General features: G+C 50.5%; 51 protein-coding genes and 1 tRNA gene (1 of these 52 only partly in view). 15 read left to right on the forward strand and 37 right to left on the reverse strand.

Annotated elements, in window-relative coordinates; all coding sequences use genetic code 11:
• The 9 genes from H6F86_RS00820 to H6F86_RS00860 all read right to left on the reverse strand — a co-directional run.
• On the reverse strand, positions 1-896 hold the 5' end (the start) of the coding sequence (locus tag H6F86_RS00820; RefSeq protein ID WP_242033300.1) for an iron uptake porin. It extends 967 nt beyond the left edge of the window; only the first 896 of its 1,863 coding nucleotides appear in the window; its start codon is at positions 894-896; its stop codon lies off the left edge, out of view.
• A gap of 326 nt (positions 897-1,222) precedes the next feature.
• Positions 1,223-3,028, reverse strand: coding sequence for an iron uptake porin (locus H6F86_RS00825; RefSeq protein ID WP_242033301.1), 1,806 nt, complete (start codon positions 3,026-3,028; stop codon positions 1,223-1,225).
• A gap of 449 nt (positions 3,029-3,477) precedes the next feature.
• A complete protein-coding gene (locus tag H6F86_RS00830) occupies positions 3,478-5,358 on the reverse strand; it encodes an iron uptake porin (protein ID WP_190446235.1) in 1,881 nt (626 codons plus the stop codon).
• Between the two features lie 357 nt (positions 5,359-5,715).
• Positions 5,716-7,128 carry an amidase gene (locus H6F86_RS00835; protein ID WP_190446236.1) on the reverse strand — a complete coding sequence of 471 codons (1,413 nt, stop codon included), beginning with the start codon at positions 7,126-7,128 and terminating at the stop codon, positions 5,716-5,718.
• The gene (locus tag H6F86_RS00840) at positions 7,129-8,280 is read right to left on the reverse strand and encodes a glycosyltransferase family 4 protein (protein WP_190446237.1); all 1,152 of its coding nucleotides are present in this window, start codon (positions 8,278-8,280) and stop codon (positions 7,129-7,131) included. It abuts the gene before it with no gap.
• Positions 8,281-8,385: 105 nt separating this feature from the next.
• Positions 8,386-10,116 carry an MFS transporter gene (locus H6F86_RS00845; RefSeq protein ID WP_190446238.1) on the reverse strand — a complete coding sequence of 577 codons (1,731 nt, stop codon included), beginning with the start codon at positions 10,114-10,116 and terminating at the stop codon, positions 8,386-8,388.
• Between the two features lie 24 nt (positions 10,117-10,140).
• A complete protein-coding gene (gene recO, locus H6F86_RS00850) occupies positions 10,141-11,109 on the reverse strand; it encodes a DNA repair protein RecO (protein ID WP_190446239.1) in 969 nt (322 codons plus the stop codon).
• Positions 11,110-11,295: 186 nt separating this feature from the next.
• On the reverse strand, positions 11,296-11,976 hold the full coding sequence (deoC, locus tag H6F86_RS00855; RefSeq protein ID WP_190446240.1) for a deoxyribose-phosphate aldolase: 681 nt from the start codon (positions 11,974-11,976) through the stop codon (positions 11,296-11,298).
• 48 nt (positions 11,977-12,024) lie between these two features.
• The gene (locus H6F86_RS00860; RefSeq protein ID WP_190446241.1) at positions 12,025-12,447 is read right to left on the reverse strand and encodes an MAPEG family protein; all 423 of its coding nucleotides are present in this window, start codon (positions 12,445-12,447) and stop codon (positions 12,025-12,027) included.
• A gap of 257 nt (positions 12,448-12,704) precedes the next feature.
• On the opposite strand from H6F86_RS00860, the gene H6F86_RS00865 reads away from it, so the two are divergent.
• Positions 12,705-13,463, forward strand: coding sequence for a hypothetical protein (locus H6F86_RS00865; RefSeq protein ID WP_190446242.1), 759 nt, complete (start codon positions 12,705-12,707; stop codon positions 13,461-13,463).
• A 176-nt stretch (positions 13,464-13,639) separates the two neighbouring features.
• Here H6F86_RS00865 and H6F86_RS00870 read toward each other — a convergent pair.
• The 11 genes from H6F86_RS00870 to H6F86_RS00925 all read right to left on the reverse strand — a co-directional run bounded on the left by H6F86_RS00870 (position 13,640) and on the right by H6F86_RS00925 (position 24,013).
• Positions 13,640-13,724: transfer RNA gene (locus H6F86_RS00870), tRNA-Ser, on the reverse strand.
• A gap of 134 nt (positions 13,725-13,858) precedes the next feature.
• Positions 13,859-14,557: an ROK family protein gene (locus H6F86_RS00875; protein WP_190446243.1), complete on the reverse strand. Its 699-nt coding sequence runs from the start codon at positions 14,555-14,557 to the stop codon at positions 13,859-13,861.
• A gap of 102 nt (positions 14,558-14,659) precedes the next feature.
• Positions 14,660-15,337, reverse strand: a complete 678-nt coding sequence (locus tag H6F86_RS00880) for a hypothetical protein (protein ID WP_190446244.1) — start codon at positions 15,335-15,337, stop codon at positions 14,660-14,662.
• A gap of 156 nt (positions 15,338-15,493) precedes the next feature.
• Positions 15,494-16,141 carry a ParA family protein gene (locus H6F86_RS00885; RefSeq protein WP_190446245.1) on the reverse strand — a complete coding sequence of 216 codons (648 nt, stop codon included), beginning with the start codon at positions 16,139-16,141 and terminating at the stop codon, positions 15,494-15,496.
• A 255-nt stretch (positions 16,142-16,396) separates the two neighbouring features.
• A complete protein-coding gene (locus H6F86_RS00890; RefSeq protein WP_190446246.1) occupies positions 16,397-17,260 on the reverse strand; it encodes a methyltransferase domain-containing protein in 864 nt (287 codons plus the stop codon).
• A 259-nt stretch (positions 17,261-17,519) separates the two neighbouring features.
• The gene (locus tag H6F86_RS00900; protein WP_347240059.1) at positions 17,520-17,882 is read right to left on the reverse strand and encodes a YiiD C-terminal domain-containing protein; all 363 of its coding nucleotides are present in this window, start codon (positions 17,880-17,882) and stop codon (positions 17,520-17,522) included.
• A 124-nt stretch (positions 17,883-18,006) separates the two neighbouring features.
• The gene (locus H6F86_RS00905) at positions 18,007-18,801 is read right to left on the reverse strand and encodes a TIGR03943 family protein (RefSeq protein WP_190446248.1); all 795 of its coding nucleotides are present in this window, start codon (positions 18,799-18,801) and stop codon (positions 18,007-18,009) included.
• Positions 18,802-18,889: 88 nt separating this feature from the next.
• The gene (locus tag H6F86_RS00910) at positions 18,890-19,960 is read right to left on the reverse strand and encodes a permease (protein WP_190446249.1); all 1,071 of its coding nucleotides are present in this window, start codon (positions 19,958-19,960) and stop codon (positions 18,890-18,892) included.
• A gap of 91 nt (positions 19,961-20,051) precedes the next feature.
• On the reverse strand, positions 20,052-20,777 hold the full coding sequence (locus tag H6F86_RS00915; protein ID WP_190446250.1) for a pentapeptide repeat-containing protein: 726 nt from the start codon (positions 20,775-20,777) through the stop codon (positions 20,052-20,054).
• A gap of 119 nt (positions 20,778-20,896) precedes the next feature.
• The gene (locus H6F86_RS00920; protein ID WP_190446251.1) at positions 20,897-22,345 is read right to left on the reverse strand and encodes a DICT sensory domain-containing protein; all 1,449 of its coding nucleotides are present in this window, start codon (positions 22,343-22,345) and stop codon (positions 20,897-20,899) included.
• A 93-nt stretch (positions 22,346-22,438) separates the two neighbouring features.
• Positions 22,439-24,013: a photosystem II high light acclimation radical SAM protein gene (locus H6F86_RS00925; RefSeq protein WP_190446252.1), complete on the reverse strand. Its 1,575-nt coding sequence runs from the start codon at positions 24,011-24,013 to the stop codon at positions 22,439-22,441.
• A gap of 515 nt (positions 24,014-24,528) precedes the next feature.
• On the opposite strand from H6F86_RS00925, the gene H6F86_RS00930 reads away from it, so the two are divergent.
• Positions 24,529-24,885 carry a DUF1830 domain-containing protein gene (locus H6F86_RS00930; RefSeq protein WP_190446253.1) on the forward strand — a complete coding sequence of 119 codons (357 nt, stop codon included), beginning with the start codon at positions 24,529-24,531 and terminating at the stop codon, positions 24,883-24,885.
• A 378-nt stretch (positions 24,886-25,263) separates the two neighbouring features.
• Here the strand turns inward: H6F86_RS00930 and H6F86_RS00935 are convergent, their stop codons facing one another.
• On the reverse strand, positions 25,264-26,454 hold the full coding sequence (locus H6F86_RS00935) for a glycosyltransferase (RefSeq protein WP_190446254.1): 1,191 nt from the start codon (positions 26,452-26,454) through the stop codon (positions 25,264-25,266).
• Positions 26,455-26,549: 95 nt separating this feature from the next.
• Positions 26,550-27,308 (reverse strand): ATP-binding cassette domain-containing protein, encoded by a 759-nt coding sequence (locus H6F86_RS00940; RefSeq protein WP_190446255.1) that lies wholly within the window; start codon positions 27,306-27,308, stop codon positions 26,550-26,552.
• Positions 27,309-28,083: 775 nt separating this feature from the next.
• Here H6F86_RS00940 and H6F86_RS00945 point away from each other — a divergent pair.
• Together H6F86_RS00945 and H6F86_RS00950 are read left to right on the forward strand one after the other, a co-directional pair.
• Positions 28,084-28,488, forward strand: a complete 405-nt coding sequence (locus tag H6F86_RS00945) for an AbrB family transcriptional regulator (protein WP_190446256.1) — start codon at positions 28,084-28,086, stop codon at positions 28,486-28,488.
• A gap of 397 nt (positions 28,489-28,885) precedes the next feature.
• Positions 28,886-29,728: a CPBP family intramembrane glutamic endopeptidase gene (locus H6F86_RS00950; RefSeq protein ID WP_190446257.1), complete on the forward strand. Its 843-nt coding sequence runs from the start codon at positions 28,886-28,888 to the stop codon at positions 29,726-29,728.
• Between the two features lie 4 nt (positions 29,729-29,732).
• Here H6F86_RS00950 and H6F86_RS00955 read toward each other — a convergent pair whose 3' ends face one another.
• A complete protein-coding gene (locus H6F86_RS00955; RefSeq protein WP_347240060.1) occupies positions 29,733-30,461 on the reverse strand; it encodes a Mo-dependent nitrogenase C-terminal domain-containing protein in 729 nt (242 codons plus the stop codon).
• 163 nt (positions 30,462-30,624) lie between these two features.
• A complete protein-coding gene (locus tag H6F86_RS00960; protein WP_190446259.1) occupies positions 30,625-30,942 on the reverse strand; it encodes a DUF6439 family protein in 318 nt (105 codons plus the stop codon).
• Between the two features lie 56 nt (positions 30,943-30,998).
• On the opposite strand from H6F86_RS00960, the gene H6F86_RS00965 reads away from it, so the two are divergent.
• Both H6F86_RS00965 and H6F86_RS00970 read left to right on the forward strand, forming a co-directional pair.
• Complete coding sequence (locus H6F86_RS00965) at positions 30,999-31,460, forward strand: hypothetical protein (protein ID WP_199304928.1); 462 nt, start codon at positions 30,999-31,001, stop codon at positions 31,458-31,460.
• Between the two features lie 432 nt (positions 31,461-31,892).
• Positions 31,893-32,276, forward strand: a complete 384-nt coding sequence (locus tag H6F86_RS00970) for a hypothetical protein (RefSeq protein WP_190446260.1) — start codon at positions 31,893-31,895, stop codon at positions 32,274-32,276.
• A gap of 91 nt (positions 32,277-32,367) precedes the next feature.
• Here the strand turns inward: H6F86_RS00970 and hpnH are convergent, their stop codons facing one another.
• From hpnH to H6F86_RS00995, 5 genes are all read right to left on the reverse strand, one after another.
• Complete coding sequence (gene hpnH, locus H6F86_RS00975) at positions 32,368-33,390, reverse strand: adenosyl-hopene transferase HpnH (protein ID WP_190446261.1); 1,023 nt, start codon at positions 33,388-33,390, stop codon at positions 32,368-32,370.
• 100 nt (positions 33,391-33,490) lie between these two features.
• Positions 33,491-34,480, reverse strand: a complete 990-nt coding sequence (gene hpnA / locus H6F86_RS00980; RefSeq protein ID WP_190446262.1) for a hopanoid-associated sugar epimerase — start codon at positions 34,478-34,480, stop codon at positions 33,491-33,493.
• A 45-nt stretch (positions 34,481-34,525) separates the two neighbouring features.
• Complete coding sequence (locus H6F86_RS00985; protein WP_190446263.1) at positions 34,526-37,246, reverse strand: efflux RND transporter permease subunit; 2,721 nt, start codon at positions 37,244-37,246, stop codon at positions 34,526-34,528.
• A 102-nt stretch (positions 37,247-37,348) separates the two neighbouring features.
• Positions 37,349-37,870 carry a DUF937 domain-containing protein gene (locus H6F86_RS00990; protein WP_190446264.1) on the reverse strand — a complete coding sequence of 174 codons (522 nt, stop codon included), beginning with the start codon at positions 37,868-37,870 and terminating at the stop codon, positions 37,349-37,351.
• Positions 37,871-37,990: 120 nt separating this feature from the next.
• On the reverse strand, positions 37,991-40,360 hold the full coding sequence (locus tag H6F86_RS00995; protein WP_190446265.1) for a DUF4912 domain-containing protein: 2,370 nt from the start codon (positions 40,358-40,360) through the stop codon (positions 37,991-37,993).
• A 176-nt stretch (positions 40,361-40,536) separates the two neighbouring features.
• On the opposite strand from H6F86_RS00995, the gene H6F86_RS01000 reads away from it, so the two are divergent.
• Positions 40,537-41,226, forward strand: coding sequence for a phosphorylase (locus H6F86_RS01000; protein ID WP_190446266.1), 690 nt, complete (start codon positions 40,537-40,539; stop codon positions 41,224-41,226).
• Positions 41,227-41,242: 16 nt separating this feature from the next.
• On the opposite strand, the gene H6F86_RS01005 is transcribed toward H6F86_RS01000, so the two are convergent.
• Positions 41,243-41,668: a VOC family protein gene (locus H6F86_RS01005; protein ID WP_190446267.1), complete on the reverse strand. Its 426-nt coding sequence runs from the start codon at positions 41,666-41,668 to the stop codon at positions 41,243-41,245.
• A gap of 231 nt (positions 41,669-41,899) precedes the next feature.
• On the opposite strand from H6F86_RS01005, the gene H6F86_RS01010 reads away from it, so the two are divergent.
• The 5 genes from H6F86_RS01010 to H6F86_RS01030 all read left to right on the forward strand — a co-directional run bounded on the left by H6F86_RS01010 (position 41,900) and on the right by H6F86_RS01030 (position 47,217).
• Entirely contained in the window at positions 41,900-43,216 is a 1,317-nt protein-coding gene (locus tag H6F86_RS01010) for a hemolysin family protein (RefSeq protein WP_190446268.1), read from the forward strand.
• A gap of 109 nt (positions 43,217-43,325) precedes the next feature.
• Complete coding sequence (locus H6F86_RS01015; RefSeq protein ID WP_190446269.1) at positions 43,326-43,907, forward strand: DUF4129 domain-containing protein; 582 nt, start codon at positions 43,326-43,328, stop codon at positions 43,905-43,907.
• Positions 43,908-44,024: 117 nt separating this feature from the next.
• Positions 44,025-45,248 carry a DUF4350 domain-containing protein gene (locus tag H6F86_RS01020; protein WP_190446270.1) on the forward strand — a complete coding sequence of 408 codons (1,224 nt, stop codon included), beginning with the start codon at positions 44,025-44,027 and terminating at the stop codon, positions 45,246-45,248.
• 146 nt (positions 45,249-45,394) lie between these two features.
• The gene (locus H6F86_RS01025) at positions 45,395-46,345 is read left to right on the forward strand and encodes a MoxR family ATPase (protein ID WP_190446271.1); all 951 of its coding nucleotides are present in this window, start codon (positions 45,395-45,397) and stop codon (positions 46,343-46,345) included.
• Between the two features lie 29 nt (positions 46,346-46,374).
• Positions 46,375-47,217 carry a DUF4351 domain-containing protein gene (locus tag H6F86_RS01030; RefSeq protein WP_190446272.1) on the forward strand — a complete coding sequence of 281 codons (843 nt, stop codon included), beginning with the start codon at positions 46,375-46,377 and terminating at the stop codon, positions 47,215-47,217.
• A gap of 41 nt (positions 47,218-47,258) precedes the next feature.
• On the opposite strand, the gene H6F86_RS01035 is transcribed toward H6F86_RS01030, so the two are convergent.
• The 6 genes from H6F86_RS01035 to H6F86_RS01060 all read right to left on the reverse strand — a co-directional run bounded on the left by H6F86_RS01035 (position 47,259) and on the right by H6F86_RS01060 (position 54,039).
• Complete coding sequence (locus H6F86_RS01035) at positions 47,259-47,993, reverse strand: phycocyanobilin:ferredoxin oxidoreductase (protein ID WP_190446273.1); 735 nt, start codon at positions 47,991-47,993, stop codon at positions 47,259-47,261.
• Between the two features lie 82 nt (positions 47,994-48,075).
• Positions 48,076-50,031 carry a response regulator gene (locus H6F86_RS01040; protein ID WP_190446274.1) on the reverse strand — a complete coding sequence of 652 codons (1,956 nt, stop codon included), beginning with the start codon at positions 50,029-50,031 and terminating at the stop codon, positions 48,076-48,078.
• 8 nt (positions 50,032-50,039) lie between these two features.
• The gene (locus H6F86_RS01045; RefSeq protein ID WP_190446275.1) at positions 50,040-50,414 is read right to left on the reverse strand and encodes a response regulator; all 375 of its coding nucleotides are present in this window, start codon (positions 50,412-50,414) and stop codon (positions 50,040-50,042) included.
• Between the two features lie 194 nt (positions 50,415-50,608).
• Positions 50,609-52,216 (reverse strand): ATP-binding protein, encoded by a 1,608-nt coding sequence (locus tag H6F86_RS01050; RefSeq protein WP_190446276.1) that lies wholly within the window; start codon positions 52,214-52,216, stop codon positions 50,609-50,611.
• A 389-nt stretch (positions 52,217-52,605) separates the two neighbouring features.
• Positions 52,606-53,481, reverse strand: coding sequence for a universal stress protein (locus tag H6F86_RS01055; protein WP_190446277.1), 876 nt, complete (start codon positions 53,479-53,481; stop codon positions 52,606-52,608).
• A 360-nt stretch (positions 53,482-53,841) separates the two neighbouring features.
• On the reverse strand, positions 53,842-54,039 hold the full coding sequence (locus H6F86_RS01060; protein WP_190446278.1) for an NblA/ycf18 family protein: 198 nt from the start codon (positions 54,037-54,039) through the stop codon (positions 53,842-53,844).
• Between the two features lie 601 nt (positions 54,040-54,640).
• Between H6F86_RS01060 and thrC the strand changes: the two genes are divergently transcribed.
• The 3 genes from thrC (at position 54,641) to H6F86_RS33065 (ending at position 56,583) form a co-directional block, all read left to right on the forward strand.
• A complete protein-coding gene (gene thrC, locus H6F86_RS01065) occupies positions 54,641-55,942 on the forward strand; it encodes a threonine synthase (RefSeq protein ID WP_190446279.1) in 1,302 nt (433 codons plus the stop codon).
• Between the two features lie 99 nt (positions 55,943-56,041).
• Positions 56,042-56,317 carry a MoaD/ThiS family protein gene (locus H6F86_RS01070; protein ID WP_190446280.1) on the forward strand — a complete coding sequence of 92 codons (276 nt, stop codon included), beginning with the start codon at positions 56,042-56,044 and terminating at the stop codon, positions 56,315-56,317.
• Positions 56,318-56,328: 11 nt separating this feature from the next.
• Positions 56,329-56,583, forward strand: coding sequence for an ACT domain-containing protein (locus H6F86_RS33065; RefSeq protein WP_190446281.1), 255 nt, complete (start codon positions 56,329-56,331; stop codon positions 56,581-56,583).
• Between the two features lie 32 nt (positions 56,584-56,615).
• Here H6F86_RS33065 and H6F86_RS01080 read toward each other — a convergent pair whose 3' ends face one another.
• A complete protein-coding gene (locus H6F86_RS01080; protein ID WP_190446282.1) occupies positions 56,616-57,551 on the reverse strand; it encodes a tetratricopeptide repeat protein in 936 nt (311 codons plus the stop codon).
• Positions 57,552-57,671 lie beyond the last annotated feature (120 nt).

The following is a 57,671-nucleotide window of genomic DNA, read 5'->3' on the forward strand; positions in this document are numbered from 1 at the left end:
TTTCCACCGTCGTAGGGTAAGTTCCCTTCGTTAGTACGCTGGTAGTTATTTTGCGCGTTAGGAATGCTGGGATTGCTGAGCAGTCGTGTCGCGTTACCAGCTTGAAGGCGTACTCTCAAGCGATCTTTGCCTGTAAAGCTCGTCAGCAAGTTTAAGCGAATGCGATCGTTAAAGACAGTATTAGTGCCTCCTTGCTGTGGGAAATCACCAAACGCATCTGCGATTGTAAAGATGGCTTCACCAACCAACCTAGTGGTGGTGGAGAATTGCTGCTTCTCAAGCGTTGCTGTTCGTGCTTCTACCGCATCGACACGACCACGCAAGGTCGCCAATTCAGCCGCAAATTCTTCTTGCAGTTTTTGGATTGCTAGCAAATCTTCTTTCTTAGCCAGATCAGCGGTGCCAGCAGCAATCAATTCGTTAATCCGATCCATGCAAGCATTTAAGCCAGCAGCAAACTCATACCGAGTCAGCGCCCGGTTGCCGCGATAGGTACGGTCAGGATAACCAACAATACAGCCATAGCGCTCAACCAGCGATTGCAGTGCTTGGAAAGCCCAGTCCGTTGGCTGCACGTCTGACAACTGAGAAACAGATGTCACCTGACTCACACCATCGGGTTCAACTTTACCTTCAGCGCTGTAAACCGACAGTTGATTCATAGGGGCTGTCGATGCAACAGGCTGAGCTGTTGTTACGGCTGAAGCGTCCGCTGTAAGCGCGGAACTTTCAGAACGCGCCGATGCAGTTAGAGCTTGAGTCTCGCTAGCAATCTTTTCGGTCGCCTTTACAGCCGACGTTGTACTTGCGATCGTAGAAATAACAACAGCAGTACTCAGAAGCGCTGGAGTTGTTAGCAAAGGCTTCCAAAACTGTTTTGACATCATTTCTTTCATTCCCACACACCTCACACTCAAGAGACAAATCCTACTTAAAAGCTGCTGAAAGAACCCATCGAATGGTTTTTTTTCAACTCGTCAGATTTTACACTGACTTAAGCAAAAAAGCTCGAAGCTTAGGTGCTTTTTGATGATTATGCTTTTATAGCAGCCAAAGAGAACGTTAGGACAGGCTTGAACCTTAAGACCTCCTTTGAGCAGGAGCTTCTATTCATCCTTTATCCTTTAGCTATATGTATTGCATTCCTATAAGCAACTGATGCATGAAAAAAGCCCCGTCGCGACGGGGCTTAGTTTATTTATTAACCTGAGCTTTTAGCTCACTAGAACGAGAAGGTTGTCCGAATCACGCCAACATATTGTGTTGCGTTGTCGTTGTTTCCTTCTGGGTTAAAAATGACGATAACGCCGGGTGTAATCGCAATGTTGTTGGTCACTCGGTAGCGGTACAGCGCTTCCACATGATATGTGGTGTCGTCATCAATGCGGCGCAGCCCGTTAGCAGCAATAAAGTCGTTGCCAGTAACTTTCGGTGGAATACCCACGATGATGCCGCCCAAGTTGCCTTTCTTGCCCAGGTCGGGGAAGGCTAAGAAGACAGAACCGTTAAGAACATCGGCTTCATTTGCATTCCCAGCTTGATAGGCTTTGGTGTAGCCAAACCAGCCACCAACAATAAATTTAGGGCTGAGGCGGAACTGCGCTTGCACACCAAACGCATCAGATGATGTGGCTCGACGAATCGCTGCACTGGAAGCAAAGGGGTTAGACGCATACCCACTACCAGTACTTGAGGTGATGTTGACCTCGTTACCAGGGTAGTAAGAGCGAGCATAGGTCAGCGCGACTTCAAGAGCTCTGCTGGGTTTGAGAACGACCTGCCCTAAAGCAGTGTAAGCCCCATTGAAAAGACCATTTGTTGGAGTTGGGTCGTTGCTAAGGGTGTCAGCAATATAGCCGCCTTGAAGAGCGAGAAAATCGCTGAACTTGTACTCAAACGTAAAACCAGCGCCGTTTGCATTGCTCCGGTAGATGGGGCTAAACCGTCCAAAACGGGATAGTGCGCCATTACCACTGCTTGTGAAGGGGCTTAGGGTACTAACAAGACCGTTATAAAATTCGTTGCCAACTGCATCAACCTGCAATCTAAAGTTGTTGCTTAGAGCAAAACGGTAGAAGACCTTACTGACTTCAAGAGAGTTTGAGTTGTTGCCATCAAAACCTAACCGCGTTTCATTCGTTCCAGTAAAGGCAGCACCCGAAAAAGGCGTGATGTTGCGTGCCTGCAAGCGAATCCGCAACTGATCCTTACCAGTAAAGCTGCTGTCTAAGTTTAGGCGAACACGATCGGCAAAAATGGTTTCTGTGTTGTCGTTCTCGGTTGTTCCAGGAATCAGGGTGCCATTACCGGTTCTGGTTGCGCTATCGCCGAAGGTGTCTGCGATCGTAAAGATGGCTTCACCAACCAGCTTGGTGGTGGTAGAGAATTGCTGCTTCTCCAGCGTTGCTGTCCGTGCTTCTACCGCATCAACACGACCGCGCAGCGTAGCTAGTTCAGCCGCAAATTCTTCTTGAAGCTTTTGAACCGCTAAAAGGTCTTCTTTTTTAACTAAATCAGCCGTACCAGCAGCAATCAACTCGTTGATCCGATCCATGCAAGCATTTAAGCCAGCAGCAAACTCATACCGAGTCAGCGCTCGGTTGCCACGATAGGTACGGTCAGGATAACCAACAATACAGCCATAGCGCTCAACCAGCGATTGCAGTGCTTGGAAAGCCCAGTCGGTCGGCTGCACATCTGACAACTGAGAAACAGATGTCACTTGACCTGCAATCCCTGTTGCTGCTAAATCAGCAGTAGCCTCATTTTCTTGAGCTGACGCTGTTGTAGCAGACTGCGTTGGTGCTGGCTCTGCATTAGCGATCGTTGCATCAGCAATCTTTGTTGCTTCCACAGGAGTTGCCGCTTCCACTACAGGCTCTGTAGCTTCTACTGGAGACACTGGTACGGTTGCTGTTTCAGCAGCATTAGCGGCAATGCTTGTAGCTGCGATTGCAGATACTGCGATCGTTGCACCCAAAAGAGAGGGGACTGCCAACAAAGGCTTCCAAAATTTTCTTGACATCATTGCTTTCACACTCACACCTTAAAGACAAAAGATTCCGTTTACAGACCGTCCACATTACTCATCAACACGCTGTTCCTCGACAACTTCTCTGATTCAGAGAGAAGCTAGAAACCTCAACAAAAGTAATGGTTTAGAAGGGTCACTCAAGAGACGATTTTGCAATCTGCAATACCACTCTGTTGGATAGTACTACCGACCTTCTCTACTGATTATTAGGGACGATGGTTAACAGGACTTTAAATATATACACTATTTCCCTGGTTATTTTCTAGCACTTGTTTTAGAAAGGTAAACTCTTAAGGTTTTCAGTAAAAATCATCACATAAAGCTGGTAAAAATTGTTACAAGCAAGAAAACCATAAAAAAAGCTCTCCGTGTAAAGGGAGAGCTTTCAAAGCTAACGGTACAAAAGCCTCTGCAACTAGTGCAAAGAGGCTTTCTATGTAGAGTTAGAACGTAAAGGTCGTTCTTAAAGTACCGATGAAGATGTCTGAGCTGTTGTTGACTTGACCAGGGTTGATCACGTAGATAACACCAGGCGTAATCGAGATGTTATCAGTCAACTGATATCTGTAGAACGCCTCAAGGTGAATTGGCTCAGAGTTGCCTGTCCCCCGACCTAGCTGTTGGCTGTTGCCCAGGTAAGGTTCAACCCCTGCCATCAGACCCAGCAAGTTACCCTTTTTGCCAAAGTCAGCAAAGGCAAGACCGATACCATATGTCCAGATATCACCTGCATCAAAACCATCGCCCACTTTGTCAGCTTCAATGTACGAACCAAAGGCATTCACCGAGATGTTTCTGCCAAGGTTGATTGACCCTGAAATACCGTAGGCATTCACTCTGGACGAGGTGAATGTGCCATTGGGGTTAAGAAACGCTAGGTTTGCCAGGCTTGTACCCACAACTGCACCACCGCTACCGGTATCAAAGATCGCACCACGACGATACGCATTAACGTAGGTGAGACCAATGGAGAAGAAATCAGTATTGAAGGCAACTTGAGCTAAAGCGGAGTAGCTACCGTTGAACAAACCGTTCTTCTCAGCAGGGTTATTCGCTCCAAAAGCAGCCGCTGGTGGCTGAAGAGTTCCGCCCTCTGCGTTCAAAGTGGAGTTGTCTGCCAAATAACCAAGGCTGATCTTGAAGTTGTTGGTGAGATCAAAGTTTACACCAAGACCCGAACCACCACCAATGTTGTAAATTGGGTTGCGTTGAGCAAAAACGCTAAGTGGTCCAGACCCACCATCAAAGCCTTCCATCAGACCTGACTGAGTAGGAGCGTAGTCATATTGCAGACCTGCGAAGGCTGGAACATAAACACTAATCTTTTCACCCAATGGGAAGTAGTAAGCAACCCAGTCAGCGAAGACTTGGTTGTTGTTTGTACTACCAAACTGGAATGTCTGTAGACCAACGCCTGAGAAGTCATCCCCAAGGTTGAAAGATCTAAAGTTACCAGCCGCAAGACGAGTGACCAGCAAGTCTTTACCCGTAAAGCTGGTGTTGAGAGCTAAACGAACCCGGTCTTGGAACACAGTCTCGTTGCTTCTTGGCTGACCGAACTCGTCGGTGATAGCGAAGATTACTTCACCCGAGAGCTTGGTGGTAGTTGAGAACTGTTGCTTCTCAAGGGTTGCTGTCCGAGCTTCTAGAGAATCAACGCGACCACGAAGGGTTGCCAATTCAGCCGCAAACTCTTCCTGTAGCTTTTGCAGCACAGCCAAGTCTTCTTTCTTCACCAAATCGGCAGTGCCAGCAGCTATGAGTTCATTGACGCGATCGAGGCAGGCATTTAAGCCAGCCGCAAACTCGTAACGGGTGGTAGCACGATTACCACGGTAGGTACGGTCAGGATAACCAGCAATACAACCGTAGCGCTCGACCAACGATTGCAACGCTTGGAATGCCCAATCGGTTGGCTGAACATCAGAAAGTTGAGAAACCGAAGTTACTTGAGCATTGGAGGTACGACCTTCGCGGGTATACCGATTGATTTGATTCAGAGAGTTCGAGGGCGACTCAGAAAGAGCAGGCTCAGAGGCTGCGGGAGCTGCTTGTGCAACTTCTACTGATGCAGGTAAAGCTTTTGGCTCTAAGCTGGTGACCGCACGATCAGACGCAATCGGTGCAACATCTGAAGCAGATACTTCTGGTGCAGCAATCTGTGGCGCAGCAGCCAGTGAAAGAGGCTGAAGGGCTGAAGCTTGAGACTGCACAACATCGTTTGTTGCTTTAGCTTCAGTTGCAATCGCGGATGTAGACACTGCCAGAGCAGCAGCAAGAACTGCGGGGCTAACTAGCAGAGATTTCAAGAAGAGATTCGACATGACGGTAATTTATCCTCCACACACCAATACAGAGCAACTGTCAAGGTTGCTTGTAACTACAGATTGTCTAGCAAGCTGACGTACTCAAGCGTAATCAACATTAGACTCTAGAGCAAGAGCATTTTGTCCTGCTAGCTACACTCTTGAAGGTATCATACCCAATATTTCGCTTTGTGTCTCTAGCTTAGGCATAAAAGTTGTACTAATTTTGCAGCGAGTTTTGGCTGGCAGGAGGAAAGTCTAGCGTGAAGGGTAAACAAGGGGGTAAAGAAGTAAAGGGCAGATGAATGGAGAGAAAAGAGATGTGCTTGCATCTCTACCCTTGTCCTGACAAATACTTCAGCCTCGAGGGACTTACTAGTCTTGCTTGGCAAAAGCTGGGCGATGGTGAATCCAGGGCTTTGCAGCTTCGATTTGGGCGGCTAGGGCAATTACAGTTGCGTCGGCAGCGGGACGACCAATCAATTGGATGCCGATCGGCAGACCGTTTTGGTCAAAACCAGTGGGAATCGTGACTACAGGCTGCCCAGTTGCATTAAATGGGGGGCAGGGCGCTACCCAATTGATGATTTTTTCCAGAGTTTTGCTGGGTCGAAGTGTTGCCCATTCGCCAATGCGGATGGTGGAGTGCAGATAAGTTGGTAGCACTAACACATCGACTGCATCAAAGAAGGCGACTATATGACGGGCAACCATCTGCATTTTGCCAACGGCTCGCAGGTATTTGCCGCTGGAGTGAAAGCGCGATCGATTGAGTAACCACCGATTCATCTTGCCAAGAAAAATAAACGGGATGCCTGCCTCACTAAGGACAGCCTGCCAGACCACGCTAAACGGCTCAATCAGATCACTAAAATCAGGGCAACCTGGCTCTACCGTATGCCCCATCGTTTGTAGTAAATGCACTGTATCTAAAACAGCCTGCTTACAGCCTGGGTCTGCTGCTCCGACTGGTTCAATGGTCGTTGCAAAAGCAATACGTAGATGACCCGGTGGTTTCTGGGCTGCTGCTAGAAAAGAGGGGTCTGGATCGGGTAGCCAGTAAGGGTCACCAACGACATAACCGGACATAGCATCGAGCAATGCTGCTGCATCAGCAACTGTACGACCCATTGGTCCATTAGTGGCAATACCGCTGAGTCGATCGCCATAGGGCGCATGGGTTACACGTCCCCGTGAAGGCTTGATGCCAACGAGCCCACAGCACGATGCCGGTCCTCGAATGGAGCCGCCCCCATCTGATCCCTGAGCGATCGCGCAGAGTCCTGCTGCTAGAGCTGCTGCTGAGCCACCACTGGAACCACCAGGCGTATAGTCTAAATGCCACGGGTTACGGGCAGGTGGAAAGCCATCTGGTTCGGTATAAGGCAGCATCCCAACTTCGGATGTAGCAGTCTTGCCCAGGATAATGAAGCCAGCCTGCTTGATACGGGAGACTACACCATCATCTTCAGGGGAAATGCGCTTTTTAAGGAGTTTGACACCATACGCACAGGGCAACCCTGCCACTGCATTCAGGTCTTTGATGGCGATCGGCACACCAAAAAACGGTGGTAGCTCCTCGCTGTTGTAAGCGATCACCTCCGTTTTAGCGGTAGCGTCAGCAATGGCAAGTTCTGCTGCCACCGTGACATAGCTGCCCAACTGCCCATTCAGTTTCTCAATGCGTTGCAGGTAAAGCTCAACCAGCTCTAGCGGCGAGATTTCCCGCTGGCGAATCAAGCGTGCCTGCTCTAGGGCAGGAGTAAAAGCTAAGTCGGTCAAATTCATTTATGAAACTCGCCTTAATGGTGCAGGCTGATGCCGTAAAACCTCATCATAAAGGCTTTCCAAGTGTGTGATATTGTCGGTGAGCGTGTAGCGCTCTTTAACTCGTTGTCGAGCATTTTGCCCTAGCAACGTTGTCCAGCCTGGGTGTTCACACAGTTGGGGAAGCAACGTTTTAAGTTGGGTCGCGACGTTTTGGGTCTTTAAAATCACGCCTGCCTCGTGTTCCAATACCTCGCCATCAGCGCCAGCATCGGTAGCAACACAGGCTAACCCACACGCCATTGCTTCCAAGAGCGACAACGACAGTCCTTCGACCAGAGATGGCAGCACAAAAACATCAGAGCCACGCAGGATGTTAATCCGCTGCTGCTCGTCAGCGATAAAGCCTGACCAGATGATTCCGTGCTCTGGACCGTAGAACGGAATTAAAGAGGCTGCGAGCGAACCGTGGTTGCCCACAATTACTAGCTTGGTGCGATCGTCCATCCGACATTGCTTCCAGGCTTTAAGCAAGGATTCGATGTTTTTCTCGGGTGCGATGCGTCCCTGGTAGACAAAGATGCGATCGGCATCTAACTCTGCTTTGAGGCTTGATGGTCCTGGAGAATACTTCTGTATATCTACCCCATTAGGAATTACTGCCAGCTTGGAGGCTGGTACACCAAGGCGGATTAGCAGTTCCTTTTGAATGTGAGAAAAGATAATGACGCGATCGTACTTCGCTAGAAACGGTGCATAAAGCTGGTACATCAGATGCTGTGTACCCGATGTTAAATTACGCGGTTTGCGATCGAAGGGGGGATGAAACGTGGCAACAAGCGGAATACCCAACTCAAGACAGATTTCTGGCAGCAAAAAGTCAAGCGGCGATAGGGTCAGTGAAGCGTGAACCACATCAGGCTTGAGCCGATAAAGCGCCTGCGCCAGAATCTTGCTCGATTTGAACGTCGGAATGGTATAAATTTGCGACTTGTAAAGGAACGGTATCGAAATCTCTTGAAAGTCAGGCCAGTTGTCCGGCGGTGGTTCCGGTTGAGCAAAGTGAAAAAAACTGACCTGGTGACCTCGATCTAAGAGCGCGTTTGTCACCTCTCGACCGTAGGTAACATTGCCGCAGAAAGGCGACTTTTTTCCGAGCCAGGCGATATGCATTCAGGGTATAGAAACGAAAGGGATAGGGTGCAGTGATTAATGGTCAGTCATTAGCGAGCCATTAGCATGGGTACACCTAACCAAAACCGCACAGCCCATCACCCACTAACGCTGGTTTAATCCTGTACGGGAAATATACCAGGTTAAGACCCCTCCTGCGACGACCAAAACAGCTAGACCGATAAAGACGGCACGTAAGCCAAAAAACGTTTCAGCCACACCAGCAAGCGCCAACGGTAGGCTAAGGGCAATGTTAATGGCATTGTTCTGTAAGCCAAAAACCTTGCCCCGCATGGCTTCGGGTGTCTCCTCCTGAATCGCCGTTTGCATCGGTACACCGACAACAGCCGCAAAGCCTCCCAAGGCTGCAATCAGTAGTAATGTCGGTATCAGCCGCGTAACAGAGAGGGAAATACCAAATAACGACGCTGCCATGCCCAATGAACCAACCAGGCTCAGTTGTGTATGGGGAAACCGCTGACCAAACTGTCCGATAAACGTTGCCCCGATCGCCATACCAACGCCACCCATTGCCAGCAAAAAGCCGAACTGAGAAGACTTTATTTCTGGTGTCACCTCTGCCAACCGGACCGAAAGGACTGCCAGCGCTGCAAAAACCGAGAACAGAATGACTAGTTGAATCAACGCACTCCGTACGCGACCTTGCTCTGCCAGAAAGCGTAAGCCGTCACGGATGTCCTGCCAAACATGGGGTGCCTCAGCATCGATCGCCTCTTCCGTCGCGTTGGTTGCTAAACGGCTTTTCTCGCCAGTCCGCAGCCACAGCAAGATAACACCCGCGATCGTGTAACCACTCGCAACAACCAGTTCCTTACCTAGCCCGATCGCCGTCCAGCCGAGCTTGCTAATGAGAGTATCTGCCAACGCTAACAGCGGTTCACCGACGGCAAAACCAATGATTACCGATGCCATCATTGTGGTGGTATAAAGCGAGTTGGCAGACAGCAGATGCCGTCGCTCCACTACTAGCGGCAACGTTGATTGCTCGGCTGGCGCGAAAAACTGAGTCAGTGTTGAAACCAAAAACGTGATGCCAAGCAGCACACAGAAGCCGACGGGTAAGCCTGCCAGTGGCGACCAACCTTTCGATAGCCAGAGCAGCGGCGGTAACGCAAAAACCAAGCCGCCACGCAGAAGATTGGTCAGCACCAGCACCGTTTTCTTTGACCAGCGATCGACAAAGACACCTGCGATCGAGCCAAAGAGCACGGCTGGAATCGTGAACGCGATCATAATCGACGATACCCAGCCACTAATCGACTGATCATCGCTCTGAAAACGACTGGCAATGAGGGCAATCATCAGTACCAGATAAACCTTGTCTGCCAGTTGCGAAAAAACCTGACCACTCCACAAGGTTAGAAAATTGCGGTTCTTCAAAACAGGAAAAAAGCCCTGCTCTGGCTCTGGTGCTTGATGATTCGTTGGGGTACTGTCAAGCGATTCTAGTCCGTTCGCTGACCCATGACCATTGCCATTGTTCTGTGGCTCCAATGCTGGTGAAGGCATTGTTTCGGCGTCTGCTGGCTGCCACGGATCTTGCGCTAGTCGGCGCTGCGGCGATAAGTCATCTGCCACTCTGTCCTCTGCCGCTTTAAAGATATCCTCTGCCAATCTGGGTTTGCCAGCGTCCTGGCTGGTTAGAGGTGACATGGAATCATCTGACGAATCATTTGACGAAGCCAACGCTGGATCACCGAGTAAAGCATCAAGATCTACCTTACGTGACTCGTGGTTGATCATGTCACCTGAATTCGTTGGATTCAAGGACAACATCAGCGTTGCTTGTAGGTCAGAGCTGGACAATCGCATCATAACTTGAAGAGGTGTTTGAGGGAATTAGGCAGGATTGGCAGTGGCAAAACAGGCATCAATGAGGCTAGCAGAGCGGATCGGGCGATCGAGGTAATACTGAGCATAGGAGCGCAAGGCGTGCTCAACGGACTGCCATAGTGGGTCGAGTGTTCCGTAAGACTCTCCTGCCATCTGCATTTGCGCTAGCAACGCTTCTGGTTCAGGCAACGTTGCTTCAGCGAGATGCTGCATCAGCATCAGTTCCGGGGCACTTAAACGGCGATGCAAACTGGCGATCGCTTGTGACGGCTGGTAGACCTTAACTGGACGACTTGTAACAGCGGTAGTGTCAGACATAGCGTGCGGCTCCCCCACTTGCGGCACCCTTACGGCTGTGGCTTCTGCAACCTGATGATGACGCGGTGCTGGTTTAACAAGCAATTGCTCAAGTACTGCCAGGGTCACGGTACCGCCAGCCGGAATGCTGAAACCAATGCGCCAGTTGCAATCAGTCAAGTCAGGCGGCAGCGTTACTCGGGTCATGCAGCAGAGATGCACCTGGGGCGCAACACCTGCTAGGACAAGCAGTTGAAAGACTGCATGAGTCAAATGAGCTAATACCTGTGATGCGGGCGATCGCTCCAACCGTGCCAGATGTTCGTTGAACAGGTAAAACAATTCTTCTTGCGGCTGATCACTCAACGCCTGATGCAGACACAGTTCAGCGAGATACTGGCTGGCAATCAGCTTCCTTAAATCCTGTCCTAAGCGCGGATAAGACTCCAGCGTTTCTGCTTGCGTGATCTTGTCGAGCGACCGTCCCTTCGCAAACATCAGTTCATTGACTACAAACAGTTCGCTCCGTCCACCCATCCGCGAGTTGTGTTTGCGCGACCCCATGGCAATCGCCCGCACCAAGCCAAACTCGCGCGTCAAAATCGTCAGCAACCGATCGGACTCACCCATCGGCATACTTTTGAGATTGATTCCAGTCGCTTTATAAGTACGGCTCATGCAGGCGGTGATGCAATGGGTATATGGAGAGTAAGAGCAAAGGTGCGGAGGGAAAGAAAGGGGATTTTGTCTTGAGAAAATCTCTAGGCTAGATCGGGTCTTGCCCTTCCTGAATCTAACAGTTAACAGCTTTATGCCGCTTCTGCCCTCTATCTTTTAAGCTAAAGTACGTCCGCCTTTCTCTTTTTAGCGTATCGCTTTACCTTCGCGCTGCCTGATTAATTCAGGACCATGTGATGTGCCGAGTCGAGTTGCTCCAGCCATGATTAACTCTAACGCTTGTTCCACCGTACGAATGCCCCCAGAGGCTTTAATCCCCACCCGGTCTTTAGTCAGTTCTTTCAGTAGGCGGACATCGGCAACCGTTGCCCCACCATACAAGCCGGTGCTGGTTTTGAGGTAAGCAACACCAGCCTCCATGCAAACTTCAGCCGCCGATCGTTTTTCGGCATTCGTCAGTAATGCGGTTTCCAAAATTGCTTTAATTGTTTGCCCAGTCGCTTCATGTATTTCGGCAATTTCGCGATGTACGGCATCCATATTGCCTGCCTTTAGCCAACCGATATTAATTACTACATCCAGCTCGATCGCCCCGTTTTCTACTGCCTCTTGCGCTTCATAGAGCTTCACGGCTGAGGTGGTGGCACCGTAGGGAAACCCAATGACGGTACACACTTTGGGTCGCTTTCCATGTAGTAAAGCGGCGGCTTGCCTCACATAAGCGGGATGAACGCAAACAGCCCCAAAGTTGAATTGGTCGGCATCCTCACACCACTGCTCGACTTGCTCCAGTGTCGCGGTCGGATGTAGCAACGTGTGATCAATAAAAGGAGCGAGGTCAATCGACCCACTTGATCGCTCGGTCATGGGTATCTCCTAAAAAGTAGGGCTATTATTGCTGGATGATCTCACGCACTATTTGACTGTAAGCAAGCTCAAGCCAATAAGTGTTGTAATGCTCAGTGAGCCAGCCAGAAACATGAGCGATCGCCCGATCGGCACATTCAAAATGTAGAAGGTGGGATAGAGCAGACGCGCGACTATGTAAGCGATCGCTGCCCAACCTGCTAAAGCGGACTGCTGCCCCGTGACGTATGCCATCAATGCCGCTGCCGCAAACAGCACAAAAGACTCAAACGCATTTTCGTGCGCCCACGTCGCTCGCTGGGCATAGGCTGGCAGCTTATCAAAAAGAGCACGAGGCTGCGCCATATCGTAGCCAGCTTGAAGCCGACCGTAAGCGACAACAAGAAAGGGTAGGTATACCAATACAGCCGCGGTAGCAATGGCATACAGCAGCACTGCTGGAGTGGAAAGCGGCAAGGGTGGCAATGACATGATGGCGCGTTTTGAGATTGGCTGCTGTTTTAGTTTAGTCGTGTTGGTTGACAGATGGACGCTTCTAGCGGCGATCGCGTTCGCATCATGCTTCTTTTTTGAATGCTTTTCATGCTTACCGATTGCTTAGGCTTCTAATTCCTGAGATTAATGTTGCTTATTGGGTGCATTGAGTAAAATCTAACTAGAGAAGAGTTCATGCACCTGGGAGTGGTATGAAAAGGCAGCAGCACCGATCAAAACCACCGCAATCACCAATGCCTGCACGAGCGAGCCAACCGAACCGTCAAAAGTCAGCCATAACAGTTGCTTTGAGTCGGTTTCTATGGACTCGCCCCTTCGCTGTTTTGGGGGGTGCCTGGGTCGTTATGGTTGTGATTTCTCTTGTTGCAGTCAGCGGTTTGCTGAGTCCTGAATCATCTAATGGGAAAAGAACTACAGAAGCGGCGATCGTAAGAACGATGGCTAAAACGCCTCAGAGAGAGCAACAAAGTCGTTTGCCACTGTGGCTGTTTGGAGCAATCGCCCTAAGCTGTGCGGCTGGTTCTATGCTGGTTGCTAAGCAGGCAATGCGCCCACCCCGTCCTCAGGTTCGCTCTCCTAAACTGAAGCTAAAGCACCTTGCGTCCTATCCTGCTCCAAGTACGTTAGAGGAGACTCCAAGTGCGCCAGAACCAATGGAACTCTCTATACCAATCCCATCATCCTCGCCTGCCCCTGTCTCAGCACCTTCTTTTGTGCTGGAGCCACGTCGTAACCAGACAACTAAGGCTACTCCTTCTGTAACCTTGATGCAGCTTGCTCAAATGCAATTGAATCAAGCTCAGCAAACGAAGGCAGCGCCTGCTGCTGGGCAGCCAACGGTTGCGCCAGCTAAAGTTGCGCCAGTTAAGGTTGCCTCGGTCACAGTTGTCCCGCCCGAAGAGAAGTCGCCTCTCGACTGGGGGGAAGCTAGACTTGCTGATCAGTTGGAACTACGTAAACAGCGATCGGTCTCATTTTCTCTACGCACCTGAAGCCATTAAAGTCCTTAGGGGTAACAAAAATCGACGACTGCGATCGTGTAGATGCCTCACGCTGCTGGGGTACTTAAGCGTCTTCTGTAAGTAATATTTCCCTATTTATTGCTACATCCCACTGCTAACACAAAGTAGCAATGGGATGTAGCTAGTAGCATGAGTATTGCTTAAAGCGGAGAGGGGGGGATTCGAACCCCCGATCGCTTTCGCGATGCTCGATTTCAAGTCGAGTGCATTCGACCACTCTGCCACCTCTCCGTGAGGTCGGTGCAGTACGTCGTCTATCTTAACCTGTTATGGCTGCTTAATAGACAGCATGCCTTAATACGAGTGCTTCAAGAACGTGTAGGGTGAACTCAAACCTGAGCACTAAACCTACGTCTTCAAACTCTCTACTCTCGCCACAGGGCAATGCCACCGAGCAAGCCAGAAATATTTGGTACAATCTTGACGTTTTTAGGCAGGGTAGCGGTGATGAATTTTGCGTTGCCGCCACCAATATAGAGCATGTCGTAGTTAAACAGATGCTCCAAGGACGCGATCGCTTTTTCTACCCGATCGTTCCATTTTTTCTTGCCCGCTTCTTCGAGTGCGGCGTTGCCCAATTGTTGTTCGTAGGTATTTCCCTTCCGAAACTCGTGGTGTCCTGGCTCCAGATTGGGCACCAACTTGCCGTCGAGGAAGAGCGCACCACCAAGTCCCGTGCCAAACGTCAGCACAAGCTCTACCCCCTTCCCAGCGATCGCTCCTAGCCCTTGCATATCCGCATCGTTAATGACGCGCACAGGCTTCTCTAACTGCTGAGAGAGCGCCGTTTCTAAATCAAAGCCAATCCATTCAGCGTCAACATTAGCGGCTGTTTTAGTTACACCTGCTTTGACAACACCAGGAAAACCCACGGAGACGCGATCGTATTCCTTACCCTTTGCCAACCCAACGATCGCAGCAATCACTGCGTCTGGTTTGGCAGGCTGGGGCGTTTCAACGCGATCGCGCTCTGTGACGGGATTGCCCTCCTCGTCTAACACCATTACTTTGATACCGCTGCCACCGATGTCAACGGCAAGCGTTTGAATCAGTTTGTTTGCCATGCCAGATATGAAGTGGGTTTGCAACTAACTAATGTGTCGGTAACTGTGTGTTGACAATGGAAGTAGCGAGCATCCGTAGTGTGACAAGCGTCAGTACAGCAATTAGTCAAACCAGCCGACATCTCGGTTAAAGGAGTTAAGCGGATGTGCAGAGGCTTCAACAGGTGCAGAGGCTTCAACACGTTCAGAGGCTACAGGCGCAGGTGCCAACTTCAACTCTTGCGGAGCCAATTTTATTGGTACTGGAAGAGTGCTATTGTCTACGGCTGTTTCTTTTGCTTGTAAGGTCTTCAATTCTTCGGCGAGTTTGGCATTGGCATCTGTCAGCTGGCGCACGTCTTTGCGAGCCTGCTTCAGATCGGTCTGCAACTGCTCGATCGTCTTCAGTTCTTCGGCGAGTTTGACATTAGTATCTGTCAGCTGGCGCGCGTCTTTGCGGGTCTGCTTCAAATCAGTCTGCAACTGCTCGATCGTCTCTTTTTGGGCCTCTAGTGCAGCCGTCAGATCTGTAATCTTCTGTAGTAAGATTTCGTCCTGTTTTGGTTCGGGAGCTGGGTCCGGCTCTGTAGTCTCAGCCTGTTTAGTCGCTCGACCTTTTGCCGTTGTAGCGGCTTTGGTGGGAGCTGAGTCTGATGCGATCGCTGTCGTTTCGCCTGCTACATCCCCAGCGCCTGCTTCTGGCTTATCGGCTGACTGTTCAACTTCTGCCGCAGCCGTTGCCTCCTCTGAGGGTTTATTTGCTTCTTCGCGCAATAAATCTGACAATCGTCTCCTAGCCATGCGTCCTCCGTTCCCCATGCATCACTAATACTCTAAATAGATACCTTCTCAGGTAAGGCGGTGTCGAGTTCTGTTTCAGCACCTCTACAAACCATACTGCCATTTGTCAGCGAAACTGCACTGTGAACTTTCTGCCTTTGATCTTTCATGGCTGTGTTACTGTTGCCAATCGCGCTGAATTTCTTCGGCAACCTGATGATAATCAGCCTCAGCTTCACGCGCATTTTTACCGTGCCACAGCGCAATTGGTAGTCCTTCTAAGGCTGCCCGTTCGTGGGCTTTGTAGGCACGAATGAACGTCGTGCAGGCTGGAATACCAAGTTCTCTGAGTGTGCGTTGGGCATCTACTGCTTCGTTGACGCTACGAGGATCGACTCGTGTCAACAGCACCCGATGGGCAATGCCTCTTGGTGTGACTGTCGTCCGTACCGTCTCAATTAAAGCCGTTAAGTCCATTGGTGCAGGTGGTGTTGGCAGAATCATGTAGTCCGTTACAGGAATAACGGCTGCTAGCCCTTCGGAAGCCAGAGCCGGAGGCGTATCAACGACCAGCAGATCGTAGTCTCCTCCGTCGCGCAGGTCGGCAAGTGCTGCTGGCTCGGTCTCCTGCCTGAGATCAAAACCCATAGGATGATTGCCATGCTTAAACCACCAGGTCGCTGACCCTTGTGGATCAGCATCGACCAGCAAGACGCGCTGGTTTGCCGCTAGTGCCGCCGCTAAGTTAATTGCAGTGGTTGTCTTACCAACACCTCCTTTGCCATTGAGGACAACGAGGATTTTTTTTGGTGATGACAACGGCATGGGCTAATGGCTCTCGAATAGTGGTAGGGAACAGTGCTAAAGCTGAGTGCAAGTGTGATACGGCAAAAGGATGAAAGATGAGAGATGAATAAAAGCCCTTGCTTAAAGGAAGTTTCAAGGTTGATCTGTCCTAACGTTCTCTTCGACTGCTATGGGGCGATCGCTCCAGGATGAACGGGTCGTTTTTTCGCCCGTATGGAGCGTAAGTCTTGACAAATTATGTCTTCAAAAGTGGGATGCAGCGCCAAAAGGCTGCTATCGCGTTGCATAGAGTAGCCCAAAACGGACTAGCCCACTCTGGTAACCACGCTGCATAAGACTGAGGGAGAGCGCGGCTTGAATTGTTGTCCAACCAGATGTGAGTAGACCGACGAGTGCTTCAAAATTGAAGGCGGAGCTAATCACTACGTCCCAGAACGGTGCTACTGCTGTAGACCAGTCGGCAGTGCGAATCTGCTGAAAGTTGAGAGTATGGGCGATCGCCTCGTATTCTGGTAGCGATAGTACATAGGGCAGGCAATAGACGCGATAGATCTCTGCCAGGTGCTTCTGCTCGTCGGCTGTTAACGGTTGGCGATCGATGGGGCGATGGCACCACGTCACCATCAAAAACGTGCCGCCCGGTTTCAGCACTCGGTAGCACTCTTGCATAAACTTAGCCTTGTCAGGCATATGTTCGCCGCTTTCTAGCGACCAGATGAAGTCAAACGATTGATCGGCAAAGGGCAGATTGAGCGCGTCGGCAACCTGAAACTGGGCGATCGCGCCTGCTCCCCCACCATTCCCTGCCATACCTGCGCTTTTAGCCCGTTCTGCTGCCCGACCTGCCTGCACTGGGCTAAGGGTAACGCCTGTCACATTCGCGTTAAATTTCTCCGCCAGGTAAAGCGAACTGCCACCAATGCCGCAGCCCACATCCAAAATTCTCTCTGGTTGCTCAACCTGTGCCCACTGAAGCAGTTCTTCGATCAGGTCAATCTGGGCTTGCCGCCGCTCTTTTGATTGACGACCATCAGCACCATAATAGCCATGATGCATATGCTCACCCCAAATCTGCTCCCACAGACCAGAGGAGGCATCGTAAAACTGCTGAATTTGCTGGTTGAGCGTAGAAGTCATGGTGGCGAGAAAAGAGGTATGTGGCTAAGGGATTAGTAAAGCATAGATAGGAGGTAAGGGGGAGCAGAGGAGGAAGGGGAAGCAGGAGGATGAGGGATGAAAGCTAAAGGCTGAAGGCTAAAAAGTTGACCGCTAATGGCTATCTCCTTCAGGTTCTTATCGCAACATACTGTCCTGTATGTGTGGCAACAATGGTTTCCCTACAGGACGTTTCAGCGCTGAGGGTGATTCTGGCTTTTCCATGCCGTTGCAGCGTAGTTTAGAACGTGAGCCAACTGGCACGATCGCACTGACAGCAAGCCACGATCGCGTCCGTCGCTGGTTTCATGAAGTTCGTACTGCTCGATTGAATCACCAGGCGATTTGGCGTCTCTTCCACCTGGAGTTTTGCCCATAGGAGCGCCCAGCCAGCCAAAATTCCCAGGCTAGAGATACTGCCGCCAAAAATCGTCTCTCGATGGTTAATGTTGGGCGCGTAGGGCGCTAACAGCGAAATTTGCACATCGTCTACTGCTAGAACCGTTATTCCCATATGTTTGGTGAGGGGATATGCTCGTAGGCGTATTAAGTGATGGCATCTGGTTCCACAAAGGTTTGCCTCATACGGCAGTTTAGAGCTCAATGAAGCAGGCAGCTAAATCTAGAAGCCTTGCCTCTAAACCTTTCACTTCTGCCTTTTGCCTCCTGTCTTCTGCCTAGCGACCAGCAGTCAACTTTTTAGCCTTCAGCCTTCAGCCTTCAGCCCTTTAATAGTCGTAGGGTCTTTGAGGTTCTGAAATGGGTTTCAGCGTTTTAGCTGCGATCGTCAACTGACGTTTGCCAGCAAGTTCGGCTGTGATCATCTGCCCCTCAACTTCGAGCCACATATCAGGTTTGTAGGCTTCGCGCCCCTGAGCATCAGAACCTTGAGGCAGCTTTACGGGCAAGCTGATGGGGTAAGCGTCTGCGGCACAGCAGGTCAGCACAAACCGCGACAGCAAGAAATAATCAGCAGGCAGATCTTTGGGGTAAACAACAAACCCCTGCACTTTTGCCTTTTGCCCTGTATAAGCATCGGGTTCAGGATAGACTGCCAGCGTCCGTACCCAATCCACTAGGGTTTTGTCGGCAGTGTTAGTGCTCACACGAAATGCCTGCGGTTTCACACGAGTAAGGGTGATGTTGTCGTTCACGCCCCGATCGATCGCTGTTTGGCTGGCAAAGGCACGCGGCGAAATCAGCAAGCCCAGAATTGCAGTGCCCAATAACAGTGCCGTACTCCAGCCCGGTGGGAACAACGTCAGGTGCTGTCCTGTCGCGCTACCCCGCACCGGTCGGCGCGCTTGCTTCACTAAAAGAACTGCTTTGATGCCGCTAACCAACAGCAAAACGACCCCAGCCACGACTGTTAGCCCCATATAGTTGGGATGAATCAGCAGATTCAGCTTGCCAGTAAACCAGTATTTGAGGAAGAGAATCCCCCAGGCAGCGATCGCCACCACATCGAGCCAGGGCAGCAAGGTTTGAAAGGATGGGGAGGAGCGAGCGGAGCGGGAAGGCATAGGGAAAGGGGATGAGAGAGCAGGGAGCGAGGGGCTTTTGAGTTAACTTGGGTTTTCGCCTTTCAAGGTTTAGCTGCTGACTTCTGGATTAGCTCACATACAGGTTCACAAGCAGCGTAAACAAAAAGGTCAATAGAGCCGCCAGAGCAAACAGGTAGAAAACAGCCCTCGCTTTGAAAATCGACAGCATCAAGCCCACGCTCTTGAGGTCGATCATGGGTCCAAAGACGAGGAAGGCTAGAAGCGAACCGCTGGTAAAAGTGGAGGCAAACGAGAGGGCGAAAAACGAATCGACGGTCGAGCAAATAGAGACAACGGCTGCCAAAAGCATCATGGCAAGAATCGAGGTGACGGGGCTTTGACCCAGGTTGAGGATGATATCGCGAGGCACAAAGACCTGAACGATAGCCGCGATCGCGCTCCCCAAAACCAAAACACCGCCTAGTTCTCGTAGCTCCTGCACTGTATTTTCCAACAGCAGCAACAGCTTGTGGGATAGGGGTTTGTCGGCTGTATTGGCTCCCAACATTCTCGCCTGTAGCTCTGCTGTGTCAAGCCGCAACGGCTGCGCTGACTGCCCCAAAAAATACGTCCCTGACTGCAACAGTGGTGCTGTTGAGACTTGCGGCTCATTCCATGTTGCGCCTCTCCGTTCCAGTTCTTCCCCTCTCCCCTCTCCCTTCGCTCTTTTTCCAGGCATTGCCCGTGCCACCGCAGGCTGCAACAAGGGGCGCAAATCTGCCTGAGCACTAAAGACCCAACCAATAATGGTCGCGATCGCCAGCGAAAAGCCAATGCGCATAAAGACAATCTCTGGCTGGTCACGAAAAGCTGTCCACGTTGCCCAGAAGACGATCGGGTTAATCGTCGGTGCTGCTAAAAGAAAGCCGATTGCCACGGGAGACGGCGCACCTTGCATTAGTAACCGTCGTGCAACCGGCACATTGCCACATTCGCACACGGGAAACAGAAAACCAACGCAGCTACCCGCTAAGGCTCCTAAGAAGGGATTTTTGGGCATCCAGCTTACCAGTTTGCGCTCATCAACAAAGAAAAGCAGCAAGCCTGAAAACAAGACCCCCAGGAGCAAAAAGGGAACGGCTTCTACCAGCAGACTCAGAAAGAGCGTAAACGCGCTGTTTAGTTGAGTTACATTCATTCGTTTCGCGTTTGCAGTGCGATCGCACAATTCAGGTCATTCTACAGGAAGGTCTATCTTACTAGAACGCCCAAAACCTGAAGGCTGCAATCTACAGAGTTGGGCGGTAAGAAGGCTCCGTCTCAGGCTGCTTTAGAGCAATCTCAGGCTGCTTCAGAGCCAGCTTCAAATCGAGACGATTGACCGTTCGATCAAGATTCGTACCGACCAGACACGCATCAGCACAGTTTACTCCATCCAGATTTGCATTCTCTAACTCAGCACATAGCAGGTTTGCCCCACACAGGCTAGCTCCAGCTAGATTCGCGCCCTTGAGATCAGCTTCCTCAAGGTTAGCTTCATTCAATAGGGCTCCTTGTAAATCAACCTGACTGAGGTTGGCACCATGCAAATTTGCACCGCTCAGGTTTGCACCACGCAAATCAGCTCCCCGCAAATCGACGCCTTGCAAGTTGACACCCATCAAGTTAGCACCGCTGAGAAATGCCCCCGCGAACGAGGCTCGGCTCACGCTCGCCCGCATCAGGTTTGCACCTCGCAGATTGCTGCCGCGTAGATCAGCTTCAGTTAAATTTGCCTGCATCAGGTTAGCTCCGACAAGGCTCGCTCTCACATTGGCAGCAACTAGCTGACAACCAACCATATTTGCACCATCCAACGATGCCCCAGCCAAATTGGCTCGGCTGAGATCGGTACCAATGAGCCGTGCCCCTGCCAGGTTTACACCTTGAAGGTTCTGCCCAGACAAATCTTCGTCTTCCAGGTCAGCACCCGAAAGCTGTTTTACCTTACCAGAGCGAATTGCGTCAATGTTCATTGAGGAGGGGGAGGGAGTGAAGTATAGAGAGTGTGGAGCAGGGAGAGAAGCGGAAGCAGGAGAAAAGCGGAGGCTGAAAGAGCAGTTTTGAGCGTTAAGTTACTTCTGCCTTTCGCTTTTTAGCGTTTACCTTCAACTTCACTAACTGCCTTAAATAAATCATCACCATAGTGAGAGTCGATCAGCCAAAGCCCAGCAGAAATTTTCGGTACGCTGACTGATAGGTCTAACCCCTGTTGAAAACCGTTAACCAGTAATGCCAGGGCATCGACCAGTTTAGGATCCCAACGATCGCCCTGCTGCTGTTGGCAGTCAGTCAGCGCTTTCGTCATACATTCATCTTGGCTCAAGGGTGTATGGGTATCGGTGATGGCGGTGCGAAGTTTTACCAGGCGCTGCTGAAACTCTGCTGCCAGTCCGAGGATTCTCGACTCCAGTGGAATTTCGTCTCCAGCCAGCCCAGCGGGTTGACCAGAACCGTTCCAGCATTCAGTCAAGTGTGTGATGATTGTGGCGATCGCCCGCAGTTGAGGCATCGTCCGCAGAACCTGTGCTCCAGGCACTAAGGGGCAGCTTGGCGCAGTGCTGAGGGCACCGTCATCCCCGTAGCGCCCAAAACTGCCGGGACTCAAAACTGTTTCTGTCGCTTGCAAGGGTGCAAGGCGGTGCAGTAAGCCTGCTAGCTTGAGACGATGCAGTTGCCAAACGGGTAAATCCAACAGTTGCCCGATCGCTTCTGCCAGTGATGCCACCTCAGCAGCAGCCGTAGAATTTGTGGCATCTGCTTGATCGGTCAACTGCGCCATCCGGAGAAATGCCTGCACTTCGTTGGAGACCAGATTGTTGTCCAGAGGGTCACGCTGGAGCCGTTGCGCATCGTAAGCGTTGATTTGTGCGCTGAGTGCGGTTTGACCTTCTTGCAAGTAGTCCACCACACGTACAACGATGGGACCCAGATCATCTCGTTTCTCGGTCTGTGCTGCTGCAATGGCTTCCATTTGCGCGGTTAGTTTGGCAGCGAGAGCCGCATCGTAGCGCTGGATGTGGGCGATCGACAGTTCGATCGTCTCCTGTACTAGATTGCTCTCAAACGTCCAGAAACCGTAGAATTTGCGTTCCAAATCCTGTGTGGGTTGTCCTTGTGCACCATAATCAGCGTCTGACAACTCCTGGCACAACACCATAGCTGCATAAGTTGGAGCAAAAATAATCAAATGCCACTCTTGTGACACTGGATCGTCTGGATCAAGACTGACCAGCTCCACGTTCGCCTTTTGGCTAGTGGGATGCTCGGCAAAGCCCCCTTCCGGCGCTGCCATGATCACAATCTGCTGCGATCGCTCTGCCAAATCGGCGTAGCGATCGGCTTCTTGCAAATACCACTTACCACGCTGAAAAGCAGTCACAACCAATGGCTGACTGCTGCTGGTTAGAATGCAGTCTTCGAGGGCATGACAGAGCGCTACTAGCGTATTTTTGTAGTAAACGCCAAAGTTAAGTGGCTGTTTGCCAGGGTGACCAGCCTGATGATTAGTGCCTAACTCTTGGAGAATTGAACCTTCTAGCATTGCAAGTGAGACGGTTGGGATAGTAACAAGGTGGATGTAAACTCAGCGACGGAATGGTGGTATGCCCTGAAGCAGAACTTAACGTGATCTAACTCAAGAGGACCTAGAAAGCGCTAGCGGTTTGGCAGGCGAGATCGGAGCCGTCAGGGCTGTTTCTAACTCGGCTCGCCCCAACCGCTGTTCCAGAATTGCCATGACCTCACGCCCAAAGTCATTGGGATTCTGCTGCCACGCCTGGAGACAAACTTCACCAAACAAAGAGCCAAGTGGTTCTGGGTTCCAAAGCAGCTTTCTGACTGTCCAGGGGGTAATGTTCATCGGATCATAGCCTGGCTTCAAAATATTCTGGGCGAAGGCATAGGTTTCTAGATGGGTGTGAGGCTGTAAGCCGATAAAGAAAATGGCTGGCTCAACTTTGTCAGCACCGAAGATGCGCTCTAGCTCTCGGTGATAAGCGATCGTCTGCCGAATGGTCTCTGGGCGCTCATCAATCACGTTAAAGGAATAGTTGACCGAGACCACATCGTTGAAACCAGCCGCTTTCAAATCGCGGCAGTTTTCCAGCACTGTTCTCAGGTTATAGCCCATCCGCATTTTGCGAACAAGTTCCTGCGATCCGCTAGTAATGCCAATTTCAAAGTAGTTCATGCCCGTCTTCACCATCAAGTCGCACAAGGCGGGCGTAAGATTATCTGCCCGAATATACGCTGCCCAGTGAATGTCTGACATTCCGGCATCCAGCACCTTTTGCAACAGTTCAGCCACATCATCAATATACTTGCGGGCTGGAATTAACTGAGCATCGGTAAACCAGAAGTTACGCATTCCGCGATCGTACAGTTGGCGCATTTCGGCAACCACTTCCTCTGCTGGGTTGATGCGTACCTGCTTGCCCTCAATAACGGTGTAAATGCAGTAGCAGCAGTTGTGTGGGCACCCACGTTTTGTTTGCACACCGACATAAAAGTCTTGTGCCTGTAAGTAGTAGTCAAACTCTGACCAGATTGTTTCGATGTAGCTATAGTCGCAGGCAGTTTTCTCAATTGGTGTGGGTACTTCATGGATCATGCGATCGCGGGCTGTTGTTTCACCAACGACGTAGCATCGTTCGTCCAGAAAATCTTTGCTGCGCAGCAGTTTCTCTAACAGTGCTTCGCCTTCACCTACAGACACGATCGTGCCTTTGGGCAAGCTACGTCCAAGCTGCTCATAAAACACACTGACCGCACCACCACCCACCACCGCTCGCACAGCCGGATTATATCTTCTTGCCCGTTTCATGCCGCGCTTGATCAAGCCCAGGTTACGCCAGAGTTCGCCATAGTAACCCTGTGCGACCCGTAATAACCCGATCGCACCGCGCAGCTTCACTAAAAGATTGCGTGCATAGTAAAACTCGAACGTGTGCTGAAGTGGGTTGCCGCCTCGTCCGCCTACCGGAGCGTAGATCTGAATGTCGCGCCAGGAGAAAACCAGCAGGCTAGGTTTAAATTCATCAATACAGGTGTCAAGCGCCGAAGCATAATCCAGCGGTGGCACTGTTCCCAGGTCAAAAAGACGCTGCTCAACGGCTGGAAATTGCTTATGAACATGATCGGCAAGATAGATGACGCCGATCGGAAAAATCGGGTTGCAGGGGAGACGAACGTAGAGAATCCGGTTATCCATGAGCAAGCGAGTTCTTAACGTAAAAGCGATCGGTCTAACTGGGTGGAAGCACCTTGAAGAACCATTGTGCAAACATCTGTGTTGGGAAAGGAGAGCATTCGCTACGAAGCTATCCTCCAGACAACCGTTTGCAGATATTTAACGGCTTGCTAAATGCTTGGGAACCCGTGTGAGATGAATTATGAAAAAGATTTTCATATAACTTTACGATACCACTGACTTTCTTTTGCTGCATGGACATTTTCAAAGCAAGGCACAGAAAAACCAGCTGCCTTTGTACCTGTAGCGCGATCGCTTTGTCTTTGCTCCAGAACTAGAAAATCTTCTCGCAAATGCGATTAGATGGTTGTCTGAGCCCATCAGGCTTGCTTAAATCTGCCCATCGTGATCGCCAATCTGTATCTTTTGGTAGATATCTTCGTCAGCTAGCTTATTGGTAATCGTCTTTACAGCGAAGGGGATCACAGAATGGTACGTTCAACAGAGTCCCTCTAGTTTCGGTATGGGTCTTTTTTATGGCTCAAATCTTCGATCCATTACCATCGCATAGCGATAACCCAATTCTTTGCTGCTATGTGAATGCCACGAGCCATATTCAGATTGCTCGCATCAGCAATGTTACTAACTGGTATTTTGAGCGGGTTGTGTTTCCAGGGCAGCGGTTGGTGTTTGAAGCAATTCCAGCCGCTCAGCTGGAAATTCATACCGGCATGATGGCAAGCGCAATCCTGTCTGATACCATTCCGTGCGATCGCCTTTGCATTCAAGAAGAGGTGAGTACGCCTCATTTAACTGAACAAGACCTAGAACGGTTGAATGAAGGTGACGACATAGAAGTTGTCAAGACAGAACCAGCTGCTGCGACACCTTAAGCTGTAAGCCCAAGGCACACGCTGTTCGCCAAACAACTCTTTTAGAATCGCTGCTGCATTGCGACTCAGTTCTGTGTGCGTAGGTCTTGCTTCGCCATCTTTCTCTAAGTAGCTGGGCGTAATGATTGATAAGACGCCTTTCGACTTCGCGTTCGACTGAGCACTTATGCCGAAGTCTCAAGCTCTCAGTCCTGTATGTCGGCGGGTTGAGAGCAGTTGAAACCCGGTCTCTGATGCGTAATTTAGCCTTCCTACTTAAAGCTGCAAACGACTCTCAAAGCCCTGGTTTCTACAGGGTCAGCAAGGGTACTGAAGCAATGGTAGGACGGACATTTAGGCTGCTCATTACGAGTAAGCCTTCATCCGTTGCAGAACCCGTCACAGGGAACCGAGAAGTCCCATCTGCTTGAGTGCGTCCCGTAGGTGCGCGGCTTCTGGCGCTTGCTGTTGTTCGTAGAGCGCGATCGCCTGTTGAAATGCCTCCAGGCTGGCTACTACATTGCCCGCTTTAAGTAGCGCCACGCCCAGGTTTTGGTGCGCTGCGGCGTAGCTAGGCTGGAGTTGAATGGCGCGCTGATACTGTACGATCGCCTCCTGTAGCTGCCCCATTGCTTTGAGCGTCAAGCCCAGGTTGTAATAACCAACGGCACCAGTTGGGTCGATCGCGATCGTAGTTTCATAGAGCGCTTTTGCTTTCTCCAGATCGCCCTGATCTTTCAGGACGTTGCCCCAGTTGTTGTAAGCGCCTAACTGCAAGCGTGGGTGTAATGGTTGAGCGATTGCTGCTTCGTAGTGCCATGCTGCCTGGTCTAACTGTTGCTGCTGACCGTAGAAACTTCCCAGGTGATAATGCAATTCGTATAGCACTGCCGCTTCAGTCGCAGTCTCCAAACCCTTTTGCAGTAGGGCTAACCCGCGTACCCGATCGCCCAGATCAATGTAGAGTGCCCCTAGCTTACTGCAAATGTACGCATCGTCAGGATGAGCAGTATGGTAGCGCTCCATGATAGTGCGGGCACGCTCGACCTTGTGACGCTGATCGATCGACGCTGCCTGGTAACCTGTGTGCCGAATGGCAACGTCTGGTAAGGCGACGACTCGCCAGTGCGGTTCTTGTTGCAGCAATCGAGTCACGCTGTCGTCAATCAATTCGTGATACGAACGGGTAAAGGCAATTGCCGGGTGCCTACGAAACACACGAGAAAGCTGTGAATCGGGATGATGGGTGCCGACTTCTTCTCGCAGAAGGGCAATGGCGATCGCATCGTCCAATTGCATGGCTTGTTGTAGTGCTGGCACGCTCTCTGGCACCAGCACCTCATCGGCATCAAGCACCAGAATCCAGTCGCCTTGGGCATACTTAAGCGACTCGTTACGGGCAGCCGCAAAGTCATTACACCAGGTAAAGGGGTACACGCTTGCTTTGCAGTCTTTGGCGATCGCAATAGTGCGATCGCGGGAGCCAGTATCCACGACGATCATCTCATCAACCACGCCTCGTACACTGTCTAGACAACGGCGTAACGTTGCTTCTTCATCGCGCACAATCATGCAAAGGCTTAAACGCATTGCCTAGACACCTTGCTTACTGCGCTTTCATTCTCCGCTTAAACAGCTCTATTTACTCTACTTTTCAGATCTGGGCTGCAAAGACAAGCGATGCTTCAAAAATCCTTTTCTTTGACTGTGCCATCTTCGAGATTAACGACACGATCGGCAAAGTCAACGATCCGTGGATCATGCGTCACCATCAGCACTGTGCGGTTTTGCTCTTTTGCCAACCGATGCAGCAGTTCGATCACCGCATAGCCGTTATGAGAATCCAAGGCGGCTGTTGGCTCGTCTGCCATAATCAGCTTTGGTTCGCCGCCTAGCGCCCGCGCGATTGCCACCCGTTGTTTTTGCCCACCTGATAAGTCACGGGGCAATTGGTTGGCTTTTTCTGCGAGTCCCACTTGCTCTAGCAATACGTGTGCCTGCTCCGTAGCGGCGTGTTTACGAATGCCTTTGATGTGCAAAGCAACTTCTACATTTTCGAGCGCAGTAAGGGCTGGAAACAGGTTAAAGCCTTGAAAGATAAAGCCAATATTTTGTAAACGAAACTGCGCTAGTTTCGATCGCGATAAACCTGTAATCTCTTCTCCTAACAGATGAACGCTGCCCTCAGTCGGAGTCATTATGCCTGCCAAAATGGAGAGCAATGTCGTCTTTCCTGAGCCAGAGGGACCCATCAAAAGCTGCATTTCGCCATGCCTCAACTCCAAATCAACCTGCTTAAGGGCTTGATAGCGTTCGGCACCAGATTGAAAGGTCATGCCAATGTTTTTAGCAGTGATTGCTAATGCAGTACGAGGCAAAAAGGTAGGCGCAGCAGCGGCGGTCGGGGGTGAATATGCCGCTACAGGTGTCTGGTATGCAATCATTTAGCTGATGAACTTCATGTACGTAGTGTTAGACGGTAGGAAGCGCTAAAAAGTTCAACCTGGTGCAAGAACAATTCTTTTGGCGTCCTAATATATGGCATTAACGCAACCGCCCAAAGGATGGTTTAGCTCGATCGTGGCGCTGCTAACTGTATTACTTGCTTTCGGTTGACAATCTAGCTTTGGCTCTTAATCTCACTTCAACTTCGATCTGGCTTTTAACAGAAAACATATCCAAAACAAGACAGGCAGCAGTTACCTGGGTTAAGTCAGGCAGGAGTAGCCTATGCGATCGTGCCCTACTGATGAAACTTAGTAAGTAGGACGCAGCGCGATTCAAACGACTAAAGTTTCAATGTCACCCTTCTTTAAAGGTTGTCTGAGCTACGCTCCATTCTTCATGCTGCTTATGAAGTGTCTCTATAAGAGCAGCACGAGATCTAGAAAAAAACTTAGCGAATGGCTGAACTTTGATCTAACACTTCAGGAACGCTTCTGCCTTTCCAAAATGTCAGGGGCGTTGTGGGAAGCAGCCGACGTGCAACATAACTTTCAATGCTGCAGAACGCAAGCTGTAAGAAAACGATTCTGACTTTTAAGACATCCTCTGCAACTGATCTACCTACACGAAAAGCGGCAAAACAAAGCAAAAAAATAATACTAAAACTGCAAAAAAAATATTGTTAGGTTTAAGTGATTTAAGGCTATATTTTCTATAGCGCCAGATTACTGGTTTAATCATGCTTCAATGCCTTGGAGTTCTCAGGATAGAGAGATGACTGATACTGCAACGACTCCACTTACTGGAAAAGCCCTACTTCAAAAAGTAAAAGAACTTTCACACTTGCCGCGCCGAGAAACAGCAAAGCGCTGCGGGTACTATACGGTAACGAAAAACAACCAGACCCGCGTTAACCTAACTGATTTCTACGACGCTGTACTTGGCGCTAGAGGTATTCCGTTGAGTCCTGAAGGCTCTAAGGATGGTCGCGGTCGCGAGCCAACGTATCGAGTGAGTGTTCACAAAAACGGTCAGATTGTCATTGGTGCTGCTTATACTCAAGCAATGGGGTTAAAGCCCGGAGATGAGTTTGAGATTAAGCTTGGCTACAAGCACATTCATCTAATTCAGCTCGATGCTGGCAAGGGTGAAAGTAATGGTTTTCATGACGAAGCCTAATAGAACTTCAGAGGCTTCTCTGAATGATGAATTAGTGCATGGAGTAGTATTATCTGCTCCTGTTCTTAAAACTTAACCACGAAAACTGTGCAGCTTCACTACTGTGTTGCCTGATCGCTTCTCTAAGCAAGAACTCTAGTCGATAACATCTTTGTCTGTTATCCGTTGGAGTTCTTGCTAGGATTTATTTTTCTTTAATAGCGTAGGACTGTATTTTTGTTCCTGAAAGTTTTTGGCACTTCTTTTACTGGAGCTAGATGAGAGCCAAACTAGAGCCAAATTAACCTGGATTAGAACGAACGGGTGCAGCGTGATCGCCTGGAACAAGTGAAATGTCTTTGCTTGGAAAATGCTGAAAAACTATGATTGTGCCTGTTGGTAGCAAGTTTTGAGTCCAATGTTTGAACAATTTCAACCAGTAGATGCCTTGCTAGATGTGATCGCAGCAAGTTCGGCGGTGGTTAAAATCATCGCTTTTTTTGTAGCTTGGCTTTTGCTTTGGTTGCCGATTGCAATCCCCTTAGCAATTAGCCTGAAATGGCATCCTCCCAAGCCACTGGCGATCGCTCAAAAAATTCCGCTGGTTCTATCGCTTTACTTGCTGGCACCACTCGTTCTATGGGGCTTTGCGAAGCTTGAAGGGCGTACCTTTGCCGCATATGGTCTTGTACTGGCGCGATCGACCTTCAGCTCATTACTACTAGGACTAGGATTAGGCATTCTGGGTATTGCACTTTTATTTAGCCTTGAACGTTGGGCTGGGTGGATCGAAATCGAGCAGTCAAACCAACGCCAATTTGTTGCCGCTCTTTTACCTACCCTTGCGCTGGGGCTGCTAATCAGTCTGATTGAAGAATTAATCTTTCGCGGCTTCCTGCTTAACCAGCTACAGCCTGAATATGCTGCCTGGGTTGCGGCAGCTAGCTCTAGCCTCATTTTTGCGTTGCTTCACTTAGTTTGGGAAGGTACGGAGATTGCACCTCAGTTACCTGGGCTTTGGCTCATGGGAGTGGTCTTAGTCATTGCACGTTGGGCAGATGGTGGCAGCCTAGGACTAGCCTGTGGGCTTCATGCAGGTTGGGTCTGGGGTATGGCAAGCCTTGATACGGCTCAACTCATTCGCTACACTGATCGCGGCTCTGAATGGTTAACCGGAATAAAAAAGCAGCCTCTTGCGGGTGGCATGGGGCTGCTTCTACTCTGTGGTACAGGGGGCTTGCTCTTGAGCTTTGTGAGCTAATCAGCTAGCAATAAGCGGAGATGTCTTCGCCGCACTCGTCAGCTAAATAAGAGAGCGCCCGAAAGCGCAAGCCCACTAGTTGATCGTAAAGAGGGTTGAGTTTGCAAAGTGGTGGGATATGAGCGATCGTACGACCAAAGAAATTAATGTCACGCTCAAACGGGCACTGTGGCGGAATCAGCTTACAGAGAAGACGTGCAATTTTTGGATCTTGCACCTCCATTTTATCCAACCAATCGCGCACGGGATTCAGCAACGTTGGCTGCGGTTTTAGGTCAACGTAAGCCTGCATCGGTCGTTCGCCACTAGACACAAGCATTGCCCCTGCTGGTGCGGCTTCTGACTCACTTTCTGGCTCACTTAAGGTTGTGCGAAGGACTTCTAACACCTCTGTGTTTAATCCAAGTGCTTGGCAGTACTGAAAGAGCATTTCGTCTTCGCAAGATGAGTAGGCACCGTCAGCAATGGCTACCATAACAGCCATTCTCATGAAGTTTTCGGCTAAAGCAGAGTCGTGCCCAAGCGCTTCTGCAAGCTCGGCGGGTGAAATAGGCTCTAATGCCTTTGAGGTGTCGGCGGCATTGAGTTCCTGGTTGACAAGTGAAGTAATCAGATGTTGCTCCTGTGGGTCGAAATGTCCATCAGCCCAAGCGATTGTTAAAAGCCCACGTAGCCAGACAGATACCTGCTGGCTGGTATAGGAAGATTGAAGTCTGCTAGTCATTCTCGTCACGTCAATTGCGACTAGATTTCGACTCGATTCTAGCTCGTTCTCTATTAGGAGTGGTTGTAGCCTAGGTAACTAAATGCTAGAAAGACTAACGCTTGATCCTGGAGCAGCTCTCAAGGCTATGGCAGTGCAACTCCTGCCCAAGATCTGTTTATAGGCTAGCCTTCTACTCCTCCCGCTTTGCCCGATCGCCATGAGAGGGGCAGGGTGGTGCCGAAATCGATCGATCCAGCCATGCAACCGCTTGCTGGAGCCGCGGCAACGCTTCATCGGGTTGGTTTTTAAGCAAGAAGACGATCGCGGCAGCGGCTTGCTCATTAGCACGGACTTTGCGGTTTGACTTGAGGCGATGCCAGTCTCGTTCGGCGATTGCAAGTTTTTCTAGCAATGCTTGAGCCAGTTCGGCAGCGCTAAATGCGCTCAAGTTACCTCGGTCAGCACTAGTGACCTGGGATGACGTAGCAGAAAGAGACGTATCGGGCATAGGGTTACGACGATCGTGGGCATAATCAAGGGTATCTCCACTCTACTACTGCTGTTATGTCGTTGCCCCCACCATCGCCTGATTCTGCCTCCAGCCCTGATAAGGATGTGCCGCTATCGGACGCACAAACGTTTGAGCAGGAGCTAGCTGCCATTGAGCGATCGCTGGCTGACCTCAAAGAGCGTTACACGCAGGTGCAACAGGACGAGCAAACGCAGGCACAGCTTCAAGAACACCAGAAGCAACTGAAGCAGCAGAACCAGCGATCGCCATCCCCAGCACTCAAAGCCGAGTTAACTCAACTGCAAACACAACTCGATGCACTGGAGGTAAAGCTTGAGAGCCGTCTGTTTTCTTGGGGCAGCTTGCGAGAACCCTTTTGGCAAATTGTACGTTTTGGTGGACTAGGTCTTGTTATCGGTTGGTCGATCGCCCTTGCCGTTTTGCAAAGCCCCAACCCATCACCGCAACCGCCACTCCCTGCACCCCAGTCATCGCAACGAGAGCCGGGTGGTTAAGCCACACTTGCAAACGCCTTGAAACTTTGTGTTGATAGACGTTCTTAGTGTTTGAGCATGAGACAGCAAATAGTCTGCCGTTGTAACGCTTCTCCATAGCCTTACTTTCCTGCTTAAAGGAAATGGTTCAGCAAGCGGCTTGACGTTGTGACTAATAATCTGTACCACTCACAGCTTTTCTCACCATTGAGCTATGACTTTTGTCAGAGGAATTGTTCTCTTGTGAGCGTTAACTTTAACCTTGTGCTTATGGATATGGCTTGGCTTAAGAGCATAGGTTTTTAGAAGAATAAACCACTTCTTGCTCAATTCCTATTGGAGCTGATGCGATACGAAATTGCTAACGGTTTACCAAGGCAAATCGCAGCTTCTAAGTCAAATCAAAACACATCACAGCAGCAATGTTTGAGAATGAACTATTGGAGTAATGGCATGAAAAATTTGATTTCTAGGGCAATCGCTCACATCAGTACTTTGTTAGAAGGACTACAGGTAAAGCAGTTTTTTGCTGCTGGTTTAGTCGGGTTTCTACTACTGACAACCAACGTTGATATAGGAAAGAACGACCAGCCGTTACCTGCAAAGCTGCGCGAGAGTATTCAGCAAAATGACGCCGATCGACCCAAGACAACCGGACAGTGGAACCGCGAAGCTAAGAAAGTAGAAGGCAATCCTGGTGAGCGCGTGAAGCGCATTGGTAAAGAGTCAGCCGAAGCCTTCAAAGAATTTGGGTCAGGTTATACAAAAGGCGCTGAGAAAACCGCTGACCAAGTTGGAGATGCTGCCAGTCGTGCAGCCACAGATCTTACTAATTAAGATCGCAGGTAGAAGTTACTACTAACGATTTAGACCCCCGGCTTTTTAAGAGGCTGGGGGTCTTGTGTTTGCAATGTTCTAGTACGTGAACTTAGTTTGCGATGCCAAAGACGCTACCGATCGCCCGCATCATATTTTGTGGCTGCATGGCATCCACAGCCGCAGTAGGCTCGTAGCCGCAATGAACCATACAGTCAGCACATTCAGGATTACCACTCGATCGCCCGTATTTGCTCCAATCAGTGTGATCGATTAGCTCTTGGAAGGTCTCATAATGCCCTTCGTTCAAAAGATAGCAGGGCTTTTGCCAGCCAAGCACACTGTAACTAGGGCTGCCCCAAGGCGTGCATTCATAGTCTTTTTCGCCCGTGAGGAAGTCTAAAAACAGAGGATTGTGGTTAAAGTTCCAGTTCTTTTTGCCTGCTTTGAGGGGCGCTAGAATTTCGCGGAAGAGCGCTTTAGTCTGTTCGCGCTTGAGGAAATGCTCTTGATCAGGTGCCCAGTCGTAGCTATAGCCAGGAGAAATCATCATGCCATCAGTGCCAAGCGTGGCAATGAAATCGAAGAAGTCCTGCATTTCTTTCGGATCGGTGCCTTCAAAAACCGTGGTATTGGTTGTGACGCGGAATCCCTTAGCTTTGGCAGCTTTGATAGCTTTGACCGCGATGTCAAAAATGCCTTTGCGATCAACACACTTGTCATGATGCTCACGCAACCCATCTAAATGCACGCTGAAGGTGAGATACGGCGAGGGTGTAAATTTGCTCAGGCTTTTTTCGAGCAAAATGCCATTTGTGCAAAGGTAAATGTATTTCTTGCGTTCCACCAAGCCACGCACGATCTCATCAATTTGCGGATGGAGCAATGGTTCGCCACCAGGAATCGAGACAACGGGTGCACCGCACTCCTCAACTGCTGCAAAACATTGGGCAGGGGTTAAGTTCTGCACCAAAATATCGGTTGGATGCTGAATTTTGCCGCAGCCAGGGCACGCTAGATTGCAGCGAAACAATGGTTCCAGCATAAGCACTAGCGGATAACGTTTGCGACCCGTCAAGCGCTGGGTGACAACGTACTTACCAACTTCGATCGCCTGCTGTAGAAGAACCGCCATACATTTTTCACTCCTCAAAACGGGAACACGGATGAAAGAGAAAAAGAGAAGTATAAAGTCTAAAAGATAAAAAAATTAGCTTTCAGCCTTTAGCTTTTCTCTAGTCTTTCTTGACGTAACTATTTTTTACGAACCACTCTATGCTATCGCGCAGAGCTGTAGATAGGGGGGTTTGGGGTAGCCCAAGTTCGCGAACGGCTTTGGCGGCATTGTAATACATGGGCTGCTGTGCCATGCGCACTCCATCCAGCGGCACGGAAGGGGTTTTGCCGAGGGGCGCGAGAAGCTGCTCATCAATCCAGGCAACGGTGAGGGGAATCCAGGCAGGAATAGCGTTTTGGGGTGCGGGTTGTCCGGTAAGCGCAGCAAGCTGATCGAGTAACTCCTTGAGAGTAAGGTTTTGATTGCCAAGGATATAGCGATCGCCCGTTTTGCCTTTCTGCAACGCTAACAAATGTCCCCATGCCACATCTTGTACATGGATAAAGTTCAGCCCTGTATCAACATAGGCAGGCATCTGACGACGCAGAAAGCGCAAGATAATGTCGCCTGTGGGTGTCGGTTTAATATCCCAGGGACCGATCGGACTGCTAGGGTTAACGATGACAATATCTTGTCCTGCTTGAACAGCTTTTACCGCCTCTTGCTCTGCCAGGTACTTAGATTTTTTGTAGTGCCCAACCAATTTCTCGATAGGGCTTTGATAGGTTTCATCCACGGCATTGCCAGACGCACCTACGCCGATCGCCGCAACCGAACTTGTATATACGGTGCGTTCCACGCCCGCCTTCTGGGCTGCTGCCAAAATATTTCGCGTACCCACCACATTGTTCTGGTAGAGTGCATCGCGATCAGCCTGCCACAGCGAGTAATGCGCTGCGACATGAAACATAAACTGACAGCCATTGATGCGCTGCCACAGGTCAGGATCATTCAGGTCACTTTTGACGATTTCTACATCCAATCCTTGCAGGTTGTCTAAGCGACTACCCGATCGAGCCAGCGCTTTCACCGCATATCCTTCTTGTAGCAATAAGCGCACTAAATTTGCGCCAATAAACCCCGTTCCACCTGTGACAAATGCTTGCATTAAGTCGTTCTTGTAATTGTGGTGGTATGACTCATGGGAATTTCTTTAATTCTCACGCTTTCCCTTGAGCCGAAGCTTCAGGTCATCGAGTAGCGCGTAGACCACGGGCACGACGATCAGACTTAGAAGGGTAGAGGTAATCAGTCCGCCGATGATGGCGATCGCCATCGGTGCGCGTAATTCGGCTCCCGCTCCTAAACCAAGGGCGATCGGCAGCATCCCTAGAATGGTTGCAGCGGTCGTCATAAGAATGGGACGCAGGCGAACAGGCGCGGCTGTAAGGATGGCTTCAGAGCGGGAGAGCCCGCTACGACGAAGCTGGTTAGTATAGTCCACCAGTAGAATGGCGCTTTTATTCACCAAACCCAGCAGAAAGATAATACCGATGATGGAAATCATGCCAAAATCGCTGCGGGTCAAGAGGGCAGCTAGCAAGGCACCTACGATCGACAGCGGTAGGGAGAAGATGATAGCAAGGGGATCAGTCCAACTGCGGAACAGCAGCACCAAGACTGCCAGTACGCAAATCACAGCTAGCCCCAGCGTGAAGCCAAAACTGCCGAAGATTTCGCCCAACCTGGCTGAATCACCGCCTAAATTGAGTGATATGGACGGTGGTTTAACTTCGTTGGCGATCGCCACAGCGCGATCGGTGGCATCACCCAACGCAATATTCTCTCCCAGATTGGCGCTGACGTAAGCTACTCGACGGGCATTGCGCCGCTCAATTTCAACAATCCTATCTGCGGTATTGGCAGCACCAGTGGTTGTCACATCAGCAAAGCCAGGAAGTTTTTCAAGCCGCTCTTTAATGGTCTTAGCAGTCTGGCTGAGAACCAGCGGATCATCACCGATTAGTCCCACTTGCAGCGGTTTGTCACCACCCGTATCGACAAATTGAATATCCTCGATGCTGGTCGTGACGTTCTTAAGCACAGGCAACTGCTGCCGGAACTGATCTTGCAGCGCTGTAGTTGAAACCGTATGCCCTTCTCGCAGCTTGACGTAAAGCGTGCCTTTATTGGGCTGCTGCCGAGTGCCAACTGTTGTAAACACACTTTCGACTTCAGGGGACTGAAGCACAATAGCTTCTAGCTTTTTCGCTGTTTCCAGAGAGTCCTGAAGTGGATTGATAGGGGGGGCTTTCTGTGCCGCTGCTAATAGGGCTGGGTCTACGCCAGGGGGTAACGTGGTTGGCTTCACACCAGCCGCTTGAGCCTGTGCCGCTTGAGCCAATGCAGCTTGATTAAGCGCGATCGCAGGTAAAGGAGCTGTGTAGGTAATGTTGAACTCGCCCCGATCGAGCTTAGGAATGAACCCTTTGGGGATGATGGGAATAAGTGCCAAACCAGCAACAAAGCTCAACAGAGCAATGCCGATGACAATGGCTCGATGCCTCAACGACCATTGCAACAGCTTGCGGTAGGCGTTGACAAACCCTGACAAACCCTGCTCCGATGGTTTTTGGGGTCGTGGTCGTAACCAGTAGACTGCCAACAGTGGCGAGAGGGTGCGGGCAACCAGCAGCGAAATCAGCACTGCCGCTGAGACGGTAACGCCAAAGGGTTGAAAGAATTGCCCGACTACGCCCCGCATAAAGGCGACGGGTAGGAAGACTGCCGCGATCGTCAGGGTAGCAGCTGCCACCGTCAAGCCAATTTCATCCGTAGCTTCGATCGCCGCTTGCCGGGGTGATTTGCCACCTTCATCCAGGTGACGGGCAATGTTTTCAACATCGACGATCGCGTCATCCACAATGATCCCGACAACAAGTGCCAGCGCTAGCAAGGTGATCGTCTCCAGGTTGAAGCCAAAGAGCGCCATCACAATGAAGGTGCCAAAGAGCGAAGTCGGAATCGCCAGTGCCGAAATCAACGTGGCTTTCCAATCCCACAAAAAGGGAAAGATGACAATAACGGAGAGGATGATCGCCAGCCCCAGCGCCTCGACGGTCGAATCAGTTGCCTCGCGAATATACTCTGCCTGGGTCGCAGCTAGATTGACCTGCACCTCTGGTAGCTGCGATCGCAACTGGACAACAGCATTGTCCACTGCTTTAACCACATCCAGCGTATTCGCATCGCCACGCTTCACCACTTCAAGCGCTAGCGCGTCGCGACCACCAAAGCGCACCGCCGATGAACCTGCATTCAATACGGCTTGTTCTGCCACATTTGGTTTAGCAGTGGGTGTAGTGACTGTGGCTCCAGCCGGAACGCCCAGCAAGTTGACCTTCAAGACACCCGGCACCTGAGCAATCGTGGGGAGAATACGCTCCTGTGCCAGTGTGGTCAACTGCGCCAAGGTTTGTTTGGGATTTTCGATCGCGTAACTGACAACGGCTGACTCATTCAGGTTGACCGGAGTAATCTTGTAAGTGCTGTTGTCGGGTAATTTGAGTTTTTTTAGCTCCGTCTCAACCCGCGTCACCGATTCGTCGAGATCGGTGCCCACCGCAAAGGAAAGGCTGACAATTGATCGTCCTGGGTAGGTAGACGATCGCACGGAATTTAATCCCTGTGCTTCGAGGGGCTGTAGTGTCTCCTCAATTGGTTGCGTAAGTCGGGCTTCGGTCTCCTGAGCTGTAGGGATGCTAGCTGTTGCATTGACCACTACTACCGGAAAGGTAACGTCTGGAAACAAGGCGTACTTGAGGGAGCTAAAAGCCAGCAACCCTGCTACACAGACGGCAATCCAGAAGCCTAGCGTCAGCCAGGGATACTGAATTGCTAGCCTAGAAATATTAAAACGCTCTCGCAAAGACATGGCAGGACGATCCACCCCTCAACTTACAGGTACTTCAGTTGCTACTAGTCATCCTACCGTTTTAGGCTACCGATTACAGCGCCTAGGCGACTGCTGGTTTTGTCAAGGATGCAGCAAGCGATTAGAAAATTTAAAGACCTCCCCTAAATCAATATTCTCATTGTGATCGGTCATTAAAAATGACTTTAGGACGGGGTTTGCTCCTGATGTGCGGAAGGTGCCCGTTCCCAAATTGAGAAACCCTAATGCTACTTTAACCAGACCAGGCAGTGCGGCTTGCAGCGTCGTGTTACTTAAGCCAGTACGTTGGGCAAGAGCCTGAAGTAACTGCTGCTGACGCTCTGGTGTAAGAAATGCTGGCAGCGAGGCAGCACCGTAATGGGATGTGCTGACTGTCTGACTAACTAGCGCATCGCTAGCCACACTACCGATCACAGCAGACTGCCGAAAGACTGTTTGCAAGAAACCGCCTACTACCGAGAGCAGCGTTTGGAGCATGGCATCATCAAATCCGTGGCTGCTGCCTAGCTGTTGCGCCTCACTTACAATGATATTCAGTTGTTCGACGCTGCCTTGCTGGTTAGGATGATTAATGGCGCTAAGGATGTCGAAAAAAAGTCCCATAACTGTATACCTTGCTGACGCTAGATAAAGCGATGACCGATGGCGTTGAAACGATCAAGCGTAAGCTGGCAGAGCGCTAACGTTTCTATCCCATTGTCTCAGCGATCGCCCACAAACCCCCTACGCACCAGGAACCCAGGTTGGTGTCGATCGCGCCAGCATAAGAAAGCGTCCATCTAGCGCCATATAGCCTAGTTCAGCAATGTATTCCAGGTTGCTAATGGGCACTGAGACATGCTGATCCTGATCCCAGTCATTACAAAAATACTGTTGCACGCTTTGAGGGAAAGCATTGCCTGTACCAGTGGCGGCATACACTCGTAGCACCATCTGCTGCCCACCCTGTTGCTTCAGCGCGTCTTTCTCGCCTTGGTCTGCTTCCCAATACACGTATAAAGCTTGGTCAGCGCGAGGAATAAGCATAAGCTGACTTTGGCTCGTTGGCTGAGAGCTGTCGGCAATCGTTCGCTCGGTAAGAGCGCTTGCTGCGAAGACTGGTTCTGGTGTTTCCGAGAGATTGAGTGTTTCCAAGGCGATAGTTTCTAGCGATCGATGCCACACCATCCCATCCATCGCTTCACCCTTTGCTATCGTGTCAGCGGTCAACGAGGCAGCATCCTCAGACTCGTCATACCAGGCGCTTGCTTGTGCTATCTCACCTGTTTGCAAGGCAGTGCTAGTAGCATAAGGTTCCTGCACAAGCTGGTTGTCGTCAGCAGTAGCATACAATCCACTGCGATCGACAGCAATGACCGGAGACGCAGCACCCTCTGTTGAGAGTGTTCCATCTGCCAACACTACACTGTCACTTGGTATCTCGTCGCTTGCGGCATCCGGCGCGATCGCCTTTTGTGCCACAGGGCAAGCAGGTACGTGTACAGGCTCCGATCGAGCAACCTGGAGCCAGCGTCCCTCAGCCGCAATGTAGCCAAGCTCGGCAAGATACGTTCGATCGTCCGTCCGAATCGGGAGATGTCGATCTTGTGCCTGAGCCTCACACTCAAACTCCTGAAGACTTTCTGGCGGTTGTCGCCTAATGTCAATGCCCGTTACGTCGTAGAGCCGTATGACTAACTTCTGGGCACCTTGCTGCTGTAGCGACGCTTGTGCCTCAGCAGGGATTTCCCAGTAGGCATACGCATTCTTGCAGTCGCGAGGCACCAGAATTATACGACTGCTGCTTAGTGGTTGAATAGCTCCGAGCAGTGGCGCAGCAACATCAGCAATGGGTACGATCGACGCTTCCGTTAGTGGCTCCCCGGTCGGCATAGGGTTAACTGTAGGAGGAATAAAGCCCTCTTCAATGTCTTCCTCCAGCTCTGGTTCTGCTAGCTCAGACTCAGCATCACGATTTTTCAGTACCCACCAAACAAAGCTGCCTAAGAGTGGTAGCGCCAGTAACCAGAGCCACGACTTTGTTGGTTCGTCAGTGTCTCCGTTCACACTGGGGGCTTGTGCTACCGTTGACGGCACGGGCACATCCGATGACACCGGCTGAGGACTCGGAATCGTTTCTTGCGGGCTAGGGGATGTAACGTCCGGGTTCGTGGCGCTTGCTGTTGCTTCTTTCCGCGCCGTTTCAATCGTTTGACGACTCACAGGTGCAGCGGCGTAACCCAAGAACGCTTGCGCTGGGAGATTTGGCTGCGGTCCTTTATAAACGTAAATCAACGGTTGGGAAAAGGGATATTTGGGGTTGCTCGGCAGCGTGTTGTTAATCGGGACGATTCGTACATTGCTGTAGTCTTTCAGTTGGTCAGCGATCGCGTAGCCAATACCACTTACTTTAAGTGCCTCTACTACCTGGCTAGTACTATCTTGTCCAAGCTGTTGGGCAGTTTTCCCTGTAGCAAAGGGTGCCTGCTTAAAAACTGGATAGTTGCGAAAGGCTTGGCGAGTGTCGCTGCTACCGGGGCGATCGATAAACCGAATGGGACCCGGTTCACCCCCTACTTGTGCCCAGTCTTTAATCTCACCTCGAAAGATTTTGGCGAACTGCTCAAACGTCAGCCCACCCTTAAACGGATTTTCGGCACCCACAATGATGGCGATTTTATGCCGTGAGACTGGCACCGCTACCAGCCCTTGCGCCTTTTCTTGCGGCATGAGCGTACGACCGATCGCCGCCAAGTCGGCATTGTTATCCATCAAGTCTTTGATCGCTGGACCTGTGCCCTGGGTGTTCAGTTCAACCTTCGTACCAACGAATCGTTGCTCAAAGCGTTGTTTCAGCGCCTGGTTGATCGTCCCCATACCGCTGGAACCACCAATGCGAATTGAGGTGCCTACCGGTACGTTTGTTGGCAGCGGAAAGGCGATCGTACTAGCCGTCTGAGCCAGGATAGGATTAACCATCAACGTGCCTGCTAGCGGTCTAGCAGCCGTTGCCTTGGACGCGATAATGCCACCAGCTACACTTGCAGCAAAAGACAGTGTAAATAGTATTGTCAGGGAGACGATTGAAGTCTCTTGCTTACGCAACCTCGTCATATCAATAACCCTGATCCCTTGGTACTAACCCTTAACAAGTAACACAACAATCATGCGGTGCCAATCCTACAGCGTTGGAGAATCATTGCATGGGGGGCAGAAGGGCAAGGCAGGCAGAAGGGGAGAGTCTTCAACTTGCTGTAGTATCAGGGCACAGCAATTTTGGCGGATGGTGCATGGGTCAGCGTATTGATCTGATTTTGGTGCCGCAAGGGGCAGAATATCAAGCCGTCTGTCGGGGCATTGGTCGGGCAGCAGCAGGAAGTGTTTTGCCCATCCCGATCGGGTCAGCGCCCTTGCGTCAGTACTTACACGATCAGCAGAAAGCGGGGCGCATTGTTGCTGGACAGCAACTTTTGGTGATGGGGTTATGTGGTGGGCTTATACCGCGCTACGCGATCGCCGACGTAGTGCTGTACCGAGAATGCGTTGATCGCACACATCCTGCCTTCGTGCTGCCCTGTGATACGGCTCTTACAGACTGGCTGCACACAAAACTGACAGCGCCAACATTGGTTAGAGCCTTGACGAGCGATCGCCTGGTTTCGTCTGCCCAAGAAAAACGCCAGTTAGCCCAAGACTATGCGGCTGATGTTGTTGATATGGAAGGCTTTGCTGCACTCGATAGCCTTTACCAACTGGGTGCAACGGTTGCCATGCTGCGTGTCGTTAGTGATAACGCACAGCATGATCTGCCTAATCTTGCTAACGCGATCGACCAGGATGGTGCCCTGCAACCGCTACCGTTAGCGTGGGGTATGGTGAAGCAGCCGATCGCGGCAGCCCGCTTAATGTACGGCTCTCTCAAAAGCTTGAACAGACTGCAACGTGCCACTACCGCGATCTTTGGAACAAACCCACGCTAGAAACAACTCTCTTGTATCAAGGCAAAATGAGCTGATCAGCCGCATCGAACTTGAAAAAGGGGTTCCAGGCAACTTCCCAAAGGTGCCCATCTGGATCAGCAAAATAACCGCTATAGCCGCCCCAAAAAACATCTTGCGCCGGTTTCACAACCCTTGCACCTAACTGTTTAACGAGCTGTAGCACTTCATCGACCTCTGCCCGACTTTTGCCGTTGTATGCTAGCGTGATCCCCGAAAAGCCTGTCCCCACGACATCAATCGTTATATCCTCTGCTAGCTTTGTTCTTGGATACAGCGCTAGCACCAGTCCACCAAGCTGAAAAAAGGCAATTTCTGCTTGACTAGCGCTAGAAGGTTTCCAGCCCAAGCCATCGCGGTAAAACTGGAGCGATCGCGACAGGTCATGCACTCCCAACGTTACAAGATTAAGTCTTGGATGCATATTTTCTCCCTTAAACAATTCATTTGTACCACAGGCGAACGGATGCTTCGCGCGTGCGAAAGCTGCTTGGCTAGAGCAGGTATAGACAGTGCCTTAGCCCCTCTGTATGAATCCCTTTAAGAAAGGTCACAAGATAGGCGCTAAACTTTGGAGAGTTCTTTTTTATGATTTATTGGCTCGATCGTTGGATGTGTCTTTTTGAGTCTGGACATCCGCTCGCCAACCTGCAACATGAACACAGCGACCAATATTCCGCTTTTGATTGGCATCAACCTTGTGCTGATTGCCATCAATGCCTTTTTTGCCGCCGCCGAGATTGCTCTTGTCTCAGCGAGTGATGTGAGGCTACAGCTCCTGGCTGATCAGGGTAGCCGTCGTGCCCGTCTGGTGCTAGCAACTACGGCAGACAGCACCCGCTTTTTAGCGACGATTCAACTGGTGATCACCCTTACGGGCTTCCTCAACGGTGCTTTCGCGGCTGAAAATTTGGCAACACCACTGACAAAGGTGCTGAGTCCATTTATCCCCGAAGCAACAGCCGAAAAAGTGTCGCTAGTAGGGGTGACGGTTGCGATCGCCCTTGTTAGTCTCATCTTTGGCGAACTGGTGCCTAAAAAGCTAGCAATCCGTCATGCTGAGTCCTTTGCGCTGGTTTGCATTCGTCCGCTGCGTCTGCTGCAAAAGCTAACCGCTCCTGTGGTTAAGCTGGTGAGCCTCACCACCAACTTGATTTTGGATCTGGCAGGCAACGCAGCGAACGAAGAAGAAGAAGCCATCAGCACAGAAGAAATTAAAGCGATGGTTGATGCTGGGCTTGCAGGTGGCTCAGTTGGCGAACAAGAACGACGCATCATTCATGGTGCTGTCGAACTCAGCCACATTACGGCACGGGCAATCATGGTGCCCCGAGTGCAGATTCAATACCTTAAAACCACTACATCCTTGCAAGATGCTTGCCAGATTGTGTCTGAAAATGCTCATACTCGCCTGCCCGTTTGCGAAGATGACCTGGACAATATCGTAGGCATCCTGCACGTTAAAGATCTCATTCGCCCCTTTCCCGTTAGCGCAGAAGACGCTCCGGGCATCCAAGAGTTGCTTCGCCCTGTCCACTACGTTCCTGAAACAAAGCTTGCAACCGATCTTCTGGCAGAGATGAAGCAAAATCGGCTACATCTGGTCGTTGTGCAGGATGAGTTTGGCGGTACAGCCGGATTAATAACACTAGAGGACGTTTTAGAAGAAATTGTTGGTGAAATTCGCGACGAATATGATGCAGAAGAAGAACGCGAATTTCGTCAGCTTAGTGAACATGAAGGCATCTTCAAAATTCGTGCTAGCATCGCGACCGTCAATAACGAGTTGAATCTTCAGTTGCCGCGCGATGAAGCGGCAACCCTAGCAGGCTTGTTTCTTGAAGAGTTGCAGCGTCCACCCGAAGCCAACGATAGTCTGCAAATTGACAACGTGCAGCTTACTGTGCTTGAAGATGGTCAGCGTGTGCGTGTCATTCTGGTGGAGATGCCAGAGATAGAGGGGGTGGATTAGGGGCAGGTAAAGGAAGGCAGAGGGCAGAAGGCAAAAGGTAGAAGGTAGAAGGCAAAAGGCAAGTATTAAAGTCTGAACGTAAAGACTCGATCGCGATTAAGGTGAACCGATGACAGGCTCCTTCGAGAAAACCAGCATTGGATGGCAGTTGCGGCTGATGCAGCAGCGGGTGAGTGAGTGGTTAGAGCGGCTGTTTGCGCCTGTCGATCGCGCCCGTTTGCCTAATGAAATTTTGCCAGAGTGGTTGCTGCGGTTGTTGTTTTGGGTGATTGCAGGGGCAATGCTGGGCTGGTTAGGTTGGCAGCTTTACACGTTCTTGCGTCCCTACCTTAGTGCCCTGGTGTTGTCACAACAGGGGCAGATTGTTCAACCTGATCGCACCGATCGCCCGTTGACGGTGGCAGAATGGCTCCGGCGATCGCGTACCTTTGCCCAGCAAGGTGACTACCGCGAAGCGAGCCGTGCCCTCTATATGGCTGCACTTCAACGCTTAAATGACACCGAACCCATTCCCCACGAAGCTAGTCGCACCGATGGCGAATACCTGCAAATTATCCAAACGCTACCCCGTTCCGTTCCTTACCAGGTGCTGATCCGCACCCACGAGCAACTTTGCTTTGACAACGCCGAGATCTCAGCCGATGAGTTCGATCGCTGCCAACGCGCTTATCAGGACATTGAAACCGCTTGACAAGAGTTTTGAGTTTTGAATTCATTGAGTTGAGCTTGCATCAGCCTCTTCTACTGCTTCTCCTCACACTTACCCTCTGTCCCCTCTCCCTCCCCTCTCTCCCCTCACTCCTTGCCCATGACGCTCTCCAAGCGACAAATCTGGATACTCGCGATCGTCTTAGCTGCGCTGGTGATCATTAGTCTCTTTGCGGCTCCAGGTGGCAAGCAGCAGCAAAGTGGCTCCACCTATGGACGTTCACCCGATGGCTATGGAGCTTGGTATGCCTTCATGGAATCCAGAGGCGTTACAATTCAGCGCTGGCAGAAGCCATTAAAGCTGCTATTCCAACCCAGCGAGCTAAAAACGCCGAAGATCGAAACTGCCAATCCCAATCAAACTGCAGAGACGCAGAGACGCAGAGACGCACAGACAAGCATGGCTGTTATTGCTTCCCCTGCCCTCCTTGCTTCCCCTGCCGCTTCGACCGTCTCTTCCCCCATAACCCTGCTGCAAGTTAGCAGTGGTGAACCTCTCTCGGTGGCAAGCATGGCATGGGTCGAACGCGGTAATGTGCTGATACTACTGGGCGCACAATCGCCAGTCACCAAAGCACCGTTTGAAAGCGCGATCGGCAGTCCAACTGGTGCTGTGCAAATCTACACGAGCCGTCGCGAAACCGATCGCGACACTAGAATCAAGCCACTGTTGAATGATTCGTTTGGCGCTGTTGTCTGGCAGCAAACTATGGGGCAAGGACGGGTTGTTTTTGCATCCACACCGCATCTAGCAGCCAATGCCTATCAAGATTCCCCTGGTAACTTTGAGTTTTTGGCAACGCTGGTTACAGCTACGAAACTGCCCATTTGGGTAGACGAATACTCACACGGCTACAAAGACATAGAGGTTATCAAGCAGGAAGATGGCAATTTAGTCAGCTATCTGGCAAAAACACCCCTGCTGCTGGTCTTGATTCAAGTAACCGTCATGATGCTAGTACTCCTTTGGGGGCAAAATCGGCGGTTCGGTCCTGCGATCGCCCTCACAACCCCGATCGTTGACAACAGCGAGGCATACATTCAAGCCATGTCAGCCGTCTTACGGAAAGCTGAGAGCAATCAATTTGTCGTGGATACCATCTGTAAAGCAGAGCAGCTTGCAATCCAAAAAGCGCTGGGGCTAGGTGCAGAACTACTCCCACTGTCAACGCTACTTGATGTCTGGACTCAACAAACTGGTCAATCCGCCGCTATTCTAGAGGCTGCCTTAAACTCTACCAATCGCCCACGTCGAAGCAGCGAAGCAGAGTTGTCAAAGTTGCTAGAGGCAATGCAGACTGTTCGGAAACAGCTAGCTTTGTAGCGGGAGGGCTGAGGGCTAAAGGATAAAAGTTTTGAGTTCATTCAAGTTCACTCGCTTCCCCTGCCTCTCCTGCTTTTTCAGTCTCCCCAGCTTCCTCTGCCTTTCTAACTCCTTCACTCCTCTACTTCTTCACCCCTTACCTCCCCATGTCTGAACTTAACGACACCTTCGATTGCCTCTCCAAAGCCCTTAGCCAGGTTGTAGTTGGGCAGACTGCTCTAGTGCACCAATTTATGGTTGCGCTGCTAGCGGGTGGGCACGTCATTTTAGAAGGCGTTCCAGGAACGGGCAAAACGCTGCTAGTCAAGGTGCTGGCGCAATTGGTGCAGGCAGACTTTCGCCGCATTCAGCTGACGCCCGACATCCTACCCTCCGACATTCTCGGCACAAACATCTTTGACCTGAATACCAAAAACTTCACCCTCAAAAAAGGACCTGTTTTTACCCAGTTTTTGCTGGCAGATGAGGTGAACCGCACACCGCCCAAAACTCAGGCAGCGCTACTAGAAGCAATGGAAGAACAGCAAGTGACGCTGGATGGGCAGAGTTTGGCACTACCAGAGCCGTTTTGGGTCGTTGCGACGCAAAACTCACTGGAATTTGAAGGTACGTACCCGCTACCAGAAGCGCAACTCGATCGCTTTCTCTTTAAGCTTATCGTGGCGTACCCCGAGCCAAAAGCAGAGAAACAAATGTTGCTGAATAGCCAGACAGGTTTGCAAACTAAGCGCTTAGACCTGGTAAAGCTAAAACCATTACTCTCAGTCGAACAAATTTTGGCGGCAAGGCAGGCAGTACGATCGGTGAAAGTAACTGACCCCTTGATTGATTATTTGCTGGCACTGGTGCAGCGATCGCGCCAGCACCCTGATCTGGCGTTGGGGGCTTCCCCGCGATCGGCAGTGGCATGGCTCCAGGCAAGTAAGGCAAATGCCTGGTTAAGTGGGCGCGATTTTGTGACACCAGACGACATCAAAGCGATCGCCCCACCAACCTTACGACATCGCTTTATTTTGCGCCCCGAAGCGCAGTTGGACGGACTTCAAGTGGATGCAGTGATTGGTGCCTTATTAAGCCAAGTGCCAGTACCGCGCTGATGCTGGATGGGTCGTTTTCTCACTTTTGTATGGCATATGACAACACACTCAAATATCTAGTTGAGCAAGATCCTGAAGCGTTTGCTCAGTGGTTGCTTGGCACCGCTTCAACAGATGTTCAAATTCTCAAAACTGAGTTGAGCCTTGAGCCAGTTCGAGTAGATTCAGTCATCTTTCTGCGGACAAGCAACCAAATTTTGCATTTAGAGTTTCAAACATTGCCACAGTCCAGGCCTTCTCTCCCAATGAGAATACTGGACTATTGGGTGAGGCTTTACCGTCAGTACAGTTGTGAGATTGAACAGGCCGTTATTTCCCTTAAACCAACCACTTCAGAAGCCGTCTTCATCGATCGCTTCACTGCTACCAAAACCGCTCACCGCCACCGGGTAATCCGGATCTGGGAAGAGGAACCTACAACCCTGTTGAGCATTCCCAGTTTGCTGCCTTTAGCCGTTCTCACGCAAACAGACGTGCCTGCTGCTTTATTACAACAAGTGGCAGCGCAGGTGAATATAATCGAGCCAAGCAGTCTGTGGCAAACCATCTCAACCTGCGCCCAGTTACTTGCAGGCTTAGTCTTTGATAGCGAACAAATTCATCAATTTTTTCGGAGCGTCACCATGAAAGAATCTGTCATCTATCAAGAAATTCTTCGAGAGGGATTGCAGGAAGGATTGCAGCAGGGATTGCAAGCAGAGGTTAACTTAATTGTGCGGCAGCTAACCCGACGCTTGGGTAGTGTGCCACAAGCGTTGCAGAAGCAGATTCAGGGTTTGTCGATCGCTCAACTAGAAGATTTGGGTGAAGCGTTGTTGGATTTTTCCGGTTTGCCAGCGTTAGAAAGCTGGTTAGCGAATCTGGAACGCTAATGTACGGTGCTGAGTGCTGATTTGAACTCAACCGTTGATCATCAAACTGCTACGTAGTCAAAAAGCATGGTGTTCATGTAGCGATCAGCCCACTCGCTGCCAAAGGCTTTTTCCAGCACGCGGCGGGTTTTATCGTTTTGCTGTTGTTTCGTACAGTAGTTTTGTTGCCCGACCAGAACGTCATGAATATCGAGCGGTGTAGTCAGGGGCGTTGCGCTGCTAGCAATCTGGCAGTGGAGGGTGAGGAAAGTACGTACCCGATCGAGAAATTGATCCTCTTCTTGATCGCTAGCCGGACGCACAAACAGACAAAAATCCGAAAAAATATTGCCCCACTCTGGCAAGTCGCGTGGCTGCGAAAACTGGGGTTTAGTCAGCGCTGCTAACTCCTGCTGGTAGCGATCGGGCAGGGTCCGATCGCTCCGGATAGGCGATAGATCGGCGATCGCAGCACTAATGCCACCACGAAGAGTCCCTACCAGATCGGTGCCAAAGATCGGCAGCGCAAACTCAGGCTTAGGGAACATGACACAGTGGAGAATATCTAAGCCGTTGCTTACTTGCGCCAGTTCTAAATGCAGTTTGCGAAATTGTGGCGTTTGATAGCAATGGTTTTCGATCGTTAAGCGTTCACCTTCCAGACTGCCCTCGATATAGCCCAAATCCTCTGGCACGCTATACGGCGACAGATCAAGGTTTTGCCGCCAAACGTCTTCAATGGTGTCCGCCAAGCGGCAAATCAGAGGATGCTGGCGGCTTCTTAATGACCCTTCCATAAATTGTTAATAGTTTTATTTGAATACGTAGCTAATAATTTGGTGTCAGGCAACATAAGGCTAGTGCCAAGACGATGCGATCTTAACTCTGATAAACTTGCACACGCTGTAAGCGATTCAGAATCCGAGTTGCCAATTCCCCTCCCATCAGCGGTTTATGTAAGTAGTCATCTGCGCCAACGGTAAAGGCTTTCTGCTGGCTAGACGCATCTGTCAGCGCACTTAGAAATAATACAGGTAATCGTTGCCAGTCAGGGTCACTGCGAAGCATCTGACACAGTTCAAAGCCGTTGATTTCGGGCAGATTGACATCCAAAACCACAACATCAGGGGTGACAGCTTGCAAGACGGTCCAAAATTGCTGCGGATCAGCCAGGGTTGTGACTTTAAACCCCCACGGTTTCAGTAAGGTAGGCAAGGTGCGTAACCAATGATGATCGTCATCGACGACCATGACCTTGGTGGGCAGTTTTGATCGTGTCAACAAATCAACAACTGTAGCAATCACCTGTTCTGGTGACGTTGAAGTGTCTAGAAAGAGCTTGCCACCATGCCGTGCCACCTCTAGCCGAGTGCGCCATTCCTGGCGATCGCCCATAACTATGATCGGCAAAGCTGGATACCGTTGAGTGCAAATCTGCAAAAGAGATGGCGGTTGCGCCTGACCTGAGTGGCTGTACATCGCTCGATCTATGGACAGGTGCAACAGAATGACATCAGGTGCTTGTCCAATCTCGTCGATCGTGGCATCCAGTGCACTCAAGGTCGTATCCAGTGCGAGTGGAGACACTAGCTCAACCTGAACACCTCGGCTCGCGGCGATCGCTTGGAGCGCATGATTCAACGACTCGTTATCGCTTAAGAGTAAGAGTAGCGGTGACTGCCCACTGGGGATTTGAGACGGTTGAATCTGGCTTGTAGCCTCGATTTCCTGCTGGAGAGCCGTTACCAGCCCTTTCATTAACGGTGCCTGGTTGGCAGGTAGGGGGGCTTGACCGCCCAACCAATGCTCCAATTGGCGGGCTAGGTGAACTGCCTTATGCAAGCCAAAGATGCCCAGAGTACCAGCTAGCTTATGTGCCAGATGTTGTGCCTGCGTCTGATGTTGTGGAGTCAGTTGGTCGGCATGCAAATCTCCGATCGCCTGGAGCAAAACTCTTACCTGGTCGATACTATCGGGCTGTGTTGTCGTCCAGGTTTCGTTGAGAAAGGCAAGATATTGCTGTTGGGCAGTGGTTGAGCGATCGTCAACGGGTAGGGAGGATGTACTGTCGTGCGAGCGATCAATCTTAGGTTCAGAGGCAACCTCTAGGGAGGGCGATCGTACGGGTGGAGGGGATATTGTCGGCATAGCTACCTCTGTTTGAAGCGCTTTCAAGTAATAACCGCGTCCATGTAAGGTGGCAATAAAGTCCTGGGGCGCACCGATCGCCGCTAATTTGTGGCGCACCCGCCGAATATGGGAACGCACTGTTGCCTCAGACGGAAACTTTTCTGACGACCACAGATGATCCAGCAACTCATCTGAGCTAAAAACGTGCTGAGTATCTCTCAGCATCAGTTCCAGCAACTCATATTCCTTTGTGGTCAGGTCAAGGCGTTGACCCCGATAACTCACCTCACAGGTGCTGGGGTTCAGCATTAAATCACCCCACGTCAACAGTGGAAAGGGATTGGGGCTACCCCGCCGTAGCAATGCCCGCATCCGAGCTGCTAGTTCAGCCTGATCAAACGGTTTCACCACATAGTCATCTGCTCCCGCATCCAAACCCTGTACCTTAGCAGAGTTTGCCGTCTGAGAGGTCAGCAGCAAAATAGGGGTGACATAGCCCTCAGCACGAAAGCGTTTGCATAGGCTAATGCCATCAAGCTTAGGCAAGACGACATCCAACACAATCAGGTCGTATTCAAAGGTAGAACCATAAGTCCATCCCATCTCGCCATCTTTGACAGCATCAATAATGTAGTGATGCGCCTTCAGCGTTTTCGTCAGCACCTTGATCAGGACATCATCATCTTCAACCAGCAGAATTTTCATGGCGATCGCTACCAATGGAGAATGCGGGCAATTTGCTCTGGTAAATGCAGTGCATTGAATGGTTTTGTGATGACACCACTGATTCCCAAGCCATCGAATTGACGCCTTGCTGCCGTTTGCACCTTAGCCGTTAAAAAGATTACAGGAATATGTTTTGTCGCAAGATGGGATTGGAGCGCTTTGAACGTTGCAAGACCATCCATAGCAGGCATCACAACATCTAACAAAATGACATCGGGTTGTTCAGTCTGGGCAATGACAATGCCTTGCGCCCCCGAACTGGCAAGCAAAACGTCCCATCCTGCGCTCATCTGGATGCCAAATTGCACTACGGTTTGAATGGTTTCTTCATCATCAATAATTAAGATTCGTTTGGTGGGCATGAGTTTCCACTACCTGAGATTGGGGATGAGCATATAGCCTTTTCTCGGCAATTGTGGTGCAGCTAATGAATCTATGCTGTAGGGTGTCCTTCGTCTAGGTAAGAACTGCTAGTCACAGCGTGTTGCAAACGGTTCGAGCTAGGGCATTAGGGCATTTGGTAGGAGCATCGCAGGGAGCGCCTGTCTACGCGCCTCTACCTGGGCGCAGGCAGTGTGAACACAAAGGTGCTGCCACCGCCCAGGGTGCTTTCAGCCCAAATCCTGCCGTTGTGTTGCTCAATAATGTTGCGGCAAATTGCCAACCCTAAGCCCGTGCCCCCTTTCTGACGAGAATCAGAGGCATCGACCTGTTGGAACCGCTCAAAAATACGTTCTAGTTGATCCTCTGGGATGCCTTGCCCCTCGTCACGAATACGGAAGACTGCTTCAGGGAGTGGGGAGTGGGGAGTGGCGAGTGGCTTCGATATGAACTTAGCCGGACGGGCGTGGGTTTCGGCGTGAGTATGCAGCCGAACGGGCTTGGGTATAAGGTGTGGGGCTCCGTCTAGGCTGCGATCGTGGCTTTCAGTTGAACCTACCATCGAGATGTTTTGCTGAGTGGGTGCAGGGTACGGAGAGGGGGCATCGGAACGGGTAACGCTCAACCAGACCTTGCCATATGGGGGTGAAAACTTGATGGCATTGCTAAGTAGATTGGTCAGCGTTTGCAGAATGTAATCGGCATCCGCCCAGACAGAAATATCTTCTAGCTGGGTCACCAGGGTAATGCCATGTTGCTGTGCCATCGGTTGCATTGCCTCTGCTGCCTGAGTGAGCAGGTAGGCGGCATTACACGCTTGTCGTTGCATCATGAGGTTACCAGACTCAATCCGCTGTAAATCGAGCACGTTGTTGACTAGCCGCACAAGCCGTTCAGTGCTGGCATCCGCGATCGTCAGCATTTGTTGCCCTTTGGCTGAGAGGTTGCCTAAACGCCCAGTCGCCAAAATTTTGAGGGCACTGTGCAAGGAGGTTAGTGGTGTTCGCAGTTCGTGGCTGATGATAGCTAGGCACTCATTGTTTTGACGTAGGGCAGCTTCTGCTTGCATCCGCCCGTTGCTTTCCTGCTGCAAATTGTGTTGAGCTGCTTGCAGGGCGGCGGTACGGGCTTCTATAGCCGCTTCCAGTTGTTCTAGCCGTTGTGCTTGCGAGAGGGCAAGGCTAATATGCACTGCCAGTTGTTGCATGAGCTCTCGCTCAAACTCGACCCACTGTCGCGTGCTCTGGCATTGATGGGCAATTAACAAACCCCAGAGGTGCTGCTGAACGAGAGCGTTACCGTGAGTATGAACCGTGAGCGTCTGGACGATCGGCACAATTAACTTTGCTTTGATGCCAAATTGCTCCACAAATTTCACTAAGCAAGTCGCTAAACCAGCGGTCGGATCGCGTACGTTGGCGATCGTCCGCACTCGTCCTTGAGCATAAAGCTGCTGATAGTCCTGAGGAAACGCTTCTTCGGGAAACTCTAAATGCATTAGTGCCGGATACTCTGGCGACACTGCCTCGCTAATGGTCTTGCCAGTGCGATCAGGTAAGACATGGTAAATCAACACACGATCGACTTGCAAAAGGCGCTGCACCTCTGTCACAGTCGTATGCAAAATATCTTCGAGCTGAAGCGACTGCCGAATTTTGAGCGTCACTTCACCAAACAGTGCCATCTGTTGCTGCTGCTTGCGTAGCTCTGCCTGCATGGATTCGTACTGTTTGGCTTTCTGAGCCTCAGACGCTATGAATTTTTGAGAAGACGGTTGAGACACTTCAGTACAGCTATGCAGACAAGTCTCTTCAATTGTTGACCCAACCCTTCAAAACTTTAAAGCGAACAGATCTTAATGTTGTAAATCTTATTTCCCACGCCACTACTGGCTGGTCGTCGTAGTGCCACTGCTTCTACGTCGATCGCCCGCTGCTTTGTCAAACCCTGCGCTAGCCTAAAAGGGACTACGGCAATATATGCCACTCAGTGCAGGTCTGATCAAAATTTTTGATCAACCTTAAGGACAGGTTGCAATGCCTCTAAGTAGCTGGGCGTAATTATTGATAGAGACACATCTCGACTTCGCTCAATGCTCCTAGTCCTGCGTGTCGGCAGGTTGAGCGCAGTCGAAACCCAGTCTCTCGATGGTGCTTGATTTAGCCTTTCTACTTACTGTCGCGACGGTGGGAAGTAGATAATTGGATGCCAACTCCGACGCAACAGCTCGTCTGTAAACTGTGGTGCAGACCAACTCAACAGCTTATTGGGTACGCTTGAGGACGTAACGATCGCGCTGACATTGGCTTCCTGTGCTGCTGCCAACACTTCTGTCAGTGGGTCGCCTTCCCGAACTTCGACCGGATCGATCGTTATGTCTGCCGTTCTTATTTCAGCGGCAATCGTCTCCAGTTCTTTACGTGCGCTGGCAAGCTGATGGTCGGTAGGCACGTCGCGCCGTCGCATCCCATCCACAACCCAACATAGGTGTAGCTGTAACTCGATCGACGGTTGAAAGCTTTGCTTCAGTTGCTGCACCAAATACTTTGAGGCAGGACTTCCATGGTAAGGCACTAGTAAGTAGCGGCACAGATGACGGCAGCGCAAAGACAATTCCTCCGCTGTATAAGTTGCAATCAACTGCGGACGCATCACCATCAAGGGCACTGTCAACCGTTGTACCAGCGCGACAGTCGTACTACCAAAGAATTTTTCTGCCAGAAGGCTGCGGGTTGGGGTGCCAGTAAGCACTAGATCTGCCGCATATTTATTAGCTACCTTTAAGATCAAGTCAACCGGATTACCACACTCGACTTCCACTTGTACATCAATGCCCGGAGGAAGGTTTTTCAGCGCAGTGCTCAAGCGTTCCTGTGCCTGCTTGATCCCTTCCTCATTAATCCGTGGAACGTTGTTGCGCTCAACATACGGAACACTATGCAAAAAGACAAGCTGCTTCACACCACCTTCTGCAAAGCTAGACACGAAGCTTACAAGGCGGTGCAGTCCGTCCGAAAAGTCTGTACAGATTACTAAACGCTGAAACATGGTACCCAGGTTGGCAAGCGCTCTTCAGCTCACCTGTCCTTAAACTACCATTGCAGAACAAAACAGCGTGGTGATTTCATTAAGGTATTGGTTTTGGTTAAATGCTTTCTTACTGGTCGGCACGCGCTGATCGGAGCCAGACAGCGTTTTCCAGTCATTCAAGACAAAAGTCTATTCGAGATGATAGTTAACATCAACGTTTGAGAAAGATGAGTAAGACGTTGATCAAGCAAATTAAATTAGCAGTACTAACAATCAAAAAAACTAAATAGACTGCACTTGACGCCCCAGCACCCCCAGCTCTCTTCCATTAAGTCTGAAAAAAGCAAGAGATAGAGGTCGTCCACAGCGCAGAAAACGCTACTGAAACTGAGGACCCGATTCTAATCCCCATTGGTGCTTAAGAAAATGCTTGTACATGTTCTCACGCATTACCATTTGCTCGTAGAGCTTGACGAGGAAGTCCTGAGCTTGTTCACGGCTCATGTTCTGCACTTGGGATTCAAAGGAACGGATACTGAATTGCTGCTCTAAAGATAGGTCAACAGGTTGGCTCATGTTCGACTCCAGTTTGAGAGAGTGTGTTTTGACCGCCCAATAGCGAATTGCTTCGGTTGGACGTTTCTAGCGATCGCTGCTTCTGCTTACGGTTTCCCAAGAGTCAGAATTAGTGATCCGCTTGTTATTACAAAATATAACAACTGTTTGACAAAGTGACCATCCCCCTCTCGGACTAGTTCGCTAGTATGTGCCTGTGCTACGGCTCTCGTTACTGTTTCAGGTTGCAAAGATTGCCCTAAGCAGTATGTGTTTCGCTGTACATCACTTGCGTTTTTGCAGAAGCATACTCAATCACGCTTAATACTGCTGTTCTGGCACAGCTTTTACGCAGCTAACTAGCAGTTATGACTGGCAGACTAAAGCTGCGAGTAGCTTGTCAGACCATGCCAACTTTATCTGTAGTAAAGATGACGTTCTTCCCTTAGAGGATATATGGCACTTCTCTACGGCATTCGCGGTAAAAATGGCTGAAATGCTCATCAGCACCAATACCCGATAAAAAGAGTCGGGTATGTTTGACTGGTTTTGTTACCCGTGTTACCATCAATCGAACTTCGTCTTTAATCGTGTCCTTCACCATCACTGAGAGCTTTTGACTATGACCCAGGCAACTCAACCAAAAACCAAATCTGCTGCAACCTTTCGTGCGCTTAAGTGTAAAGAGTGTGGCGAAGAGTACGAACTTAAGGCTATGCACGTCTGCGAGTACTGCTTTGGTCCCTTGGAAGTTGTTTACGATTACGATGCTCTACGTCAAACAGTGACCCGCGAAACGATTCAGGCGGGACCAAATTCGATCTGGCGCTATCGATCCTTTTTGCCTGTTGAAACCAACCAGCCGATCGACGTAGGTACAGGTATGACACCGCTCGTGCAGGCGAAACGCTTGGCACGTCGCCTCGGCTTAAATAAGCTGTACATCAAGAATGATGCAGTGAATATGCCAACCCTGAGCTTTAAGGATCGGGTGGTATCGGTAGCGCTAACGCGGGCAAAAGAGTTAGGTTTTTCGACTGTTTCGTGCGCTAGCACTGGCAATCTGGCAAATTCTACAGCGGCGATCGCGGCTCATGCAGGCTTAGACTGTTGTGTCTTCATTCCTGCCGATCTAGAAGCTGGTAAGGTTATGGGCACATTGATTTATGGTCCTACTGTGATGGCGGTGCAAGGCAATTACGATCAGGTAAACCGCCTCTGTTCTGAAGTCGCCAACACCCATGGTTGGGGCTTTGTAAATATCAACCTGCGCCCTTACTATTCTGAAGGCTCCAAAACGCTAGGCTATGAAGTGGCAGAACAACTAGGTTGGCAGTTGCCAGACCATGTTGTGGCACCGCTAGCTTCAGGTTCTCTCTTCACGAAAATCTATAAGGGTTTCCGAGAATTTGTCGATGTGGGACTGGTTGCTGATAAGCACGTGCGCTTTAGCGGCGCACAGGCAGACGGCTGCTCTCCGATCGCCCAGGCGTACCGTGAGGGACGCGACTTTGTAACACCTGTGAAGCCCAGCACCATTGCTAAGTCACTAGCGATCGGCAATCCGGCAGATGGGGTTTACGCGATCGACATTGCTCGCAAGACTAACGGCAATATTGAATCTGTTACCGATGCCGAAATTATTGAAGGCATCAAGCTATTAGCAGAAACTGAGGGCATCTTCACCGAAACCGCTGGCGGCACGACTGTAGCAGTGCTGCAAAAGCTAGTGGAAGCTGGCAAGATTGATCCTGATGAAACGACAGTTGTTTACATCACAGGCAATGGTCTAAAAACCCAAGAAGCAATGCAGGGTTACATCGGCGAACCGTTTACGATCGAACCCAAACTAGATAGCTTTGAGCGGGCACTCGAACGCTCACACACGTTAGAGCGCTTAGAATGGCAGCAAGTTTTAGTTTAAGAATAGAAGGATAAGGGCTGAAGGCTAAAACGTCAAAACAGCCCTTTCTTACTTCATCTTTGTGCTATTTCATGATTCATCCTTTTATCTTTTCAACCCATGTCCATTAAAGTTCTCATTCCAACTCCACTCCAAAAGCTGACGAACAATCAGGCAACGCTTGAATGCAATGCTGATACCGTTTCTGATTTGTTGGAATCGCTGGAAGCAAGCTGTCCCGGCATCAAAGCGCGTTTGTGTGATGATAAAGGTGAGTTGCGTCGTTTCGTCAATTTCTACGTCAACAGTGAAGATATTCGCTTTCTAGACGGTGCTAAAACCCCCTTAAAAGACGGCGATGAGGTTAGCATTATTCCTGCGATAGCGGGTGGTTGATCACATCTGACGTGCAACTTACTCTTGCCATCTTGCTAGAGGTGTTTGCTATCTGTCGGCTCGATCGCGCTCTGCCCATATCAGCTTGGAGTCTGCAAGGATTTTTTGCTGTGGCGCGGACGCAGGACAAACTCTCGATTATGTGTACCCAAGCAGTCATCCCGCCGACCGCTGACATTAGCATTTTTGCTATCTCTGCCTACAACACAGATTACGTTTTGGTGAAGCAATCGGTTTTGAAGAGAGCCGTTCAAGTATTGTTGTAAGCTGGGCATCAAGTAGTGCCTGCTTCGCTCACTTATACAGCGTCTTGATTAAGTTGTCCCACTTGCTTGAGCAAGAGATCGCGGTTTTCGCGAGCATCTGTGTTGTTGGGGTTGATTTTAAGCGTTTTCTCAAAGGACGCGATCGCATCTTGATAACGCTCAAGTTGGGCTAAGGCAACACCACGATTAAACCAGGCATCTTCGTTACTTGCTTGGAGTGTGATGGCTCGATCGTAGGATTTAACCGCATCTTGATAGCGTTTGAGGTTAAACTGCACATTCCCGCGATTGATCCAGGTATCCGCGCGATCAGGGGCAATTTTTATTGCCTGGTCATAAGACGCAAGCGCTTCAGGATAACGTTGCAGCTTGGTTAACACTACGCCTCGGTTGTACCAGGAACTTCCATAGGCTGGTTGCAAGCGTATCGCTTTATCGTACGCAGTCAGTGCGTCCTGATAGCGGCGTAGGCGACTGAGCGTTACACCTTGGTTGTACCAGACATTGGCATCGTTAGCGTCAATTTTCAGCGCTGTGTCATAAGCTTTCAGAGCATCTTCTGGCTTTTTGCTGTCATCCAATGCATTACCTAGCCCGACCCAGCCAGACACTGAGCGCGAATCGAGTTCTGTGGCACGCTTATAGGCAGCGATCGCCTCGTCATACTGCTCCAAATTGTAGAACGCAGTGCCCTGACCAATCCAGGCTTGGACATTTTTTGCGTCAGCGTCTAGCGCTTGCTTAAACAAAGATAGCGCTTGCTCCGACTTACCCTCATTCAGCAAGGCATTGCCGTCCTTGAGTAGACGGGCAACGGGAGTAGCCTGTGCTTGCGTAAGAAGTAGGGTCGCTGGACGGTTGGCAGGCATTACTTGACCTAGTGCTGCTGCCTGTGCCGAATCGGGGGGCGTAGCAACGCTAGCTAAAAGTACAAAGAGGGCAGTCAGTTTAACAGGTTGGAAGGTCATAAAGGCTTGTCTCGATGAAATCGGTAGAATAAAGACGTTGGCTAGTCCAGGCACTTAAAGCTTGACATTTTCTTGCCCATGTAGCGAAAAGGTCGCATGGTCGTGTCTGCGCAGCTAGTG

This window comes from Phormidium sp. FACHB-592, from assembly GCF_014695795.1.
Classification (GTDB): Bacteria; Cyanobacteriota; Cyanobacteriia; order Leptolyngbyales; family Leptolyngbyaceae; genus Stenomitos.

Coding starts and splice junctions, on each gene's coding strand:
- H6F86_RS00835 (WP_190446236.1), bottom strand. CDS start 7,128: ATGAATTTGACCGACTTAGCTTTTACTCCTGCCCTAGAGCAGGCACGC.
- H6F86_RS00845 (WP_190446238.1), bottom strand. CDS start 10,116: ATGATGCGATTGTCCAGCTCTGACCTACAAGCAACGCTGATGTTGTCC.
- H6F86_RS00990 (WP_190446264.1), bottom strand. CDS start 37,870: ATGGGACTTTTTTTCGACATCCTTAGCGCCATTAATCATCCTAACCAG.
- H6F86_RS01070 (WP_190446280.1), top strand. CDS start 56,042: ATGTCCATTAAAGTTCTCATTCCAACTCCACTCCAAAAGCTGACGAAC.
- H6F86_RS01025 (WP_190446271.1), top strand. CDS start 45,395: ATGTCTGAACTTAACGACACCTTCGATTGCCTCTCCAAAGCCCTTAGC.
- H6F86_RS00840 (WP_190446237.1), bottom strand. CDS start 8,280: ATGCATATCGCCTGGCTCGGAAAAAAGTCGCCTTTCTGCGGCAATGTT.
- H6F86_RS00960 (WP_190446259.1), bottom strand. CDS start 30,942: ATGCCCGATACGTCTCTTTCTGCTACGTCATCCCAGGTCACTAGTGCT.
- H6F86_RS00995 (WP_190446265.1), bottom strand. CDS start 40,360: ATGACGAGGTTGCGTAAGCAAGAGACTTCAATCGTCTCCCTGACAATA.
- H6F86_RS01045 (WP_190446275.1), bottom strand. CDS start 50,414: ATGCCCACCAAACGAATCTTAATTATTGATGATGAAGAAACCATTCAA.
- H6F86_RS00920 (WP_190446251.1), bottom strand. CDS start 22,345: ATGCTAGAAGGTTCAATTCTCCAAGAGTTAGGCACTAATCATCAGGCT.
- deoC (WP_190446240.1), bottom strand. CDS start 11,976: ATGACCGAGCGATCAAGTGGGTCGATTGACCTCGCTCCTTTTATTGAT.
- H6F86_RS01030 (WP_190446272.1), top strand. CDS start 46,375: ATGGCATATGACAACACACTCAAATATCTAGTTGAGCAAGATCCTGAA.
- H6F86_RS01080 (WP_190446282.1), bottom strand. CDS start 57,551: ATGACCTTCCAACCTGTTAAACTGACTGCCCTCTTTGTACTTTTAGCT.
- H6F86_RS00925 (WP_190446252.1), bottom strand. CDS start 24,013: ATGGATAACCGGATTCTCTACGTTCGTCTCCCCTGCAACCCGATTTTT.
- H6F86_RS01040 (WP_190446274.1), bottom strand. CDS start 50,031: ATGAAAATTCTGCTGGTTGAAGATGATGATGTCCTGATCAAGGTGCTG.
- H6F86_RS00910 (WP_190446249.1), bottom strand. CDS start 19,960: ATGAATGTAACTCAACTAAACAGCGCGTTTACGCTCTTTCTGAGTCTG.
- H6F86_RS00880 (WP_190446244.1), bottom strand. CDS start 15,337: ATGGCTAGGAGACGATTGTCAGATTTATTGCGCGAAGAAGCAAATAAA.
- recO (WP_190446239.1), bottom strand. CDS start 11,109: ATGAGCCGTACTTATAAAGCGACTGGAATCAATCTCAAAAGTATGCCG.
- H6F86_RS00865 (WP_190446242.1), top strand. CDS start 12,705: ATGCCTGCACGAGCGAGCCAACCGAACCGTCAAAAGTCAGCCATAACA.
- H6F86_RS00825 (WP_242033301.1), bottom strand. CDS start 3,028: ATGATGTCAAGAAAATTTTGGAAGCCTTTGTTGGCAGTCCCCTCTCTT.
- H6F86_RS01000 (WP_190446266.1), top strand. CDS start 40,537: ATGGGTCAGCGTATTGATCTGATTTTGGTGCCGCAAGGGGCAGAATAT.
- H6F86_RS01010 (WP_190446268.1), top strand. CDS start 41,900: ATGAACACAGCGACCAATATTCCGCTTTTGATTGGCATCAACCTTGTG.
- hpnH (WP_190446261.1), bottom strand. CDS start 33,390: ATGGCGGTTCTTCTACAGCAGGCGATCGAAGTTGGTAAGTACGTTGTC.
- H6F86_RS00885 (WP_190446245.1), bottom strand. CDS start 16,141: ATGCCGTTGTCATCACCAAAAAAAATCCTCGTTGTCCTCAATGGCAAA.
- H6F86_RS00930 (WP_190446253.1), top strand. CDS start 24,529: ATGGCTCAAATCTTCGATCCATTACCATCGCATAGCGATAACCCAATT.
- H6F86_RS00905 (WP_190446248.1), bottom strand. CDS start 18,801: ATGCCTTCCCGCTCCGCTCGCTCCTCCCCATCCTTTCAAACCTTGCTG.
- H6F86_RS00970 (WP_190446260.1), top strand. CDS start 31,893: ATGAAAAATTTGATTTCTAGGGCAATCGCTCACATCAGTACTTTGTTA.
- H6F86_RS00985 (WP_190446263.1), bottom strand. CDS start 37,246: ATGTCTTTGCGAGAGCGTTTTAATATTTCTAGGCTAGCAATTCAGTAT.
- H6F86_RS00945 (WP_190446256.1), top strand. CDS start 28,084: ATGACTGATACTGCAACGACTCCACTTACTGGAAAAGCCCTACTTCAA.
- H6F86_RS00940 (WP_190446255.1), bottom strand. CDS start 27,308: ATGATTGCATACCAGACACCTGTAGCGGCATATTCACCCCCGACCGCC.
- H6F86_RS01035 (WP_190446273.1), bottom strand. CDS start 47,993: ATGGAAGGGTCATTAAGAAGCCGCCAGCATCCTCTGATTTGCCGCTTG.
- H6F86_RS01020 (WP_190446270.1), top strand. CDS start 44,025: ATGACGCTCTCCAAGCGACAAATCTGGATACTCGCGATCGTCTTAGCT.
- H6F86_RS00830 (WP_190446235.1), bottom strand. CDS start 5,358: ATGTCGAATCTCTTCTTGAAATCTCTGCTAGTTAGCCCCGCAGTTCTT.
- H6F86_RS01015 (WP_190446269.1), top strand. CDS start 43,326: ATGACAGGCTCCTTCGAGAAAACCAGCATTGGATGGCAGTTGCGGCTG.
- H6F86_RS00890 (WP_190446246.1), bottom strand. CDS start 17,260: ATGACTTCTACGCTCAACCAGCAAATTCAGCAGTTTTACGATGCCTCC.
- H6F86_RS00915 (WP_190446250.1), bottom strand. CDS start 20,777: ATGAACATTGACGCAATTCGCTCTGGTAAGGTAAAACAGCTTTCGGGT.
- H6F86_RS00875 (WP_190446243.1), bottom strand. CDS start 14,557: ATGGCAAACAAACTGATTCAAACGCTTGCCGTTGACATCGGTGGCAGC.
- hpnA (WP_190446262.1), bottom strand. CDS start 34,480: ATGCAAGCATTTGTCACAGGTGGAACGGGGTTTATTGGCGCAAATTTA.
- H6F86_RS00950 (WP_190446257.1), top strand. CDS start 28,886: ATGTTTGAACAATTTCAACCAGTAGATGCCTTGCTAGATGTGATCGCA.
- H6F86_RS01055 (WP_190446277.1), bottom strand. CDS start 53,481: ATGTTTCAGCGTTTAGTAATCTGTACAGACTTTTCGGACGGACTGCAC.
- H6F86_RS01060 (WP_190446278.1), bottom strand. CDS start 54,039: ATGAGCCAACCTGTTGACCTATCTTTAGAGCAGCAATTCAGTATCCGT.
- thrC (WP_190446279.1), top strand. CDS start 54,641: ATGACCCAGGCAACTCAACCAAAAACCAAATCTGCTGCAACCTTTCGT.
- H6F86_RS00935 (WP_190446254.1), bottom strand. CDS start 26,454: ATGCGTTTAAGCCTTTGCATGATTGTGCGCGATGAAGAAGCAACGTTA.
- H6F86_RS00860 (WP_190446241.1), bottom strand. CDS start 12,447: ATGTCATTGCCACCCTTGCCGCTTTCCACTCCAGCAGTGCTGCTGTAT.
- H6F86_RS01005 (WP_190446267.1), bottom strand. CDS start 41,668: ATGCATCCAAGACTTAATCTTGTAACGTTGGGAGTGCATGACCTGTCG.
- H6F86_RS00965 (WP_199304928.1), top strand. CDS start 30,999: ATGTCGTTGCCCCCACCATCGCCTGATTCTGCCTCCAGCCCTGATAAG.